General features: G+C 37.5%; 54 protein-coding genes, 1 tRNA gene, 1 other RNA gene, 1 pseudogene and 1 other annotated feature (1 of these 58 running past the window's edge). Of the genes and pseudogenes, 10 read left to right on the top strand and 47 right to left on the bottom strand.

All coding sequences use genetic code 11. The annotated features are described in order from the left end of the window. A pseudogene (locus ACW6OJ_RS00285) lies at position 1 on the top strand (ISL3 family transposase) (its annotated part extends 1,027 nt beyond the left edge of the window); the annotation flags it as partial. 142 nt (positions 2-143) lie between these two features. Here ACW6OJ_RS00285 and ACW6OJ_RS00280 read toward each other — a convergent pair. The 6 genes from ACW6OJ_RS00280 to recX form a co-directional block, all read right to left on the bottom strand. After that, positions 144-1,070 carry a DMT family transporter gene (locus ACW6OJ_RS00280; protein ID WP_455104860.1) on the bottom strand — a complete coding sequence of 309 codons (927 nt, stop codon included), beginning with the start codon at positions 1,068-1,070 and terminating at the stop codon, positions 144-146. Between the two features lie 9 nt (positions 1,071-1,079). Continuing rightward, entirely contained in the window at positions 1,080-3,500 is a 2,421-nt protein-coding gene (gene leuS, locus ACW6OJ_RS00275) for a leucine--tRNA ligase (protein WP_456095432.1), read from the bottom strand. A 63-nt stretch (positions 3,501-3,563) separates the two neighbouring features. After that, positions 3,564-3,746, bottom strand: a binding site (T-box leader). Positions 3,747-3,933: 187 nt separating this feature from the next. Beyond that, positions 3,934-4,281 carry a ribosome silencing factor gene (rsfS, locus tag ACW6OJ_RS00270; RefSeq protein ID WP_456095439.1) on the bottom strand — a complete coding sequence of 116 codons (348 nt, stop codon included), beginning with the start codon at positions 4,279-4,281 and terminating at the stop codon, positions 3,934-3,936. Positions 4,282-4,307: 26 nt separating this feature from the next. Then, positions 4,308-4,883: a bis(5'-nucleosyl)-tetraphosphatase (symmetrical) YqeK gene (gene yqeK / locus ACW6OJ_RS00265; protein WP_456095431.1), complete on the bottom strand. Its 576-nt coding sequence runs from the start codon at positions 4,881-4,883 to the stop codon at positions 4,308-4,310. Then, positions 4,884-5,579, bottom strand: a complete 696-nt coding sequence (gene nadD / locus ACW6OJ_RS00260; protein ID WP_293429209.1) for a nicotinate-nucleotide adenylyltransferase — start codon at positions 5,577-5,579, stop codon at positions 4,884-4,886. It abuts the gene before it with no gap. A 180-nt stretch (positions 5,580-5,759) separates the two neighbouring features. Continuing rightward, on the bottom strand, positions 5,760-6,383 hold the full coding sequence (recX, locus tag ACW6OJ_RS00255; RefSeq protein WP_412427171.1) for a recombination regulator RecX: 624 nt from the start codon (positions 6,381-6,383) through the stop codon (positions 5,760-5,762). A gap of 266 nt (positions 6,384-6,649) precedes the next feature. Between recX and ACW6OJ_RS00250 the strand changes: the two genes are divergently transcribed. Genes ACW6OJ_RS00250 through ACW6OJ_RS00240 form a run of 3 tightly spaced genes read left to right on the top strand, consistent with a single transcriptional unit; the run spans position 6,650 to position 8,363 of the window. Beyond that, positions 6,650-6,997 (top strand): fluoride efflux transporter FluC, encoded by a 348-nt coding sequence (locus ACW6OJ_RS00250; protein ID WP_456095430.1) that lies wholly within the window; start codon positions 6,650-6,652, stop codon positions 6,995-6,997. After that, positions 6,994-7,455, top strand: coding sequence for a fluoride efflux transporter FluC (locus ACW6OJ_RS00245; RefSeq protein WP_456095429.1), 462 nt, complete (start codon positions 6,994-6,996; stop codon positions 7,453-7,455). Before ACW6OJ_RS00250 ends, ACW6OJ_RS00245 begins: the two co-directional genes overlap by 4 nt. Next, a complete protein-coding gene (locus tag ACW6OJ_RS00240; RefSeq protein ID WP_456095428.1) occupies positions 7,449-8,363 on the top strand; it encodes a ribonuclease Z in 915 nt (304 codons plus the stop codon). Before ACW6OJ_RS00245 ends, ACW6OJ_RS00240 begins: the two co-directional genes overlap by 7 nt. Positions 8,364-8,465: 102 nt before the next feature. On the opposite strand, the gene ACW6OJ_RS00235 is transcribed toward ACW6OJ_RS00240, so the two are convergent. From ACW6OJ_RS00235 to polA, 20 genes are all read right to left on the bottom strand, one after another. Beyond that, on the bottom strand, positions 8,466-9,863 hold the full coding sequence (locus ACW6OJ_RS00235) for a ribonuclease E/G (protein WP_456095427.1): 1,398 nt from the start codon (positions 9,861-9,863) through the stop codon (positions 8,466-8,468). A 27-nt stretch (positions 9,864-9,890) separates the two neighbouring features. Continuing rightward, complete coding sequence (locus tag ACW6OJ_RS00230) at positions 9,891-10,589, bottom strand: TIGR03936 family radical SAM-associated protein (protein WP_293432652.1); 699 nt, start codon at positions 10,587-10,589, stop codon at positions 9,891-9,893. Beyond that, positions 10,589-12,448: a TIGR03960 family B12-binding radical SAM protein gene (locus ACW6OJ_RS00225; protein ID WP_456095426.1), complete on the bottom strand. Its 1,860-nt coding sequence runs from the start codon at positions 12,446-12,448 to the stop codon at positions 10,589-10,591. Before ACW6OJ_RS00225 ends, ACW6OJ_RS00230 begins: the two co-directional genes overlap by 1 nt. A gap of 143 nt (positions 12,449-12,591) precedes the next feature. After that, on the bottom strand, positions 12,592-13,704 hold the full coding sequence (rodA, locus tag ACW6OJ_RS00220; protein WP_304194087.1) for a rod shape-determining protein RodA: 1,113 nt from the start codon (positions 13,702-13,704) through the stop codon (positions 12,592-12,594). Beyond that, entirely contained in the window at positions 13,691-16,603 is a 2,913-nt protein-coding gene (locus tag ACW6OJ_RS00215) for a penicillin-binding transpeptidase domain-containing protein (RefSeq protein WP_456095425.1), read from the bottom strand. The genes rodA and ACW6OJ_RS00215 overlap by 14 nt, the downstream gene beginning before the upstream one ends. Positions 16,604-16,615: 12 nt before the next feature. After that, positions 16,616-17,101 carry a rod shape-determining protein MreD gene (gene mreD / locus ACW6OJ_RS00210; RefSeq protein WP_293429190.1) on the bottom strand — a complete coding sequence of 162 codons (486 nt, stop codon included), beginning with the start codon at positions 17,099-17,101 and terminating at the stop codon, positions 16,616-16,618. Between the two features lie 8 nt (positions 17,102-17,109). Continuing rightward, the gene (mreC, locus tag ACW6OJ_RS00205) at positions 17,110-18,000 is read right to left on the bottom strand and encodes a rod shape-determining protein MreC (protein ID WP_456095424.1); all 891 of its coding nucleotides are present in this window, start codon (positions 17,998-18,000) and stop codon (positions 17,110-17,112) included. A 3-nt stretch (positions 18,001-18,003) separates the two neighbouring features. Further along, positions 18,004-19,053, bottom strand: a complete 1,050-nt coding sequence (locus ACW6OJ_RS00200) for a rod shape-determining protein (RefSeq protein ID WP_293429186.1) — start codon at positions 19,051-19,053, stop codon at positions 18,004-18,006. A 158-nt stretch (positions 19,054-19,211) separates the two neighbouring features. Then, a complete protein-coding gene (gene radC / locus ACW6OJ_RS00195; protein ID WP_455104850.1) occupies positions 19,212-19,898 on the bottom strand; it encodes a RadC family protein in 687 nt (228 codons plus the stop codon). 208 nt (positions 19,899-20,106) lie between these two features. Next, positions 20,107-20,985, bottom strand: a complete 879-nt coding sequence (rnfB, locus tag ACW6OJ_RS00190) for an RnfABCDGE type electron transport complex subunit B (RefSeq protein ID WP_293432637.1) — start codon at positions 20,983-20,985, stop codon at positions 20,107-20,109. A gap of 15 nt (positions 20,986-21,000) precedes the next feature. Further along, positions 21,001-21,576: an electron transport complex subunit RsxA gene (rsxA, locus tag ACW6OJ_RS00185; protein WP_293436847.1), complete on the bottom strand. Its 576-nt coding sequence runs from the start codon at positions 21,574-21,576 to the stop codon at positions 21,001-21,003. Positions 21,577-21,589: 13 nt separating this feature from the next. Continuing rightward, the gene (gene rsxE / locus ACW6OJ_RS00180) at positions 21,590-22,183 is read right to left on the bottom strand and encodes an electron transport complex subunit RsxE (RefSeq protein WP_455104849.1); all 594 of its coding nucleotides are present in this window, start codon (positions 22,181-22,183) and stop codon (positions 21,590-21,592) included. Between the two features lie 11 nt (positions 22,184-22,194). Further along, positions 22,195-22,761 carry an RnfABCDGE type electron transport complex subunit G gene (locus ACW6OJ_RS00175; protein ID WP_293433633.1) on the bottom strand — a complete coding sequence of 189 codons (567 nt, stop codon included), beginning with the start codon at positions 22,759-22,761 and terminating at the stop codon, positions 22,195-22,197. Further along, complete coding sequence (locus ACW6OJ_RS00170; protein ID WP_293433631.1) at positions 22,761-23,747, bottom strand: RnfABCDGE type electron transport complex subunit D; 987 nt, start codon at positions 23,745-23,747, stop codon at positions 22,761-22,763. The genes ACW6OJ_RS00175 and ACW6OJ_RS00170 overlap by 1 nt, the downstream gene beginning before the upstream one ends. A gap of 18 nt (positions 23,748-23,765) precedes the next feature. After that, on the bottom strand, positions 23,766-25,109 hold the full coding sequence (rsxC, locus tag ACW6OJ_RS00165; RefSeq protein ID WP_304194092.1) for an electron transport complex subunit RsxC: 1,344 nt from the start codon (positions 25,107-25,109) through the stop codon (positions 23,766-23,768). A gap of 437 nt (positions 25,110-25,546) precedes the next feature. Continuing rightward, positions 25,547-26,956: an SH3 domain-containing protein gene (locus tag ACW6OJ_RS00160; RefSeq protein ID WP_456095423.1), complete on the bottom strand. Its 1,410-nt coding sequence runs from the start codon at positions 26,954-26,956 to the stop codon at positions 25,547-25,549. Between the two features lie 599 nt (positions 26,957-27,555). Beyond that, positions 27,556-27,768, bottom strand: a complete 213-nt coding sequence (locus tag ACW6OJ_RS00155; RefSeq protein ID WP_293429669.1) for a heavy-metal-associated domain-containing protein — start codon at positions 27,766-27,768, stop codon at positions 27,556-27,558. Positions 27,769-27,796: 28 nt separating this feature from the next. Next, the gene (locus tag ACW6OJ_RS00150) at positions 27,797-28,357 is read right to left on the bottom strand and encodes a lytic transglycosylase domain-containing protein (RefSeq protein ID WP_456095422.1); all 561 of its coding nucleotides are present in this window, start codon (positions 28,355-28,357) and stop codon (positions 27,797-27,799) included. Then, positions 28,341-28,946, bottom strand: a complete 606-nt coding sequence (gene coaE, locus ACW6OJ_RS00145) for a dephospho-CoA kinase (protein ID WP_456095421.1) — start codon at positions 28,944-28,946, stop codon at positions 28,341-28,343. The genes ACW6OJ_RS00150 and coaE overlap by 17 nt, the downstream gene beginning before the upstream one ends. A gap of 8 nt (positions 28,947-28,954) precedes the next feature. Next, complete coding sequence (gene polA, locus ACW6OJ_RS00140; RefSeq protein WP_456095420.1) at positions 28,955-31,597, bottom strand: DNA polymerase I; 2,643 nt, start codon at positions 31,595-31,597, stop codon at positions 28,955-28,957. Positions 31,598-31,755: 158 nt separating this feature from the next. Here polA and ACW6OJ_RS00135 point away from each other — a divergent pair. Further along, positions 31,756-31,839 (top strand) — tRNA-Leu (locus ACW6OJ_RS00135). A gap of 500 nt (positions 31,840-32,339) precedes the next feature. Next, a complete protein-coding gene (locus ACW6OJ_RS00130) occupies positions 32,340-33,251 on the top strand; it encodes a LysR substrate-binding domain-containing protein (protein ID WP_456095419.1) in 912 nt (303 codons plus the stop codon). 147 nt (positions 33,252-33,398) lie between these two features. Here the strand turns inward: ACW6OJ_RS00130 and ACW6OJ_RS00125 are convergent, their stop codons facing one another. The 4 genes from ACW6OJ_RS00125 to ACW6OJ_RS00110 all read right to left on the bottom strand — a co-directional run bounded on the left by ACW6OJ_RS00125 (position 33,399) and on the right by ACW6OJ_RS00110 (position 36,434). Further along, positions 33,399-33,599, bottom strand: a complete 201-nt coding sequence (locus ACW6OJ_RS00125) for a DUF896 domain-containing protein (RefSeq protein ID WP_293429679.1) — start codon at positions 33,597-33,599, stop codon at positions 33,399-33,401. Positions 33,600-33,655: 56 nt separating this feature from the next. Continuing rightward, positions 33,656-35,059 (bottom strand): MocR-like pyridoxine biosynthesis transcription factor PdxR, encoded by a 1,404-nt coding sequence (gene pdxR / locus ACW6OJ_RS00120; RefSeq protein WP_456095418.1) that lies wholly within the window; start codon positions 35,057-35,059, stop codon positions 33,656-33,658. Between the two features lie 58 nt (positions 35,060-35,117). Next, positions 35,118-35,303, bottom strand: a non-coding RNA gene (ssrS, locus tag ACW6OJ_RS00115) — 6S RNA. Between the two features lie 117 nt (positions 35,304-35,420). Beyond that, a complete protein-coding gene (locus tag ACW6OJ_RS00110; RefSeq protein ID WP_455103793.1) occupies positions 35,421-36,434 on the bottom strand; it encodes a LacI family DNA-binding transcriptional regulator in 1,014 nt (337 codons plus the stop codon). A 305-nt stretch (positions 36,435-36,739) separates the two neighbouring features. Here ACW6OJ_RS00110 and acpP point away from each other — a divergent pair, with 305 nt between their 5' ends. Then, positions 36,740-36,967 carry an acyl carrier protein gene (gene acpP, locus ACW6OJ_RS00105; RefSeq protein ID WP_293429688.1) on the top strand — a complete coding sequence of 76 codons (228 nt, stop codon included), beginning with the start codon at positions 36,740-36,742 and terminating at the stop codon, positions 36,965-36,967. Between the two features lie 79 nt (positions 36,968-37,046). Here acpP and ACW6OJ_RS00100 read toward each other — a convergent pair whose 3' ends face one another. Both ACW6OJ_RS00100 and ACW6OJ_RS00095 read right to left on the bottom strand, forming a co-directional pair. Next, complete coding sequence (locus ACW6OJ_RS00100; protein ID WP_455104843.1) at positions 37,047-38,057, bottom strand: nucleoid-associated protein; 1,011 nt, start codon at positions 38,055-38,057, stop codon at positions 37,047-37,049. Beyond that, complete coding sequence (locus ACW6OJ_RS00095; RefSeq protein ID WP_456095417.1) at positions 38,044-38,976, bottom strand: RluA family pseudouridine synthase; 933 nt, start codon at positions 38,974-38,976, stop codon at positions 38,044-38,046. The genes ACW6OJ_RS00100 and ACW6OJ_RS00095 overlap by 14 nt, the downstream gene beginning before the upstream one ends. A gap of 101 nt (positions 38,977-39,077) precedes the next feature. On the opposite strand from ACW6OJ_RS00095, the gene ACW6OJ_RS00090 reads away from it, so the two are divergent. Both ACW6OJ_RS00090 and ltrA read left to right on the top strand, forming a co-directional pair. Next, positions 39,078-39,941, top strand: coding sequence for an NAD(+)/NADH kinase (locus ACW6OJ_RS00090; protein ID WP_456095416.1), 864 nt, complete (start codon positions 39,078-39,080; stop codon positions 39,939-39,941). Between the two features lie 559 nt (positions 39,942-40,500). Beyond that, entirely contained in the window at positions 40,501-41,742 is a 1,242-nt protein-coding gene (gene ltrA, locus ACW6OJ_RS00085) for a group II intron reverse transcriptase/maturase (protein ID WP_456095415.1), read from the top strand. 227 nt (positions 41,743-41,969) lie between these two features. Here the strand turns inward: ltrA and ACW6OJ_RS00080 are convergent, their stop codons facing one another. Further along, complete coding sequence (locus tag ACW6OJ_RS00080) at positions 41,970-43,004, bottom strand: isocitrate/isopropylmalate dehydrogenase family protein (RefSeq protein WP_455104841.1); 1,035 nt, start codon at positions 43,002-43,004, stop codon at positions 41,970-41,972. A gap of 1 nt (position 43,005) precedes the next feature. Further along, positions 43,006-44,946: an aconitate hydratase gene (locus ACW6OJ_RS00075; protein ID WP_456095414.1), complete on the bottom strand. Its 1,941-nt coding sequence runs from the start codon at positions 44,944-44,946 to the stop codon at positions 43,006-43,008. Positions 44,947-45,251: 305 nt separating this feature from the next. On the opposite strand from ACW6OJ_RS00075, the gene ACW6OJ_RS00070 reads away from it, so the two are divergent. Then, positions 45,252-46,328 (top strand): DEAD/DEAH box helicase, encoded by a 1,077-nt coding sequence (locus tag ACW6OJ_RS00070; RefSeq protein WP_456095413.1) that lies wholly within the window; start codon positions 45,252-45,254, stop codon positions 46,326-46,328. A gap of 330 nt (positions 46,329-46,658) precedes the next feature. Here the strand turns inward: ACW6OJ_RS00070 and ACW6OJ_RS00065 are convergent, their stop codons facing one another. The 13 genes from ACW6OJ_RS00065 to ACW6OJ_RS00005 all read right to left on the bottom strand — a co-directional run bounded on the left by ACW6OJ_RS00065 (position 46,659) and on the right by ACW6OJ_RS00005 (position 57,658). Further along, positions 46,659-46,988, bottom strand: coding sequence for a DUF2325 domain-containing protein (locus ACW6OJ_RS00065; protein ID WP_007789505.1), 330 nt, complete (start codon positions 46,986-46,988; stop codon positions 46,659-46,661). 252 nt (positions 46,989-47,240) lie between these two features. Beyond that, on the bottom strand, positions 47,241-49,928 hold the full coding sequence (locus ACW6OJ_RS00060) for a cation-translocating P-type ATPase (protein ID WP_456095412.1): 2,688 nt from the start codon (positions 49,926-49,928) through the stop codon (positions 47,241-47,243). Positions 49,929-50,193: 265 nt separating this feature from the next. After that, the gene (locus ACW6OJ_RS00055; RefSeq protein WP_456095411.1) at positions 50,194-51,255 is read right to left on the bottom strand and encodes a DUF4179 domain-containing protein; all 1,062 of its coding nucleotides are present in this window, start codon (positions 51,253-51,255) and stop codon (positions 50,194-50,196) included. Further along, a complete protein-coding gene (locus tag ACW6OJ_RS00050) occupies positions 51,242-51,844 on the bottom strand; it encodes a sigma-70 family RNA polymerase sigma factor (RefSeq protein WP_456095410.1) in 603 nt (200 codons plus the stop codon). The genes ACW6OJ_RS00055 and ACW6OJ_RS00050 overlap by 14 nt, the downstream gene beginning before the upstream one ends. Before the next feature lie 177 nt (positions 51,845-52,021). Beyond that, positions 52,022-52,624: a hypothetical protein gene (locus tag ACW6OJ_RS00045; protein WP_456095409.1), complete on the bottom strand. Its 603-nt coding sequence runs from the start codon at positions 52,622-52,624 to the stop codon at positions 52,022-52,024. A gap of 408 nt (positions 52,625-53,032) precedes the next feature. After that, complete coding sequence (locus ACW6OJ_RS00040) at positions 53,033-53,275, bottom strand: uroporphyrinogen-III methylase (RefSeq protein WP_293433159.1); 243 nt, start codon at positions 53,273-53,275, stop codon at positions 53,033-53,035. A 432-nt stretch (positions 53,276-53,707) separates the two neighbouring features. After that, the gene (locus ACW6OJ_RS00035; RefSeq protein ID WP_456095408.1) at positions 53,708-53,893 is read right to left on the bottom strand and encodes a YjcQ family protein; all 186 of its coding nucleotides are present in this window, start codon (positions 53,891-53,893) and stop codon (positions 53,708-53,710) included. A 130-nt stretch (positions 53,894-54,023) separates the two neighbouring features. After that, positions 54,024-54,188 carry a hypothetical protein gene (locus tag ACW6OJ_RS00030; protein ID WP_293429383.1) on the bottom strand — a complete coding sequence of 55 codons (165 nt, stop codon included), beginning with the start codon at positions 54,186-54,188 and terminating at the stop codon, positions 54,024-54,026. Positions 54,189-54,483: 295 nt separating this feature from the next. Then, a complete protein-coding gene (locus tag ACW6OJ_RS00025) occupies positions 54,484-54,660 on the bottom strand; it encodes a hypothetical protein (RefSeq protein ID WP_314495633.1) in 177 nt (58 codons plus the stop codon). Between the two features lie 30 nt (positions 54,661-54,690). After that, entirely contained in the window at positions 54,691-54,828 is a 138-nt protein-coding gene (locus ACW6OJ_RS00020) for a hypothetical protein (protein ID WP_456095407.1), read from the bottom strand. Between the two features lie 495 nt (positions 54,829-55,323). Continuing rightward, on the bottom strand, positions 55,324-55,629 hold the full coding sequence (locus tag ACW6OJ_RS00015; protein WP_456095406.1) for a hypothetical protein: 306 nt from the start codon (positions 55,627-55,629) through the stop codon (positions 55,324-55,326). Between the two features lie 214 nt (positions 55,630-55,843). Beyond that, positions 55,844-57,181: a H2O-forming NADH oxidase gene (gene nox / locus ACW6OJ_RS00010; RefSeq protein WP_456095405.1), complete on the bottom strand. Its 1,338-nt coding sequence runs from the start codon at positions 57,179-57,181 to the stop codon at positions 55,844-55,846. A 375-nt stretch (positions 57,182-57,556) separates the two neighbouring features. Then, the gene (locus tag ACW6OJ_RS00005; RefSeq protein WP_456095438.1) at positions 57,557-57,658 is read right to left on the bottom strand and encodes a hypothetical protein; all 102 of its coding nucleotides are present in this window, start codon (positions 57,656-57,658) and stop codon (positions 57,557-57,559) included. Positions 57,659-57,671 lie beyond the last annotated feature (13 nt).

Raw genomic sequence — 57,671 nt, 5'->3', positions numbered from 1 at the left:
ATTTAATAGATTTTATTGATTTGAATTATCACCAACGTTATTTGACATAGAGCCCCCAAAAGTTAGATTTTTTGTCTAAGCTTTTGGGCCCCATACAAGCTACAGCCTCTTACAAAATATAATTTAAAAATGAAATATTCAGATTAACCTACATCCGCTTTTTTCCTCTTTGGTAGGTCTACCTGGGCTAAAACCACGGCCACTACCATGACTAGGCAGCCGAATAGCTCTCTTGCCATCATGCTCTCACCTAACACTAGCATACCTGCTATCAGTGAGAAGATTGACTCTGTACTCATTATTAGTGATGCTATAGTTGGTGGTAGGTGCTTCTGACCTACAACCTGTAGGGTAAAGCCTATACCACTAGAAGCAATACCAGTATATAGAAGTGCAATCCCAGCTGACCTTACTGCCTCTACAGTGACTGTCTCCTTCAGTAAAACTACAATTAGTGAAAGGATGCCACAAGTTATAAACTGGGTCATATTCAACTTGATTGCATCTACTCTAGGCGCAAATATATCTACTACAACTATCTGGAAGGAAAATGATATAGCAGAAAGGAATACAAAGAAATCTCCCTTTTCTATAACAAAGCCTTGCTTGATAGAAATTAAATACAAGCCGATAGCAGCTATTAGGACACACAAGCCTGTTTTAGGCGTTGGTCTCTTACCATAAAATACTCCCATTAGGGGTACCAGCACTATGTACATGGTAGTTATAAAGCCTGCCTTTGAGGCAGTAGTACTCATCATACCAATCTGCTGTAAGCTCATCCCCATAAATAGGGCAAGTCCTGCTAAGGTACCTCCTACTAGTAAGTTCTTTGTAACTAGCTTTGGTTTAAAATTGGCAGCCCTGTAGTGTTCTGCATTTTTATATCTAAAAAATCCACTGACCAATAATAGAAATGATGTACTTAATAAACATCTAAAAAAGTTGAATGCAAAGGGACCTATGTGGTCCATACCTGTCCTCTGAAATATAAAGGCCACACCCCAAAGGATAGATGTAAGAGTCAGTAAGGCTGCTCCCCTTGTTTCTTTCTTCTTTATTTCATTCATTGTCCACCTCTACTTTACTACTATATTTACTAGCTTTGAAGGTATAGCTATCACTTTGACTACATCCTTGTCCTCTATGAATTCCTTTATCTTTTCGTCATTTAGGGCTAGGTCCTTCATAGCCTCCTGGTCTATGCCGACTGGGGCATTTATCTTGTTTCTAACCTTACCATTAACCTGGACGATTATTTCAACTTCATCTAGCTGGATGGCTGACTTGTCATATTCTGGCCATGCTATATCAAATACACTGGCCTCCTTGCCTATCATCAACCACAATTCTTCGCCAAGGTGTGGAGCAAATGGGGCAAGTATTACAACTACTGCCTCTATGGCTTCCTTGATAACAGCGTCATTTCTATCATCCAACTCCTTGTACTTGTAAAGGTCATTAATCAACTCCATTAGGGCTGCTATTGCAGTGTTGAAGCCAAACCTATCGTTAAGGTCTTCTGTAACCTTCTTCAAGGTATTGTTAGTCTTGGCCCTCATATCCTTGTCAGCCTTAGTTAGGTTTCCAAATTCATGGTCAAGTTTTGTTACAGGGGCTAGCTCGTCAACCAATCTGTATACCCTGTTAAGGAACTTGAAGCAACCTTCCACTCCCTGTTCAGACCATTCAAGGTCTCTTTCTGGTGGCGCTGCAAATAAGATAAATAACCTTGCAGTATCTGCACCATAGTTTTCAACTAATTCTACTGGTGACACTGTGTTACCCTTTGACTTTGACATCTTAGACCCATCCATCAGTACCATACCCTGAGTTAAAAGGTTCTTAAATGGCTCAACATGATTAGTCCAACCAAGCTTGTTAAAGGCCTTAGTGAACCATCTAGCATATAATAGGTGAAGGATAGCATGCTCTACACCACCTATATACTGGTCAACTGGTAGCCAATTGTTCACTACATCAGCATCAAATGGAGCTTCTTCATTCTTGTTGTCTGCATATCTCATATAGTACCATGATGAATCTACAAATGTATCCATAGTATCTACTTCTCTTCTAGCTGGCTTGCCACACTTAGGACAAGTGCACTGTGTAAATGTCTTTGAGCTTGCAAGAGGAGATTCACCCTTACCAGTAAATTCTACATCAGTAGGAAGTAGGACTGGTAGGTCCTTTTCATCTACTGGTACTATTCCACAATCATCACAGTAGATCATAGGTATAGGACAGCCCCAGTATCTCTGTCTAGAAATCAGCCAGTCTCTTAACCTGAAATTAGTCTTTTTGTTACCCTTGCCCATTTCCTCTAGTTTTTCAATTATCTTGTCAAAGGCCTCATCCTTGTTCATACCATCGAACTGACCTGAATTTATCATCTTGTCATCTTCATCAATTACAGGAATTATTTCTAGGTCATACTTCTTGGCAAAGTCATTGTCCCTATCATCATGGGCAGCAACACCCATTACGGCACCTGTACCATAGTCTGCTAAAACATAGTTGGCAATCCATATAGGCATCTTCTTGCCTGTTAGTGGATTGATTACATACTTGCCTATGAACTTACCTTCCTTTTCTAGGTCGGCTGCTTCTCTTTCTATCTGAGTCATAGTATGCATCTTAGCCAAGAATTCATTCAAGACTGGCTCATACTTCGTACCAGCTACTAGTTCTCTAGCCAACTGAGATTCTGGAGCCAATACCATAAATGTAGACCCAAATATTGTGTCTGGTCTAGTTGTGTATACAGATATTTCCTGGTCACTTCCTTCTAGCTGGAAGTTTACATTAGCACCAAAACTCTTGCCTATCCAGTTCTTCTGCATAAGTTTAACCTTCTCTGGCCATCCATCTAGACTATCAAGGTCTGCCAATAGTTCCTCAGAAAACTCTGTAGTCTTGAAGTACCACTGCTCTAGTTCCTTCTTTTCAACTAGGCTATCACATCTTTCACACTGACCCTGAACTACCTGCTCATTGGCCAAAACTGTTTCACATGATGGACACCAGTTAACAAATGACTTCCTCTTGTAGGCCAAACCAGCCTTATAGAATTCTAAGAATATCTTCTGAGTCCACTTGTAGTATTCTGGAGTTGAAGTTGCTACTTCCTTGTCCCAGTCATAGCTAAGACCAAGCATGCTTAGCTGCTCCTTCATTTCCTCTATATTTGACATAGTCCATACGTGTGGATGTATGTTATTCTTAATTGCCGCATTTTCTGCTGGTAGACCAAAAGAGTCCCAACCCATTGGGTGTAAAACATTGTAGCCATTCATTTTCTTGTATCTTGCTACCACATCACCTATTGAATAATTCCTAACGTGACCCATGTGAATCTTGCCTGATGGGTATGGGAACATTTCTAGACAGTAGTACTTTGGCTTTGAAGTATCCCTAGTATCCATCTTATACTGGCCCTTTTCATCCCAGGCCTTCTGCCACTTCTTTTCTATACTTTTAAAATCATATACGCTCATAATAACTCCTCCTTCAAAAATATAAATTTTGGTTAACAACAAAAAAGCCCCTAAACAAAAATGTTTAGGGACGATGATATTCTCGCGGTACCACCCTAATTTCCAAATAGATTTGGACTCTCGACGTTGTTAAACCAACTACGGTATATAAGTTTCATCGGCAAGTTCAAAGTTTACTACCACCAATTTCCACCATCCATTGGCTCTCTGAAAATAGTTAGCTCCTACTACTCCGCTTATATTTATATATTCTTTTTTCTCCTGGCTATTCTTTTATAGCCTAAAACCCATGCTTTATATTAACATAAAGTCCTTACCTTGTCAATATTTAAAATATAAACAACTAGACCTAATGTAATATAAAATCAAAACAAAAAATAATATATCAGTTAAATTTTATAGGATTATCCATATTTAGATATCCTAGCCATAGCTAAAGTGTTTCAGGATCTAGGTATGGTGCATCCTTCCATAGCTTCTCTAGGTTATAAAAGCCCCTGTTTTCTTCATCAAATACATGGACCATTACATCACCATAGTCTAGCAGGATCCAGTTCTGCATCTCTCTACCTTCCTTACCCCTAGGCTCAATGCCTAATTCAGTCATAGCATCTTCAACACTATCTGCTATTGCCTTTACCTGTCTTGAAGACGAGGCTGATGTTATCACAAAGTAATCACATAGACTAGATACCTTACCTATATTCAGAATAGCTATATCCTGACCTAGCTTGTCATCTATAGCATCGTAGATGACTTTTACCATATTTTCTACTGTTATCATATCTTTCTCCTCAATCTCTTAACCTATTTAGCTTTGACCTGGACCAAGTAATAGTTTCTCGCCTCTATAGTCCTCAAATGTAGTGGTGCCTTTTTCCTTATCACCGACAAAATGGCATTTTCTAGGGCCATCAGAACTGCCCTGTCTAAGTCACCACTAAAGGCTACCTCTCTTAGATCGTCAACACCAGGGTAGTCCCTGCCGACCTCTATTACGTCTGCTACATATATGATTTTTTCCAAGATATTCATATCCGGCTTAGCCGTTGTATGATACCTGATTGCACTTAATATATTTTCATCTTCAATGCCAAATTCGTACCTGGCTATATAAGACCCCAATACACTGTGTGATAGGGCCGTGCTCTTCTTCTCCATATCATCTAGGTGGATATTGTACTTTTCACAATAAGATCCTACATCTTCTAGCTTTACATACTTGGCTGCATCATGTAAAATCCCAGCTATTTCAGCCTTCTGTGAGTCACATCCCACCAAGTCTGATAATTGGACTGCAGCCTTAGCCACGTTTAATGAATGAGTCCATCTTTTTTCCGGTAGATAATCCTTTAATTTTTCTATCATAACCGATTTTTCCATCTACCTAACAACACCTCCATACAAATTATGTACATTTATGTATTCCTCTACCCTACTAGGTACCAAGTACTTTATACTCTTACCGTTTTTTACTAAGCTCCTAATATAGGTTGATGATATTTCCAATGAAGGAACATATACCATATCTATATCAGCATCATATCTCTGCCTAAAGGTTTCAACATTTTCTTGGGTTTCTAAAAGATTTATACCCGGCCTAATAGCTGCTACAAACTTGGCCAGCTTGAAATTTTCCTGGAATTCCTTCCAAGTTTCCATCTGATTTAGGGCATCTGATCCTGTGATGAAGTATAACTCTTCATTGGGATAGGTTTCACTTATATGCCTTAGGGTATCTACAGTGTAGTCCCTTTCCTTGTCTGAAAGGACCTCATAATCTGAAACCAAAAAATCATCGTTCTTTAGTGTTGATAGGATGACCATATCAAAACGCTTAAACTTGTTTAAGACCCCCTTCTTATGAGGTGGGTCACCTGCAGGTATAAATATAACCTTGTCTAGATCATACTTGTCCCTTATAAATTCTGCAGTAGCCAAATGGGCGTTATGAATAGGATTAAAGGTTCCTCCCATTATACCTAGCTTGAGTTTAGTCCCTTTACTATCCCTCATCGACTCTAGCTTTTCTATATTTCTTTTTCTAGACAGTTCAAGCCTGTCTTGCAATTCCAACATTATTCTATTCCTCTCATTATCATGATAATTTAATTTTATCACAGGCTTAATCATAAGTCTATTTGATTTTTACCTTCTATCGTCCATATAGAGGCTAACAATGTTGTATACTGCAATTAATATACTGATAGCCAATATAATTATATTCTTCATTTCGACCTTCTCCAAATAATCTTGCCATTATATGTCCAAAACATGACGGATGGCAGAATTTATAGTATCATAAGCAAATCCCTTATAGGATAGGTGCTGGTATAACTTTGTTCTAAGTAGATTTTTATCATCTGATTTGATTTTTGCCAGTCTTTTCTCTGCCAGATATATAGCATTTTCCAATTCTTCGTCCTGGTCTATATCAGATAGGGTCTTGTCTATCATGGCACTATCTATACCCTTCATGTAGAGGTCCTGTTTGATCCTGTTTTTACCAACCCTTTTAAACTTCATAGAGTTGCTTATAATTCTTCCTGCAAACCTGCCATCATCAACAAATGAGTATTTCTTTAAAAAGTCCATGACCATATCTATTATTTCTTGGTCAAATTCATCTTGCAACTTTTCCCTGACCTTCTTTTCAGATCTCTCTACCCTGGAAATGTAGTTTAAGGCCTTGTTCTTGGCCTTCTCATAGTCATCAGCCTTGATTATTTCCGTCAGTCTCTCTTGGTCAATTTCTGAGTTTACGCTGATATTGTACTTGTAGACCATTTCTGCATACATTGACATAAGATAGGTTCCATCAACATATAGGTTGACCCTATCCTTATTCTTTTTTTGAAATTCAATTGATGTAACCCTAGCCAAAAAACCACATCCTTCCTCTCTGATTATACCACAAAAATATATTTTTATTTTGTATCCTTATATTTTGTATTCAATTGTAACTTATTTATCCTAATTTATGCTAAAATTGATATTATAATAGCTAAAATAGGATTGGATTATTTAGGTTTTTTATGGATATTTTTTCTCTAACACATATTGCCTATGGGTATGAGGATTTTGAACTAAATATGAAATAATAATTTCATTTAAAGTTACTAGAACTATAAATTGCTATAGGAGTACTTATGATATATATAATACTTGTAGGCCTAGGAGGAGGGCTTGGTGCCCTTGCCCGTTACTCTACTGGCGTCTACATTCAGGATAAAATTGAATCGAAAATGCCCTTGCATACTCTTTTTATAAATGTATTGGGTTCGTTTTTGCTGGCATACGCATACAGTCATTTTAATAATAAAGGCTTACTAACCTTTGTGGCTACAGGTTTCTTGGGTGGTTTTACAACCTTTTCTACCTTTATAGTAGAGAACCTAAATCTAGCCATTGATGGTCATATAACTATTAGTCTTTTATATGTGGCCCTTAGTATTTTCTTGTCTATTGGAGCCTGCTTTTTGGGGGTGCTTATATGATGAAAAAACCTAGCTTCGACCAGTCTATCCCATATATTTTCTTGGGTGGGCTAGTAGGTTCTATATTACGATTTGGAGTATTTACTGGACTTGACGACCTCCTCAACCATAGGTCCAAACTTATAGTTATCAAGCCCAACCATGTAGAGGGACTTTTAATCAGCCTATTACACTACCTTCCTATAGGGACCCTAGTTGTTAACCTATTAGGCTCTTTTGTCCTAGCCCTGCTTGCTAGGTGCCTACTTGGTAGGATTAGGCCGCATTTTTACAATTTATTTGCTACTGGCTTAATTGGAAGTTTCACTACTTTTTCAACCTTTAGCAGGGACTTTTGTCAACTTGTTCTGGATGGCCACCCCATACCAGGACTTATATACATATTCCTTTCCATATTTGGAGGCCTGCTTATGGCCGTCCTTGGAAATAACTTAGGAAAGAAGGTGAGTAAATGTTAAATCTTACAATGATAGGCACAGGTGGTAATGTACCCACACCAGAAAGATTTTGTTCAAGTGCCTTTATTAATTATAAGGGAAGAAAAATTTTAATAGATTGTGGCGAAGGAACCCAGATTTCTATGAAGAAGATAGGCTGTGGTTTCAAGGACATAGATTTAATTCTAATCACCCACCTCCATGGTGACCATATCAATGGCCTACTAGGTCTTTTATCTACCATGGGTAATGCCGAAAAAAGAAGTCCCTTGTATATAGTTGGTCCGAGGGGTATAAAAAGAGCCCTTAGTGCAATGATGGTTCTTTGGGAGGGCCTGCCCTATAGACTCGTGGTCCTTGAAAAACCTGCAGGTTGCTTTTCAATAAATTCAGATATACTTAGGGAAATTGAAATTTCAACCCTTGATCTAGACCATTCAACTGAGTGTCTGGGCTATAGTCTCTATTTTAAGAGAAATAGGGAGTTTGACATAGACAAGGCCCTAGAAAACCAGGTTCCTAAGCGCCTATGGAGACACCTACAGGCTGGTCAGACCTTCTATGTGGATGATGTGTCCTACACACCTGATATGGTACTTGGCAAGCCTAGGCCTGGTATCAAGTTTTCATATATAACTGACACTAGACCTATAGATGCCATCATTCCCTTTATAGAGTCCAGTAGACTCTTTGTATGTGAGGCCATGTATGGTGATGACCTGGATATAGGAAAGGCAGTGAAAAATAAGCACATGACCTTTAGGGAGGCAGCCAACCTTGCCTACAGGGGTCAGGTAGACCAATTGCTTTTGACCCACTTTTCACCATCACTGGATTCTCCAAGTGACTATATTGAAAATGCAAGCTCTGTCTTCAAAAACACTAGTCTGGCCTATGATGGTATCAATATATCCATAGGCTATCCCTAAAAATAGGTCTTGTATGATAATATTAAAAAAAGCTAGACATTCACCTTCTACAAAGGTTCAGGTGAATGCCTAGCTTTATTATTTCTGATTATATTAAATTTCTCATACTGGTCTAAATTCTATAACTAGTCCATACTTGTCCTCAATTTGACCTATGACCTCCTTTTTTTCTGCCATAAGCCTCTTGTACCTACCAGCCTCCATTTCTATAACAAGACTTTTCTCTTCATCATCTTTTATTAGATCATGGTAAATATGACTGATTGCCTCTTCCTCTACTAGGTCTACTAGCCTATTAGCTGAGTAATAGTCTCTAGACTCATGGCTATAGTAGTATGATTCAAATGAGTCCTGACTCCTCCTCCTACTTATCTCCAAAAGTCCTAGTCTGGTAAAGCCATGAACTTTGGTATTTTTCCCATCAGCCCCCAAGGCCCTATTCATTTTTCTTATCAAGTCTTCCCTATCCTTTTCTGACTTCATATCTATAAAGTCTACAATGATGATTCCGGATAGGTCCCTCATGAGTATTTGCCTTGCTATTTCATCTACTAGGCCCATATTGACATCTATAACAGTATTGGCATAATTAGCTGACCCAATGTACCTACCGGAGTTAACATCTATAACCGTCATAGCCTCAGTCTTATCGATAACTATATAAGACCCATTCCTCAGCCTAATCTTGTTTGAAAGGTAACTAGTAAGCCTAGCATTTACACCATGGTTGCTAAAGGTAGCAGGATTTTTATCCCTTACTAGCCTTCCAAGGTAGGACCTATCTATAGACTTGACTATGGCCCTTATATCAAGCTTATCCAGACTTTCAGCAGCCCCATTGTTGAAATCTACATCCATATCTTGGGGATAAACTATAGCCTCCAGGTCCTTGTCTATGTTATAGCCTATAAAAGTCTCAATTTGACCCTTGGCCCTCTTAATCAAGCCTGGACTTAGGCTAGACTTAAAAGATTCCTCTAGTCTTTCATAACTATCCCTTAGAATATTAAAGTCATCCTTTAAATCATCTATACTTGCAAAACCTGCCTCTGTCCTTACAATTAAGCCCCTATTACCTGTGACCCCTAGTTCCTCTATCTTTGCTTTCAAGTCCAATACCTGACTCTTTGTTAGCTTATTCGAGTAACTAATCTTATCATTAGATGGTATATAGACCATATACCTGCCCTGTATGCTGACTTCTCTTGTTAGGCTGACCCTCTTGTCTCCCTTGGCAGATTTAGAAATCTGGACTAGAATTAGATCGCCAACACAGGTACTTTGACCCCTTTTTATCTTCATATAGGCCGGCTCTTCTAAACCAATATCCACAAAACAGGCATCCATTCCCTTGACTACCTTGTGGACTCGCCCCCTATAGATATTTCCTACCAGCCCATCCTTAAACTTATCTTCTATAATTAATTTAGTCAACTTGTCCTCTTCCAAGAGGGCTAGCTTTCTTGCATTACAAAAGTCTTCTATGATTATCCTCTTCATAAAATCCTCCAATCCTAAGACTAGACCCTATAGTGGACTGACTAATTGGCCATCCTGCTTAAAGTATAGGTCATTTCTTTTTATATCAACATCCAGAGGGTCTATATCTATTGCAAGAACCTCCAGTAACTTAGGTATAAATATATTTGTATTTAGGTTCTGCTTTGATCCGGTTGCCAATATAGATGATACTACAAAGCTATCATCCCTATAGTCTAAAAGCGATAGGGTATTTATAAGAGGCTTGATATCTATATCGACTATTTTCCCCTTTTTATTTTTCTTGGTCATCATGATAGAATCCATAGCCATCAATTTATCCAACCTGTCACATATATCTTCTTTTGAGATTTTATCCACATTTTCAATAGTGAATTCATAGTCACCAAACTCTATAGATGAAGCTAGGTTTCTCTCTCCACCTACTAGTTCTACTAGCTTCACAAAGGCCATACCATCTGGAAGCTGGGCATTTATCCTAGTCTTAAGATCATCCAAGGATAGGTCTGCCTCTATTTCTATATCCACATATTCCCCATAACTCTCCACACCCAGGGCAAGGGCATTTCCATAGGTAATCTTTGGATGTGGATTAAAACCCTGAGAAAAAGATAGCTCTACTTCTGCACGCCTAAATACCCTCTGTAGGAGTCTCTGTACATCTAGGTGGGATATGTATATCATGTCTTTCGTTTTTATAAATTTCATCCTAATTTTCTTAGACATTAGCACAAACCCCTTCCTATATCATTTGTATTTACCCCACAGCCCTTACAGCCATGTCTACAGTCCTCAGTAACCTTATTCTGCTTGGCAAGTTCATTTTCCCGTATTAAGAATTCCTTTGTTACACCTACATCTATATGGTCCCAAGGGAATACTTCATCATAGGACCTGTCCCTGTGGGCATAAAAGCTTGGGTCAAGACCATTCTTATCCATGGCCTCTAACCACCTATCAAGGTCAAAGTATTCTGACCAGCCATCAAACTTAGCACCTGCCTTGAAGGCATCTAGTAGAACTCCTCCCAGTCTCCTATCACCCCTGGCAAATACTGCCTCCATCAAGCTAGTTTGGGAGTCATGGTAGTTGTATCTAATATTTCCATTTCTAAGCTTAGCTACCAGGTACTTCTGCTTATCCCTAATCTCATCACCAGTATCCTGTCTATGCCACTGGAAAGGAGTAAACGGCTTTGGAACAAAAGTTGAGGTACTTATTGTCACGCCAAACTTACCCCTAATCTTTCCGCCATGTATATCCCTATAGATATCTATTACCTGGTAGGCGAGGTCTTTTATACCATCAAGGTCTTCATACCTTTCAGTTGGTAGACCTATCATAAAGTATAGCTTGACACTGTTCCAGCCCATTTCAAAGGCCTTTGAAACTGCTTTTTGGAGTTCTTCTTCTGTAATACCCTTATTTATCACGTCCCTCATTCTCTGAGTTCCTGCCTCAGGTGCAAATGTAAGTCCAGTCTTTCTTACCTGCTGGATTTTTTCTGCTATTTCCATAGAGAAATTGTCCAGCCTCAGAGAAGGCAGGGAAACACTGATATTCTTGGGTGCATATTCGTCAACCAAGAAGTCTGTAATCTCACTGATATGGCTATAGTCACTAGTACTTAGGGAAGATAGGGATATTTCATCATAGCCAGTATTTTTTATCATATTATCTACTATTCCCTTTAGCCTATCTACAGATTTTTCTCTTATAGGCCTGTATATCATACCTGCCTGACAGAACCTACATCCCCTAGTACAGCCCCTAAATAATTCTAGGACTATCCTATCGTGGACTACCTCTATAAATGGGACTATATACTTTTCAGGGTATACGACTGCATCCATGTCTGATATAATCCTCTTTCTAGGATTGTCAGGAGCCTCTTCAACCAGCTTTACTAGTTCCTTAACAGTCCCATCTTCATTGTATTTAAAGTCATAGAAGGAAGGTATATATACACCATCTATGCCAATTATCTTCTTATAAAAGTCTGTCTTATCCTTGCCATTTTCATATGGATTTGTCCTTATCCATTCCTTGTAGGCCCTAATCACATCTAGGTTCATTTCTTCGCCCTCTCCAAGGACTACAATATCAACAAAGTCTGCCAAGGGTTCAACATTATAGGCACAGGATCCACCCACCATAATTAGTGGGTCCTCATTTTTCCTATCCTTTGCCAGGAGCGGTATGCCTGCTAGGTCTAGCATATTTAGTATGTTGGTATAGCACATCTCATACTGAAGTGTAAACGAAACAAAATCAAAGTGGCGTATAGGCTCCCTAGACTCAAGACCAAACAGGGGGATATTACCTTCCCTCATCTTGGCCTCCATATCAATTCCAGGTGCATAAACCCTCTCGCAGAAAACATCATCTTCTAAATTTATACAATTATACAAGATATGGCTACCCAAATGACTCATACCAACTTCATATAAATCAGGAAAGCAATGAGCATATCTAATTAACTCATTGCTTTCTGTATCCTTATGAATGGAGTTTAATTCGTTGCCCAAATATCTTGCAGGTTTTTCAACCTTTTTTAAGATTCTTTTAATATCAACTTTTTCCAAAACTTGCCTCCATTTCAACTAGTCTATATATTGTCCCCCTATAATAGGACTAATATACACTATTGAAGATTCAAGCGTCTGCTTAAATCTATTTTACTTAATTTGCCTTTTAACTAAATCACTCAACTATATTTACTGGTCTCCTAGTATATCCTTCTCCTTCTCAAATATACATTCAAGACTATACCTATATTTGCCATAGATGTCAATATTGAACTACCACCATAGCTTACAAAGGGCAGGGTTACACCTGTTACAGGCATTAGACCAACGGTCATACCTATATTCTGTATTATTTGGTAGACAAACATACCTGTTATACCCGAAACTATGAGAGTTCCGTATACATTTTTAGACTTTTTAGCTATCATCAATAGCCTTGTTATAAGGAGCATAAATAGGATGATCACTATCAACATACCTATTAGGCCAAACTCCTCACCAAGTACTGCAAATATAAAGTCACTATCTCTTACTGGCAGGAAGTTTTCCTGATTTTGTGACCCCATATATAGGCCCTTCCCAAATATCCCTCCTGATCCTATAGCTATCATTGACTGTAGAACCTGGTAATTACTACTCAGCTCAGGGTTAAAGAAATTGACTATCCTGACCCTCTGGTGGGGTGCCATAAACATATACATAAGTGGTGTTAACAAGAGAATACTTATTAGGGTATTCCTGATTATCTTCTTGTCTAGACCAACCACATATAGCATAAAGAATATTATACACACAAATACTATAGCTGTACCTAGATCAGGCTGGGCTAGTAGGAGACCTATAATCGGCATGGCATACACCACTAGCTTGAATAGGACCCTAAGGTTATTCATGCTATCCTTGTGCTTTTCTACTATCTTTGCATAGCTAAGTATAAAAGTCATCTTTACTATTTCCGATGTTTGTAGGTTAAACTTACCTATACGTATCCAGGATATTGCACCGAACTGCCTATCCCCCAAACCTGGTATCCAGACTATGAGTAGCATTATAATACTAAATACATATAGTTCCTTGTAGTATTTGCCTACACTATCGTAGTCAAAGAGCATCATGACCATTATAATACCCACGCCCAATACAAAGGCAAGTAGCTGCTTGTATATCTGGGTATAGTTTTTAGTAATATTCGCATGTGTTGCACTACTTAGTATCAGTATTCCAATCAAAAAGATTACTAGGACTATGGCTACTAATTTCCAGTCGATATTTTTTACTATCTTGAAATTTTTTCTATAATCAATTTTTTTCATCAGCCTGACCTTCCTTTATTAGACCAAAATACTGGGCTATAGTTTCCCTAATTGGCAAAACTGCATATGAACTCGTTTCTCCCTGAGGTATCATACAGGCCACAGCTATCTTAGGATTATCTGCTGGGGCATAAGCCACACACCAGGCAAAAGAACCGTAGTCCTCCTTGTACTTATCGATATCCTCATCAGTAATCTTTGAGTTTAACTGTTTGATTGCCCTTCTTAGGTACTGGGCATTAACCCTGTCTGTATCATCTAGTTTTACCTTGATACCAGCCTCTAGTTCCTTTTGGTACTTCTTTCTCTTGTCGCTATCAATACTAGTATCATTTATTTTAGCCTTCAAGTCCTTAATTTTTTCATTCGTTAGCTCTCTTTCCCTATCGGCCTTAAGCTTGTTATACCTTTCAAGAACCTTGGCCTTGTCTAAAGAGTAGGATGACAAATGACTCATAAGATAGTCATATTCCTTATCTGTAGGTATCTTTCCACTCTTTTCCGCTGTTCCTGTCTTAGTTGCAACCTTAATTGGAAAGCTTCCAAATGCATCCTTGGCCAGGCCTTGCGTAGAAACATTGACCATACCTATCTTTATGTCATTTAGGTTTGAACTGTCCTTAAAGCTAATCTTATCTAGCCTTCTATTGGCTACCTCTGCTACCTTACCATTTGAGGTTTCTACCTTGTTTACTACATTTAGGTTTACTAGATAACCGCCATTGGCAAGGGCTGCAACATATCTGACAACCTGAGATGGATTGTAGGCATTTTCACCCTGACCTATAGCAAGGTTGAAGGTATCACCCACACCCCACTTAGCAAAGTTGAAATAGCTGTAAACCATATAGTCAGCATCGCTCTCTACATAGGCTTCCTTAACTCCTAGTTTCTTTAACCTCTTCATTGTTTCTACCCTACCAGGAGTCTTATCTTCATCTATCCAACTAACAATTTTATCTATCTTTTCTACGAATTCATCCCTATTTTCTTCATAATCAATACCCTCAAAGTGGGTTCTCATAGTTCTCTCTAGGGCATACTTTAATTGAATCTTGGTATTTTCAACCTTCTGTTCTTCACTAGGTACCCTACCATTTCTTTCCTCTAACTGCCCCTCAAGTCCTGTATCGCTATCAAGACCAAACTTCTTGGCATATTCAAGTATCTTGTTGGCATTCATACCTAGGTTTAGGTTCTGGCCTGTCATCCAGTTCCTATTACTACCCAAGACATAGAAGTATATATTACAAGATTCCTGTATTGCCTTATAGAGGTTTACCACGCCGTGGTTTTTTCCGCCATGGTGCCATACATAGTCGGCAAAATTTCTATTTCCTAACCTTATTACACCAGGGTCATTTATTGTATAATTTGGATCCAAGCCTGATTCTAGGGCAGCCATTGCTGTTACCATCTTGAAGGTTGATCCCGGCTGGAATACACCCTGAGTAGACAAATTCAATAATGGGTTTGGTGCCAGCATATCATTCTGATTTTTTGGAAGGTAGTTATTATAGTCCTCACTACTTATACCATTAGCAAACTTATTTGGATCATAATTGGGATAGCTAGCCATGGCCAAGACATCTCCACTAGTTACATCTATGGCAACTATTGCACCTGACCTAGCCTTAGGAGCACTTTCTTTTATATTTATATCTCCAAACTGACTCTTGAAGCTTCCACCTGATCTGGCTGATTCTATAGCATTTTTCAAGGATTCCTCAGCCGTCTTTTGTACCTTACTATCTATAGTTAGGTAAACACTCTTACCACTTGTAGGATCAACAGACTTCATCTGTGAAATAACCCTACCAACACTGTCTACCTTTACTTCCTTATAACCATCCTTACCCCTTAGCTTATTTTCATAGCTGTTTTCAATACCAGATAGACCTATCATATCCTGGGGACTGTAGCCCTCCTTTACAAGGTCCTCTGCCTTAGATGATGGTATCTTACCAACATAGCCTAGAACATGGGCTGCAAGGTTACCCAAAGGATAGACCCTCTTTTGCTCTATGGCAACGGAAACACCCGATAGCTTCATTGAGTTTTCTTCTATCTGGACAACTGTCTCCTTCTTTATACCCTTAGATATAGTCACCGGATTGTACTGGGTATATATTTTTGACTTTAGTAGGTCTCTTACCAGCATGATTTTTCTAGCCTCTTTGTCCGTCATGCTAGAATCTATCTTATAGTAGTTGTTTCTTATATGCTTAAATGCTAAAAGGGCACTCACACCATCTTTTAGTCCATAGCCCTTCAACCAGTCCTCCTTATTCTTTTGCTGGGTGAAGGTCCAAGAATTTACAAGTACTGGTGGATAATAGCCCAGCTTATTAACCTTGGCCTGGAGCTTAACCGGATCCATATTCCTATCTGCTAATGACAATAGACCACTTTGTATCATACTGTCAACTACATAGTAGAAGGATTTTTTAGCATTATAGTTACTTGGTATACCATTTTTACTCTTGAATTCGCTGATTTTCTGGTCGAAACTGTAGCTATACCTACCATTTTCAAGGCTTATTGGGAACTCATCCGTATATGTTTCACCATTTTTTTCTAGGATATTAATAACCGAATAGGCCATCTTATTTGCCCCGTCCTTACTATTCTTACCTGCCTTGTTGAAGGTATCTGCAACTATCTGAACGGTGAACTGGGGCTCATTACCTGCCAATAATACACCCTTCCTGTCCCTAATTTCTCCCCTAGGAGCCTGAACCATAATCTGCTTGTAGGCCTTTTGGTCAGCCAACTCAGAATAATGTGAATACCTTATAGTTGTCATATATACTATTTTTATTAAAACCACACTAAGTATAATTAGAATAAACTTATTAATTACCTTTAGTCTTGGCTTTATCACTGAATTTTTACTCAATTTGTCACACCACTATTCTTCCCTTAATTTCATCAACAAGTCTCCAAACAGGCTATAGGCCAAGAAGGCTACACCTACATTTAAAAGGGGTATTAGTATTACTCCCTTAAGGAGAACAAGTATAAGTGGAACCGGCACATAAAATATGGCTGATACCACTGCATTTATTATAGAATACACTATGCTAATAACAAATACTAAGAAGAGCACTATTAGCTTCTTATCCTTAAAGATCGATTTTTCTACTGTAGATATAAAGTAGGATGCTGCCATAAATAAAAGGGCTGTAATTCCTACTATGCCACCTACTACCAAATCACTAAGTAAGCCCAAAAGACCAACCTCTATAAGGGCATAGCTCTTGTCCATATAAAGGGAAATCAAAATTATGTAGATCAAAAGCAGGTCTATGCTCAAAAAGGAACTTATATGATTGGTAAAAAAAGCCTCCAAAAAAATCAGAAAGAGGCCAATCAAAAATACCACTATATTTTTCATACTGCCACCTATTGAACCTTTCTTGGAGGGATTATACTGACATTGTCAATATTTTTAAAATCTACGCTAGGCCTAATCTTTATAGTTTTCATAGACTTGTTCTTGTCATATGTAACACTAGTAACAGTGCCTATTGGTATATTCTCTGGATATAGGCCCAAACCTGATGTAACTAGGAGGTCATCCTTTTTCACATCTGACTTAGGGTCAAAAAGATATCCTTGGAGTAACTTGTCTATATCTGTAAAGTCCGCACTACCTACTATAGATGACGTTGTAATAACCCCCTTGTAGTCATTCTTTCTGGCTAGCTTAAAGCTAACAGAAGCTCTAGAATCTATCAAGGATATAGCCTTAGAATAGTGGTTGCTCACACTATAAACAATACCCACTACACCCTGGCCATTTATCACTATGCTATCTGTCTTGACTCCATCACCTGCACCTGCATCTATTACAAATGACTTGTACCAGTCTCCGTTATTCTTTCCTATTACACTGGCTGTAACCAGACTATTACGTTGGTCTGTAGACACGTAATTCAGGGATTTCTTCAGTCTTTCTAAAGAATCCAGCTTGTCTACATCACTTTCCATATCTATAATTTTTTGTTTTAACTTATCATTTTCATTTTTAAGGTCTTGGACCATCCTAGCATTTGACCTAAAGTTTGCTAGGTCCCCAAAAAAGTCACCAATTCCTACGACTACATTGTTGAGATGCTTGCCCACAATGTAAAAAGCTGAGATTGGTCCCTTTGCTTCAACGGCATCCAGTCTACCTGAATTAGACATAGAGTTAGCTGTTATAGCTACTATCAAAACCACTACAATAGTTGCTAGTATGGTCTTTAGACTCAACCTTCTTCTACTATCCTTCTCTAACTTCAAGGTGACCACCAACTATCCTTCGTGATTCATCATAACGATACTGTTGAATATGTCTGTATTTTCTATAGACTTACCTGCTCCTATTACAACGCACTGAAGTGGGTGGGCTGCCACTGTAACATTTAGTGATGTTTCAGCCTGGATTAGCTTGTCCATGCCTCTTAATAAGGAGCCTCCACCTGTTAGGAAGATTCCCTTTTCCATTATATCTGACGCCAATTCTGGAGGAGTATCCTCTAGTGTCGTCCTAATGGCCTCTACTATTTCGTTAATTGGCTCTCTTAGGGCCTCTCTAACCTCTGTAGATCCTATTGTTATTGTTCTTGGTAGGCCTGACATTATGTCCCTACCACTTACTGTCATTTCAATTTCCTTGTCTCCTGGGAAGGCAGATCCTATCGCTAATTTGATATTTTCAGCAGTTCTTGCTCCAATTATGATATTGTAGTCCTTTCTTACAAAGTTCTCTATGGCAACGTCAAACTCATCTCCACCTATCCTGATTGAATTGGCTACAACGACTCCACCAAGTGATATAACGGCTATTTCTGATGTTCCACCGCCAATATCAACAATCATATTACCTTCCGGGTCATTGACATTCAAGCCAGCCCCTATAGCTGCTGCCATAGGCTCTTCTAGTATAAAGACCTCTCTGCCACCAGCCTGGATAGCAGCCTCTTCAATAGCCTTCTTCTCAACCTTAGTGATACCAAAAGGTACGCATATAACTATTCTAGGACTCACAACACCCTTTGACCCCTTCTGGATAAAGTAGCTCATCATGGCCTGTGTCGCCTCAAAATCAGCTATTACCCCTTCCTTTACAGGCTGAATAGCAATGATATTTTCCGGAGTTCTACCTACCATATCCCTTGCCTTCTGACCTACTGCTAGTATCTCATTGTTGTCATCCCTTATGGCTACAACTGATGGCTCATCAACTACTATTCCCTGTCCTTTTATGTAAACCAAAGTATTTGCAGTACCCAAGTCGATACCCATATCATTGGTAATTATATTATTTATATTAGATCCAAAAATCTTACTAAAAATTCCCATATCGTCCTCCATTTTTTACAAGTTTTAATAGACTCCCTTATGCGCCTATATCTATTAGTATACCACGAAACAGGAGTCTTGTTGATATCTTTTATTCATTCTTTTTAAAAAATGCAAACAATATTTTATGTAAAAATAATGGACCACTTTTATAAGTCTCAAAATATGTTATTTTCCTTGAGGCTATAGTAACTTCCATCCCCAATGACTATATGGTCTAACACATTAATACCAAGTATTTTGCCGCACTCATTCAGTCTCTTGGTAATCATAATGTCCTCCTTAGAGGGGTCAGGATTACCTGATGGGTGGTTGTGCATTAATATAATAGCATTAGATCTCCTTTTTATAGCCTCTATAAAAACCTCTCTGGGATGAACTATAGAAGAATTTAGGCTACCAACTGATACATCTATATCTGAGATTATTTCATTTTTTGTATTTAGTAGTATAACCTTAAAAACTTCCTTTTTGAGGTACCTAAGCTCCTCCATATAGTAGGAATATACATCCCATGGGTTATTGATTTTAAACCTATTGGGTAGGTACTGGGATACCCTGACCCCTAATTCTAGGGCCGCCTTGATAATAGTGGCCTTTGAAGGACCAATGCCATCAATACTACATAACTCGTCTAGACTCAAATCAGTCAAGCCCCTTACCCCATGTTTAGAGAGGGTCAATACCTTTGAAGATAGGGTTACTGCATTGTTGTTTTTATCACCTGTCCTAATCATTATAGCTAAAAGCTCGGCGTCTGATAAGGACTTTACCCCTTTCTTCATCATCTTTTCTCTTGGCCTTTCATCCTCACACATTTCCCTTATCCTTAAAACCTCACTCATATTAGCACCTATATATTCCCCTTAGTAAACAATTTATAATTTTAGACTTTACCAGCATTTATCGTGACATCATGTCCTATTTTATGCTAGCTCTTTATCCACTATAAGTATTATCCAATCATATATAGACAGTTTTTTAAATAAAAAAATCACCGTATATAATTAAATATACGGTGACCCTTAATATTAGTTAAGCTTTTAAAGCTAATTAGTTATTTTCTTCTGGCTTAACTTCAGCCTTAGCTTCTTCAACCTTTGGCTCTTGTGGCTTTGGCTGAGCTTTAACTACTGGTTTTTTTCTTTCTTTTGGCTTTATAACCTTTGTTGGACACTTCATAGCACACTTGTTACACTGCTTACACTTTTCGTAATCAATACGTGCTAGCTTGTCTTCAAATATGATTGCATCAAACGGACATTCCTTAAAGCATATACCGCAACCAATACAACCTACTGTACAGTTATCCTTAACTGTCTTACCAAAGTCATTTGACTTACACTGAACTGTAACAGCCTTATTAGCCGGCTTACGTTCGATAAGTGCCTTTGGACATATATCTATACACTTACCACAGTTAACGCACTTTTCTTCATCAACTACAGCAACGCCATCTACAACATGTATAGCATCAAAGTTACAAACCTGTACACAAGTACCTAGACCTAAACATCCATAAGAACAAGACTTGGCACCACCGATTAATGATGCAGCTGCTCTACAATCCTGTATACCGCTGTACTCATATTTTTCCTTAGTAGCATCACATGTACCCTTACACCTTACATTGGCTACTATCTTTTCTCCTGCTCCGGCTTCAACACCCATTATTGCAGCAACTTTTTCTGCAACAGCTGCTCCACCTACAGGACAACCATTTACTGGCGCTTCTCCCTTAGCAATTGCAGCAGCTAAACCACCACAACCTGGAAATCCACAACCACCACAATTGGCTCCTGGTAAAACTTCTAGTACTTCAGCTTCCTTAGGGTCTACTTCAACGGCAAACTTCTTAGAAGCAAAATCAAGGATTATACCAAAGATTAAACCAAGTATACCAAGTACTACTACCGCATAAACAATAAGCATTCTCTAGTACCTCCCTTATAATTTAATTAATCCTGTGAATCCTAGAAAAGCTATTGACATTAAGCTGGCTGAAATCAGTGTTATAGGGAATCCCTTAAACGCATCCTGAATGTCAGCTAATTCTAACCTTTCTCTGATACCTGCAAATATTACTATTGCAAGTGTAAATCCTATACCAGCACCTATACCATTTACTAGAGTTTCAATGATGTTGTAACCCTTAGTAATGTTAACTATAGCTATACCCAAAACCGCGCAGTTTGTAGTTATAAGAGGTAAGAAAACACCAAGTGCCTGATATAGTGATGGCGAAGTCTTCTTTATAACCATTTCAACGAACTGAACGATAGATGCAATAACAAGTATAAATGCTATTGTCTGCAAGTATCCTAACTGATAGTTATCTAATATTATCTGAATGAAATAAGTTATTATAGATGCTAAAGCTATAACGAAAGTTACGGCTACACCCATACCTATTGCTGTATCTGTTTTCTTAGAAACACCCAAGAACGGACAAATACCAAGGAACTGAGAAGTTATAACATTATTTACTAGAACTATGTATAAAAATAATAATATTAATTTCAATCTCTACACCCCTTTACGCTTTTTTCTTTGTTAACTTGTTAAATACAGCCATCAAGCAACCTAGAGTTAGGAATGCTCCTGGAGGCAATATGAACAACAATGTGTTGAATGTTTCTGGTAAGAAAGCAAATCCAAATACGCTACCTGCACCCAGGATTTCTCTTACAGCACCTAGTATAGTAAGTGCTATTGTAAATCCAAGACCCATAGCGAAACCATCTACTAGTGATGGGAATGGCTTGTTCTTACATGCAAAAGACTCAGCTCTTGCTAGTATCAAACAGTTAACAACTATAAGAGGTATATAAAGACCAAGCGCCTTGTCAAGAGCTGGCACATAAGCCTTCAATAACATCTGAACAATTGTAACGAATGTAGCGATTACAACTACGAAACATGGTATTCTTATCTTATCTGGAACGATCTTTCTAAGTAGTGATATTGCTAAGTTTGAACAAGCAAGAACGACTGCTGTAGAAAGTCCCATACCTATACCGTTTATTGCTGAACTTGTAACGGCAAGTGTTGGACACATACCTATTACCTGGACGAAGGTAGGGTTCTCATCGATTATACCATTTTTAAATATCTTTCCTATATTACTCATCTTTGACCCCCCTATTTATTGATTGCACCGAATATCGCAATAGCTTCATTTACACCACTTGTTACTGCCTTTGATGTAATTGTAGCACCAGATATGGCCTTAATCTGACTTTCATTAGGTGCACCACTCTTTATAACTTCTAGAGGTTTTGCAGCCTTGTCCTTGTACTGTCCGTAGAAGGCAGGATCTGCAGCTTTAGCACCTAGACCTGGAGTTTCACTGTTGTTACCAACATTTACACCAGTAATTTTACCATCTTTGCTGATACCTATTGTGATTTCAACAGGACCACCATAACCTACTGGAGCAGTCTTTATAGTGTAACCAACAGTATCAGAGCCATTAGCACCTTCATAAACTTCCATAGCAGTCTTGGCACCTGCACTTGCATATGCAGACTTGTCAACCTGTTTGAAGTCCTTAGCCTCTGGCAAAACAGCAATTCTGGCTTCATTACTAGCCTTGATATTCAACTGCTCTATAACTGGAGATGTCACTTGGTTAGTACCAGCCAATAATAATGCTGCTATAGCAGAGAAACCAAAAAGAGTTCCCCCTATTTTAACCATACTATTCATTATTTACGCACCTCCCCGAATACTCTATTGTGTACGTACTTGTCGATTAGTGGAACTAAACAGTTGGCGAACAAGATTGAGTATGATACACCTTCTGGATATCCACCGAAAAGTCTAATACAAGTAGCTATTACAGCTGCAATCGCTGCATAAATAATCTGACCCTTCTTAGTCATTGGTGAAGTTGTATAGTCAGTCAACATGAAGAAACCACCTAGTAGTAGTCCACCTGCTAGTGCCTGATATACTGCAAATTCAGCATTAAATCCACCAAATATAAATGTTAATACGAATACCAAGCAAATATAAGTTACTGGCATTACGTAAGATATAATTCCCTTGTAAATCAAGTATACACCACCGATGATTAGCAGTAATGAACATGTTTCGCCTACTGTACCACCGATGTTACCCATGAACATGCTTCCGATAGATATACCTGCATCATGTAGCTTTGAAACTGCATCTGCAGAAGAACCCATACCTTCAGCACCCATTAACTTCATGTAGCTAAGTGGTGTTGCTACTGTAGTAGCGTCAGCATTAGCTCCTGGCTTTAACCAAGTTGTCATTGCAACTGGGAAAGAAGCTAGTAGGAATGCTCTACCTGCTAGTGCTGGGTTCAAGAAGTTGAAACCAATACCACCAAATACCATCTTAACGATTATGATAGAGAATATTGCACCTACAACACACATCCAGATAGGTAAACCTGCTGGAACGTTGAAGGCCAATAATAAACCTGTAACTACTGCTGAAAAATCATTGATTGTTGATTTTTTCTTTGTAATCTTGCAATATACCCATTCTGAACATACTGCACCGATAACACAAGCTAAGATTGTAATCAAGCCCTGAACCCTGAAGTAATACAATCCAGCCAATGTTGCTGGCATAAGTGCCAAAATGACTTGCTTCATAATATATGAAGTATCTTCCTTAGTCCTTATATGTGGAGAAGAAGACACTATCCATTGCTTATCCATTTCTTTTCCCCCTAACTATTATTTCTTCTGAGCTGCTGCAGCTTTTCTTCTCTTAGCACCGATTTCTCTCTTAGCCTGTCTAATTGAAGGCAATAAAAGTCTTCTAGAAGGGCATATGAATGAACATGAACCACATTCTATACAGTCCATAGCTCTGTGCTGTTCTGCCGCATCAAAATCATTTTTCAAAGAATATGCACTTATAAATAATGGTTGAAGGAATGCTGGACATACGTCAGTACACCTACCACACTTAATACAATTCATTGGTTCTGGTGCTACAGCTATATCTTCGTCTAGAATTAATATACCTGAAGATCCCTTGTTAGTAGATATATCATCAGTAAACTGAGCAAATCCCATCATTGGACCACCAGCTATAAGCTTTCTAGCCACAACATCTTCCTTAAGACCACCGCACTGTTCGATTATTTCACTGAACTTTGTACCGATCTTAGTAACTAAGTTCTTTGGTTCCTTAATACAAGGACCAGTAACTGTAGTTATTCTTTCTACTAGAGGCATACCAGTCTTAATAGCATTTGCTATTGCAGCGGCTGTAGCAACGTTGTCAACAACGGCTCCTACTGCTATTGGAAGTGCTCCTGATGGAACTTCTCTTCCAGTACATGCATAAATCAACTGCTTTTCTGCACCTTCTGGGTACTTAACCTGTAGACTTACTACATCAATTTCTGGATATGGCTCTGCTGCCTTTGTTACATTTGCAATGGCTTCTGGCTTATTTACTTCTATACCTATGAAACCTTTGTTAACATCTAGAGCCTTCATAAGAGCTCTTAGACCATATACGACATCTTCCGGATTTTCTACCATTAGTCTGTCGTCAGCTGTTAAATATGGCTCACATTCTGCGCCATTTAAGATAACGTATTCCGCCTTTGAGTCCGGTGGAGGAGAAATCTTTACATGGTTAGGGAATGTTGCACCACCCATACCAACTATACCTGCTTCTTTGACTATTCCAACAATTTCTTCCTTGCTCAAGTCAGCTATATCGCCATGAGGCTTTACACTTTCATGAGGTTCTTCTTTGAAGTCGTTTTCAATGACAACACACATTGCAGTACCGTTAGGAACGCCACATAGCTCAATAGCTTTAACGACACCTGATACTGACGAATGGATGTTAGAAGATACAAATCCCTGAGCTTCACCAATCTTTTGACCTAGTTTAACTTCATCACCTACAGCAACAATACATTTTGCTGGAGCACCTATGTGCTGCTGAAGTGGGATATAAACCTTAGCAGGCGCTGCTGCTTTCTCAATTGGTTTCTTGTTAGCATACTCTTTTCCATATGGAGGATGTATTCCTCCCTTAAAAGTTAAGAGTTTCATTTTGTTACCCCCTATTCTTAACTAATATTAAAATTTTCTCATTACTAGTATACCACTTCCTATATAAATAAGGCAAATAAAATTTGTATATTATTTTTTATCCATGTTAATTAAAGTAAATTGCTTTTTTTCATTATTAAAATTAAATCTACACCCTTTCCTTGATTTATTCTTAAGCAATTTTTCTCTTTAGGATTCGTTTCTTATAAATTTTCATTTATTAAATGCAAGTAATTTTTCAAAATACCCTAAAAAAATCCTATGATTCCAATAAAAAACTATTCTTTTTGCTAGGTAAAATTTCTATTGGACATACTAATTGATAAAAAATACACAATATAAGATAAATGCTTTTGTTTCTCAATTAAGAAAAGACCACAAGAGTCATTAACTCCTATGGTCTTATATTATCATATTAATTTAGTCTTAAGTTTGTACTAGAATCTTCTAGCTCCTAGACACTTAACCCAACCTTCTGACAGGTTAGATACCTTAACATGTTCTGGATTAGTTGCTGTACCACTTGCATGTATAAACTTACCATTACCCATGTATATACCAACGTGGCTAGTAGAACCTGAACCAGTTGTATCAAAGTATAATAAGTCTCCTGCCTTTATATTTGATAGTGATACTGCACTACCTGCTGTTGCCTGAGCCTTAGAAACTCTAGGTATATCTATACCCATTTTCTTATAGACATACTGAGTGAAGCCTGAACAGTCAAAGCCCTGAGTAGTAGTTCCACCCCATACATACTTAGTTCCAAGTAGCGTCTGGGCGTAGTCTACAACCTTGTTACCTGTTACAGTAGCCTTAGCAGTACTCGTTGCTTCAGTCTTTGCAGTTTCCTTCACATTACTTGTAGTAGTACTATCTACAATACTTGATCCTCCAGAAACTTTAGATATATAGCTTGCTCCAACATAACCTGTTGAACCATTATCTAGCTTTATCTTGTACCATCCATTTTCTTCACCAATTATATTAACAGATGCATTGTTGGCAAGAGTTCCTATAACTGAACTTCCTGTACCTGCACCAGATCTAACATTTAAGCCTACAGAGCTATTAACCTTACCCTGTGAACTTGAGCTAGTAGCCTGAGTACTAGTGTCCTGCTTAACATTGTTCTGTGTATAATTAGCTATATTAGTCTTGTCATTTTCTGAAGTTAGGCTGATATACTTACCACTAGCCCAACCTGTAGTACCGTCATTTAATACAACCTTGTACCATCCATTTGAAGACTTAGACACTACCTTAAAAATTTCACCCTTATATACCACACCTGATATACCATTTGATACAGATGGGCCTATTCTGATGTTTAAAGATGCAGTAGACTCTATCTTGGCATTCGAAGAAACCGCCTGGTCAGAGCTATCACCCTTTATATTTGTAGTTTTTTCTGTATAATTATTTTCATAAGCTCCAGTATTAGCTACCTTAGCCTTATTTACAACTTTATTAGCTACAACATTCTTACCTGCCTTATTTGTATTATCTACATTGGCAGCATTATTAGTAGCATTGTTGGCTATAATCGGGTTACCTTCCTTATCAGATATATAATATCCACTAACCCAACCGCTCTGACCATCCTCTGTCTGAACGTTGACCCAACCGTTATTGCTCTCTTTAACTGTTATTTTTGAACCCGCGTGAAGCTCTGAGACCTTATTTGAAGTTGCACCTGGTTGTTCTCTTAGGTTAATCCCTGTTGTTGTTTGTGCATCCTGCTGTTCTACTACATTAGCATCCTGCTGTTCTAATGCACTGGCATTTGAAACTGATATAGCAACAGCTGCAGCACCTAAACCTAAGACTGTTATTGCTTTTTTCATCTAAATTCTCACCTCTCATTATTTTCTAACTTCATCTAAATACTATTATTTAATGAAGAATTACATCCAAATCAAATGTAACATTTTTTAACTTTATCATTTTCTAAAGTTTTATCTCTAATTTTTATATTTGCACAAACCTATAATACAACATTTTGTTACTAGTTGTAAAGTGTTTTTTAAAAAAAAGGTGACTTTTTTGCAATTTTTGTCATTTTTTGTAACTTTTTTGTAACTTAAACCCTAGGTTCTAGATCCTTTCCACCAGTTTAACTGTAACTTTTTTGTAATGTCTGCATTTTTTTATCTATTAACCTAGTATTTTCTTTAGTATTTCTTTATATTTGCTAGCTTTTTTCTAGTGTTCTCTCCCTGTTCCTTCTCCCTATATAAACAGAGAATAGTAGATTTATAAATATACCAAAGCAGGTCGCAATTTAGCAGATAAACCTATATTGGTTAGGCCTACATTAGGCTCTATACTCATATAATAGGTCAGTTGTAATCTCAACAAAAGCGTCTGAGCCAGATTCTGGATCTAGCTAATATTCTTGCGTAAAAAAGCAGCAAACCAAATTTGATTTACTGCTCATAGAAACTTATTTAATTTCCTTTAATTCAAAGCCCAGCTCTTCAACTGCTGCCTTTAACTGGTCGTCACTTACGCTGTCAGCTGCATCTATATCAGCATACTTACCTTCTAAGCTTATCTCTAATACCTCTACACCCTCTAAATCCTCTGTAAGTACATCGTTTAATCCCTTTACACAGTTAGCACAGTGCATACCTTCAACCATTAATCTCTTTTTCATTTGTATCTCCTCCTTATAGGTCCAATAATTACCTATACAAGTCCTTGTACCTTTTGTAATTATCCAAAACCTTCTCTGTATACTTGGATGTTTCTGCAAAAGGTATATTGGCTAAGTTCCTACCATCCTTACTATAATCAGTAGACTTCAACCACTTCCTTACATTACCAGAGCCCCCATTATAGGCTGCGATAATGAGCTTGTAATTACCCTTAAATTCCTTCTGTAGCTTACCCAGGTACCAGACACCTATATTAATATTGGTTTCAGGATCATATATGTCTATACTTCCAATCCCAAGCTCTTCTCGTCCCCAATCAGCAGTAATATCTGTGATCTGCATTAGACCCTTGGCATTTTTAGAAGAAATAGCTCTTGTATGAAACTTACTCTCAGTTTTTATTATACTATAAACCAGGTATTTATCAACACCATATTCAGAAGAATATTTCTCGACATATTGAGAATACTTGGTAGGATAAAATATTTTTTCTATATTTTCACGGTTTATTAGGGCAAGTATAAGCACTATAAATACAAGTATTAGGGCAAGCAAACCCCTATTAACCATTTTATTCCTTAATTTCACCTTCACACTTCCACTTTCTAATTTCTTTTATTAACTTTTCAACCTCATTTTCTAGCACCTCTAAATCACCAGAGTTATCAATAAGGTAGTCTGCCATTTTTTTCTTGTCCTCCTGGCTCATCTGACTCCTTATCCTCTTTAGGGCATCCTCCGAAGATATGGAATCCCTCTTCATTAGTCGGTCTAGCTGGACCTTTTCATTACAGTAGACAAGGACCACCTTGTCAGCCAAGGAGTCAAACTTGGCCTCTAAAAGAAGGGCCGCATCTATGACAACAAGGTCTCTGTCCCTATTTCTATCTAGGGACTGGCAGACCAATTCATATATTTTCTTATGTGAAATCCTATTTAGGTCTTCAAGCCTAGCCTTGTCTGAAAAAACTATTCCAGCTAGAACCCTTCTATCTACCTTTCCATTGACAAGGGCCTCTGGGAAGCTAAGCTTCATTTCCTCCAGGACATTATCATATTCGTATATTTCCCTCGATAGGAGGTCCGCATCTACTATGATGGCACCTCTTGATGCTAGCATCTTTGAAACACTACTCTTGCCACAGCTAATATTTCCAGTCAAGCCCATTACAAACATACTGTCACCTACTTAGTCTCATACCATGACTTGCCTGTATTTAAGTCAACCTTCAAATCAACCTTAAGGTTTACTGCGTTTTCCATTTCTTCCCTAAGTAAGACTTCAACCTGGTCTAGCTCATCTCCTGTAGCCTCCACTATCAACTCATCGTGTACCTGGAGGATAAGCCTTGATTTTAGACCCTGTTCCTTTAGCCTGTTGTATACATTTACCATGGCAATCTTTATAATGTCGGCTGCACTACCCTGTATTGGGGCATTCATTGCAGCCCTCTTACCCCTATTTTTCTCCACAAAGTTACTAGACTTGATCTCAGGTATATACCTGCGCCTATTAAACATGGTTGTAGAATAGCCCTTTTCTTCTGCATCTGAAACTATATGATCCATGAAGGCCTTGATGGTTTCATACTTATTGAAATAGCTTTCTATATATTCCTTGGCCTTTTTTTGACTTATATTAAGGTCCTGGGCAAGCCCAAAATCACTTTTACCGTATATTATACCGAAGTTTACTGCCTTGGCAGCAGACCTCAATTCCGGTGTCACCTGATCAAAATCTACATTGAAAACCTGTGATGCCGTCTTCCTATGAATGTCTTCACCACTATTGAAGGCCTCAATCATATGAGGGTCCTGGCTCATATGGGCCAAGACTCTCAGCTCTACCTGAGAATAGTCGGCATCCACTAGACTCATAGAGTCATCGGCAATAAAAACCTTTCTGATCTGCCTACCCATATCCGTTTTTACAGGTATATTCTGCATGTTAGGATCTGTAGAGGATATTCTTCCCGTAGTAGTTATAGTTTGGTTGAAGGATGAATGTATCCTTCCATCCTTTTCATTAACCAAGGCCTCAATACCATCTACATAGGTAGACTTAAGCTTTACTACAGACCTATATTCTGTAATCATATCTACTATCTCGTGCTTGTCCCTCAGCTTTTCCAATACCTCTGCATTTGTAGAATAGCCTGTCTTAGTCTTCTTTATTACAGGTAGACCCAGCTTTTCAAATAGTATTTGGCCTAGCTGCTTTGGTGAGTTTACATTAAAGTCTTCACCTGCAAGTTCATGTATATTTTTTTCTGTTTTTTCTATTATTTCATCAAAATCTGTGGCTAGGCTAGATAGGATTCCCTTGTCTACACATATACCACTGTATTCCATCTCGGCCAAGACCTCCACCAGTGGCATTTCCACATCATAAAAAAGCATAGTCAGTTGGTCTTCATCAATTATCTTCTTCATCTTGGGGTAGGCTCCCATAATAGTTGAAAGCATACCTCCTACATACTGGTCCAACCTTTCAAGCTCAACCCTGTCATAGCTAAGAGCCTTGGCCCCCTTGCCCAATAGGTCTTCCTTAGACATTATAGTCTTGTAGATATACTTACTTGAAATACTATCTATATCATATGATGTAGACGTCTTAGAGTCTATAACATATTCAGCTATAGCTATATCAAAGGCCATATTTCTAAGGTCTATACCATATGGCTTAAGGGCCACATAGTCTGCTTTCATTTCATAACCTATCTTCTCTATTTCTTCGGCCTCTAAAATAGGCTTCAGTCTTACTATATCATCACCATGAACCCTATAAATCTTGTCACTTTCTAGACTCAAATATGTCATATATATGGCCTTGTCAAGTATATTTTCCTCAGCCCTAAATATCTTCATATATAGGTGTCCCTTGTCCTTGGCCTGGTCGATAAAGCCATCGAAGTCTGTCAATTGACATATGTCTATATCAAGTTCTTGGTCCTCCTGACCAACTAGGTCATTCAGCCTTGCGATCAGGCTATTAAATTTCAGGTCCTGGAAAGTTTTTACTAAATCCTCCATAGAGAAATCACCAAAGGCCATCTGGTCTAGTGAATAGTCTAAAGGCACTTTCCTAAATATTGTAGCAAGGTCCTTGCTCATTAGGGCAGACTCCATATTCTCCTCTACCTTTTTCTTTTGAGCTCCCCTTAGCTTGTCGACATTATCTAGGACCCCCTGGACAGTCTTATACTCAAGTAGGAGCTTTATACCAGTCTTTTCACCAATACCAGGTATACCCGGTATATTATCAGACTTGTCACCCATTAAACCCTTAAGGTCTATAAACTGGTCAGGTGTTAGCGAGTATCTTTCCATAACAGCCTTAGCATCATATTCTTCAACCTCGCCTACACCCTTCTTTGTAATTAGTACTCTTGTTTTTTCTGAGGCTAGCTGTATAGCATCCCTGTCTCCAGTAACTATATAGACCTCGTAGCCCTCTTTTTCAGCATCCAAAGATAGGGTACCAAGTATGTCATCCGCTTCGTAACCCTCTATTTCCTGCCTATCTATATTCATCTTGTCTAAGACATCCTTTAGGGGTTGTAGCTGCATAGCCAACTCTCCCGGCATCTTCTTCCTGCCTGCCTTATATTCCGTATAGGACTTATGCCTAAAGGTAGGTGCCTTCATATCAAAGGCCACAGATATATGACTTGGTTCATAATTCTTTATCATTTTAAATAGCATAGTCAAAAAACCATATATAGCATTAGTATGCAGGCCTTGACCATTATCCATTGGTGGCAGGGCAAAAAATGCCCTATTTATTATTGAATTACCATCGATTAAAAGTAATCTATTCTTCTTCATAATATTAATCGCTCCTCTCTTTTGTACTAGACGACTAAATTAGATTATACCATAAATAACTTATATATTTTTTATAATTTGGTTTTTTATTCTTGTTTTTATTTCTGTCATATGGTAAAATACTCTATGTACTGAAGTCAAACCATTTGACCTCATAAGCCGCTGTGGCGGAATTGGCAGACGCACAGGACTCAAAATCCTGCGGTAGCAATATCGTGCCGGTTCGACCCCGGCCAGCGGCACTAAAGACACAGGATTAATTCTGTGTCTTTTTTATTCTTATATAAGGTCTTTTACTCAATTATAAGATCTTTTATTCAATAAAAAACATATGGACGGGGCATAAGCCCCATCCATATGTAATACATGCGGTGACGGCATTGAGGATGTGAGGGAGTCCGCCACCTGTCTGAAAAAAATAATTATAGTTTATTGCACTAAAGATTCTATATGAATCTTTACATCTTCATATTAACAAAAGCGTATGAATTAGAGATACATTTAGTTTGAATTTTTTATGATATTTATCTTTTTCCTATAGCTATGATATTATCCTGGCACTCTATTCCCTATTAATATCGTTCATTCCATAAGCTATAAGTCTCTGTCCCTGCCTCTTGACAATAAATATCTCCTTATATTTGACCATATCAACTTGAAATTAACCTATCCCTATCGTATACTATTCCTAAGCACTTTAACAAGCTTAGCCAGCTAATATCAGATAGGAGACAAGTAGATTATGGATATAAAACAACTAGAGGCCTTTGTGGCCGTAGCAAAAAAACAAAGTTTCTCCAAGGCTGCCAAGGACCTATACCTTAGTCAGCCAACCATAAGTTCACATATACAAAACCTAGAGAATGAGATGCAAACCTCTCTTTTTAATAGAAATAGCAAGTCAATTACCTTGACAGATTCTGGCTATATCCTCTTCAATCACGCTATAGCCATACTTAATGACTGTAAGAGGGCTATCAATGATATCAAAGACTATCAGGGTAAGATCGAGGGTAATGTAGACCTAGTATATACCTGTGTACCTGGTGAGGCTATCCTGCCACCAATGGTCAAAAATTTTTCTCGCCTCTTTCCTGGAGCTACCTTCACCCTTAAAAATATGACACATGACCAGGCTATTACAGAACTTATCAATGATGATGCCAGCCTCTGCCTCACATCTACTATCACAGAGTCAGATAGGCTTGTCTATACCCTGTTTTCAAAAAACGACCTGGTCCTAGTCTGTCCACCAGACCTTGACATAGAAAATAAAGATGGCTTTGTAAGCCTAGAAAGCTTCAAAAAGCTACCACTTATCTTGAAAAGTGATGAGAGTCTTGATGGGGACTACCTGTCTAGGAAGCTTAGTTCTGTTGGCATAAATTCTAAGGACCTACATATTAGGGCCTATATAGACTCCGATAACCTTATCATGTCAATGGTGAGTGCCGGTATAGGGTCTACACTTGTAACTAATGGCCTGGCCCAATACGGAAAAAGATACAACAACTTCAATATATATAGGATAGAAAATCTAAGCATGGTTTCAGACCATTACCTGGTATATTCAAACAAGAAGTTCCTATCTCCTACAGAGAAGGCCTTCTTAAATTATGTATTTGAACTATATAATCTGGAAAAGCCCTTCTAGGTAAAAAAGACCGACACTAGACCATATCATCATGGTCCCTGTGTCGGTCTTATCTTTTCCTTATAATATGAAACTCCTGGACTGGTCCTGAATTTTTCCAATAGAACCATAACCCTTAGTTCCCAAATTCAAACTAGCAAGCTAGACCTAGTCCTGGTCTTCTGGTGTGACAACCTTTATACCACTAAGCTGCTGACTAAAGCCCGCCCTAAAGTTTTCTAAGAATTCCTGTCTAAGTACCGCTCTTTCTGCTAGTTCTTCCTCAGTCAAGTCTCTTTCCTTAGCTATCTTGGCCAGCTCATTTATCCTAGCTAGCTTATTTTTATCAAATTCATTAACTAAATCCATATTCAGAACTCCTTTCTGTTACTTTTATTAATCATGCTGATTAATCATGCTGGATTCTAGATGCCACTCCCCTCAATACGACTAAGTGCGTAGAATTCATCCAGACTATCACTGATAATATCTATGGCCTCTTTTATCCTGTCCATAGTCTCCATCGATATATTTATCCTAAAAAACCTATCTTCAATATCCAGGTCATAATATATATAACCAGGCTGAAGGGCCACCTTTTTATTATACATGAAATTCACAAAATTTCTAGATGAAAATCCCCTATTTAAACCTAGGAAGAAATTAATCCCCCCCTTATTCTTAACAATTGTTAATCGTCCGCCAAGTTTCTTATTTATATATTTATAGGTCTCCAAGAACTTGTCAGTATATATTTTTTCCATATCAGAGCTATGCTTGTCCCAATTAAACTTAGACATATAGTAATATAGTGACTTTTGGATTAGGGGTGAGGTAGATATATCAGAATTGTGCTTGGATACTACCGTCCTTTCTACTAGTTCAGTAGGCACTACCATCAATCCCATCCTTAGTCCAGGCATTAGGATTTTGGAAAAACTCTTTATATATATAACCCTATTGTACTTATCATATGACTTTAAGGTCCTATGGTTTTCAGAAATAAACTTAAAATCACTGATAAAATCATCTTCTAATATATAGAAATTATACTCCTCTGCCAGGTCTATTAGCTTTTTTTTCTTGTATTCAGAATAAGAAATACCAGTAGGATTCTGGAAGTTTGGCATAAGATAAAGTAGCCTAGGCCTAATCTTTTCCAGCTTCATTTTTAGGAGACCTATGTCTATACCATCCTCCAAAAGAGGTATTGATATAAGCCTTGTATTCCTCATCTTAAAAAGGTCAATAGCACCTGAATAGGTCGGTTCCTCAATAAAGACTACATCAGTATAGCCCAGTAGCCCCTTTGATATAATATCTATACCCTGCTGACCACCAGATGTAATAATAATATTGTCAGGACTGGCCTCTATCTTTTGTTTGGCAAGATATTCCACCATGACCTCTTTAAGCTCATAAATCCCGTTACCATCATCATAGTTAAAAAGACTGGCCAAGTCATCATCCAAGGCCATATTTACAGCCTTTTTAAAGTCATTTATGGGAAATATATCTGAAGCTGGGTTGCCTGTATCCAGCCTATATAGGTCACTTTTGGCAGATATTGACCTAGTCTTTTTTATCTTTGAAACATAGGAACCACTTCCCTGCCTCTTTATCAAATAGCCTTCATTTTCTAGTAGGTCATAGGCCTTGACAATAGTCACGCTGTTGACTCCAAGTAGGTCTGACAACTTCCTAATAGGAGGTAGCTTTTCGTCACCTACAAGCCTACCCTCTAATATCAAGCTTTTTATCTTATTATATACCTGTATATATTTTTTATTATTCTCATCAAAATCAAACTTGTATATTTCTAGAGTCATCTTGTCTCCCCCAAGCAAACAACTTTAATAAAATAAAAGTGCTGCCTAAGCAACACTTTTACCTTCCAAAACACCGTAGACCAATTAAATTCACACCCGGAATCACCCAGGTGGGTGATCAGTCACACATTTTCTGAAATCCTAGAAAAGTCCAGGCCTATCATACTAATATATGAACATAATCTCCCGTATAATATATGTAGGTTGAACTTACATATAGCCTTGTCGTATGTTCTAGATCTAAATATATTATACCACTTTAAATAGTCACTAGCAAGATTTAATAGATCTTTATTTCCAAAAGTCTATAGGCTAAAAACCAGCAATGACTACGGTTTTAAAGTTCATCACAAGCCAGGTCCTACCTAGTCGCTACACTATCCCTATCAGAAATTGTATAAGGTAATTCAACCTTTTTCTCGTCTATTTCTATGCCCTTAACCATCTTTATTATCATTCTAATTGCGACTGCCCCCATGTCATATAAAGGCTGCTTAACTGTTGTCAGCTTTGGTCTACACATCTTAGAAAATTCAATGTCATAGAAACCGACAACCGAAATATCCTCTGGCACCTTATAACCTAAGTCAAAACAGGCATTTATAGCACCTATTGCTACCTCATCACTAGTTGCAAAGATGGCATCCACGTCCACCTTAGACTCTAGCATTTCCTTTACTGCCATATAACCATCGTCGAAAGTTGGCCCACATGATTTTATAAATCCTTCATTAACCTTTAATCCCCTACCTACTATAGCATCCCTATAGCCTGTAAGTCTCTCATCTGCAAGGTTAGTCTGGAATGTAGTGTTTAGTAGGGCTATCTTTTTGTGGCCCCTATCCAATAAGAAATTAGTCATGTCCTTAACTGCCGAATTATTATTTATGGATACATTGTATATATCAAAGTCTCTTGTTGTCTTGCTTATGTATACAGCCGGTATACCTGAATCCTCTAATAGGCCTACTACGTCCTTGTCTATATCCCAACTGATCATAACTATACCCTCTACCTGCTTAGCCCTAAGTAGGTTTATATTCTTGACCTCTAGGTCTTTTTCTGAATATGTATTAGCCAAAAGTATATCGTAATCGTACATCTTCGAAATTTCTTCAATCCCATTTAATACTTCCGCCGCAAAAGTATCAGTAACCTCAGGAACTATGACTCCTATTAACTGACTCTTCTTAGTTACCAGGCTTCTTGCCAAAGGGTTAGGAACATATCCCGTTTCCTTGATCACGTCAAGTACTCTTTGCTTGACTTCATTTGTTACTGGCTTGGAGTCATTTATAACTCTAGATACGGTAGATATAGATACTCCTGCCTTCTTAGCAACATCCTTTATTGTTGTCGGTCTTTTTACTACCATTGTAATTCTCCTTCCTCGAGAAATTATAAAGCTAAATCAGGTATAACCTTTTCCACATACCTGAATAATTTTATATAGGTTTCAAAAAATAAAATCTAAGATATTAGTCTATAAAATTCAATTCCCTACTTAACCATTATATAACAAAGCTACAAATAAATATAGTTTTTTTATATAATTTATGTTATTTTGTTGAATTTTTCTAAATTATATATTAATATACAATATATACGATTTAGACTTTAAGAATCGTAGTAAAATAAAGGGTTCTGTATAACCCATATATTTTTTTTAGGAGGCTAATAATGTTTGATAAAATCAAGGAAATCATAGTTGAACAGTTAAATATTGATGATGGTGCTTTTATAAATTTAGACACTAATCTTCAGGAAGACCTTGATGCAGATTCCCTAGATGCTGTAGAAATAATAATGAACATAGAGGAAGAATTTGATATTAAGGTTGATGACGACGAACTAGAAAATATAAAAACTATAGGTGATATCGTCAAGTACATAGAAAACAATAAATAATCTCTATTTAAATAGTGGCTTTACTTATAGGTATTGAAAGTAAAAGAGACCTAGCACCACCTGGTGCAAGGTCCTTTTTTTATTTTTCCTCATAAAACTCTACATTCTTGATAGTAATATCAAAGCTACCATCCTCATTTTGCTTGAAGGAATACTTCATAGGATCCTCAAAATCATCCAATAATCCCTTTATATCAAAGCCAGTATTTGTCTTGATGCTCCTGCGCTTCAATTTTTTTTCTACCCAGGTCTTGTCTATATTGAAGGTCTCGTCGATGCCCTTTTCAACCATCAATTCCTTATAGGATTCCTTCCTGGCTTCATCCTTTATAGATTCTTCTATAAATTTATCCAAATCAACATCATTAGTCTCCTTGAGGTTGTAATTTAGGATACTCCTAATGCTCTCTGCCTCTTTAACATCATTAGCATAGGCATTGGTAATCCAGTTTTCAGTAGTATTCTTAAATACCTTAGTCAGAAACTTCTCGTCCTTAATCTTTTCAACCTTCAAAAACTCCGTCACAAAGCTAGAATCTGTCTCCTGCTTTTCTGCCAGCTTGTCCAATACCTGAAGATGCCATTCGTCATTCAGCCCACTTGGTCCTATCAGGGCTGCATGGGTAATTTTTTGAGAATCCTGGATACCTATTTCATTTGTAACCATCTTGATAGAAACAAGGCTCTCCTGCTCATCATAGGCTATTTCATGTGTATAAAGCTTCTTGTAGTCTAGCTTAATAATAGCTACCCCCTTTTGGTCCTTGTGGGTATACAGCACCACTGCCAGATCACAGGAATCAAGTTCGGCATTTATCTTCATAGCATCAAACATTAACCCGGCTATAGCCTGGGAGCTTACTACAAAGGATGCTTCATCATAAAGGATATGGTCGGCACATACCCTTATCTCATTGTCTCCATAGTCCTTAAACTTGGCCTTTCTTAGGTCTTCATCCCTTAGTATACGCCTGATTACCTTCTGATAAAAGGCATCTGTTTCTGGTGATATTGAGTTTTCAACCCCATTTAAAACCGGAAAGTCTGAATTCTTATCCAGAACGTGTATGATAAATTTATTTATAATCATCTGTAACTCCTCCTAATTTTTCTAACAAGGCAATCATGTCTAATGGTAGACCTGCCCTTAAATCTATCTTGTCACCCAACCTCGGCTGGTCAAAGGCCAGCTTATAGGCATGTAGGGCCTGCCTATCTATAAGGCTCGTATCGGGTCTTCCATACAAATCATCCCCTATAATCGGATGGCCTATATGTGATAGGTGGACTCTTATCTGGTGGGTCCTGCCAGTTTCTAAACGAAGGCTAACAAGACTAGCACCATCAAGCCTTTGTAAAACCCTAAAGTGTGTGATAGACCTCTGTCCCCTAGGATCAACTATCCTACTAATGGAATCCTCTGCCTCCCTATAAATAGGAAAGTCCAGGGTTCCAGAATCCTTCTCTACAATGCCCTCTACTATGGCCAGGTACTCCTTGTGGACCCTATCCTGCCCCATATCCAAGGATAACCTGTGGTGGGCGTAGGAATTCTTAGCTATTACTACCAGGCCAGATGTATTCATATCAAGCCTATTGACGAACCTGATCCTGCAGTCCTCTCCAGTCCTGTCAATATGGTAGCTAATTGCATTTGCCAGGGTTCCTTCAAAGTGGCTCTTTGTTGGATGTACTACCATAAAGGGTGGCTTGTCAGCTACTATTAGGTCCTGGTCCTCATATACTATAGCCACACCCAAGTCCTGGCCTACAAATCCTGCCTTTTCTTCCTTAATCTCTATTTCTATAATATCGCCAGTTTTGGCCATAGAAGTTGGCTTGGCTACTTGACCATTTTTATATATATTCTTGTCCCTCTTCATTTTTGATATAGACCTAACTGAAAAGTTTAGGTCATCAAGTAGGAGGTCCTTTATCTTTAGGTCCCTATCTACCCTTATAACAAAGCTATTCCATTTTTGCCTATCCCTTATAAACAATACCTTCACCTTCACCCTTCTTTTAGGTCCTTCTAACAAGATTTTATCTTACAATATTGTACCACATATTTTACGCCTATGATATAATGAATTATAGGAGGGCATCCCAGATGGGGTGTATGAATAATATGGCTAGAAATGTTGTAATTAAATCAAATGAACTAGAAATTTCCAAGAATATAAAAAAAATACTTATAGATAAGTTCCTATCCATCGGTTTTAATACTAGCGAAGAAATTAGAGACAATACTGAGCTAGTTATATCTATTGGGGGAGATGGGTCTTTTTTAAGGAATGTCAGAGATTTAAACTTTCCTGATATACCATTTTTCTGTGTAAATACTGGCCACCTTGGTTTTTTTGCAGAAATACTACCTACAGAGAAGGAAATTGATATATTTATCGATGCCTACCTAAATTCAACCTATGAAATCAATGAGCTCTACCTTTTGGAAGTAGATATCAAGGGCAAGGATGAGGTCAACCATACCTATGCTATAAATGAGCTAGTTGTAAGGGGTAACCAATCTAGGACTGCCCACATGGGTCTACACGTCAATGGCAACTATATGGAAACCTTTAGTGGTGACGGACTGATTATGTCTACATCTACAGGGTCCACTGCCTACAATTACTCTGCTGGTGGTAGTATAGTTGATAACAGGCTAAATATTATCCAGATAACTCCTATATCTCCCATCAGTACAAATGCCTTTAGGAGCTTTACATCAAGCATTATCCTACCAGGTCAGGATAGTGAGATAGCCATCAAGCCAGAATACAAGTCTGAGCACACCATTATTACAGTAGTAGACGGTCAAGAACAAAAGTACAATGACGTCTATGAAATAAATGTAAGAAATGCAAACAAAACTGTAAAGCTACTAAGACTTTCAGACTATGAGTTTTGGGACAGGGTTTATATGAAATTCTTAAAAACCTACGACTATAAGACGAATGAAGCAAGAATATAAATATAGGGACCAGCTTAGGGCTGGTTCTTTTTTATTGTATGACGGGCATGCCATCAGTCTGTGGTGAAAGTCCACGTAGGGCGTAGTTGCCGACGAACCTCATAGCAACTTGCAAGGTTATCACCGTGAGGTGATGGCGAGAAGAAGCAATAGCGAAATCGTAGCCTGACGCACAGAAACCTAATATCAAGGCTTACATAACGGATGAGTGGGCTAATAGTCACAAAGTCCAAAAGGCAAACGTAACTTATGTAAGTAAATTAGGCAGGTAGACGAGGAAAGACTGACGACTTATCCCGTGAGGTCTCACAGAGGGAAAACCTAGTAACAACGAACTGTGAGAAGTCAGCAGAAGCCATAGTAGTGGGGAAGTTTCTGTAATGGAAATGGAGCAAAGGGCTGAACAATTCTAAAAGTCAAAATGACTTAATCAAACTGAGTATATAAGTCCGACGAGAAATATAGTAGCAAAGACGTAACGGAGTGAACATTTCACAGGAGTTAGGGCTAATATGTACAAAAGAAAATTAGGAAAGTGAGACAATCTATGGGACAACTAATGAATCAAATATTATCCAGAGAAAATATGAAAATGGCATACAAAAAGGTAAAAGCCAATAAGGGTGCCGGAGGCATAGATGGTATAAGCATCGAAGATGTTAACAAATACCTCAAAGAAAACTGGATAGATATCAAAACTAAAATCCTGAAAAGGAAATATAAACCACAACCAGTACTCAGAGTAGAAATACCAAAACCAAACGGTGGAGTACGAAATCTTGGAATTCCAACAGTAGTAGACAGAATCATAGAACAAGCAATTGCCCAAGTTCTAACACCAATGTTCGAGCCACAATTTAGTGAACATAGTTATGGCTTTAGACCAGGTAGAAGAGCACAACAAGCAATAGTAGAGCTACTAGAATATCTAAATGATGGATACACATACATAGTGGATATTGACCTAGAAAAGTTCTTTGATAATGTACCACAGGACAAGCTAATGTATCTAGTAGGCAAAACGGTGAAAGACCCAGATGTAATATCTCTTGTAACTAAATATCTAAGAGCAGGAGTTATGGTAAAAGGGAAATATGAAGAAACCACTATAGGAACTCCGCAAGGAGGTAACCTATCCCCTTTGCTCAGTAACATAATGCTCAATGAACTAGACAAAGAGTTAGAAGCACGAGGCTTGCACTTCGTTAGATATGCAGACGACTGTATAATAACTGTTGCAAGCAGTGCGGCTGCAAATAGAGTGATGCATTCGGTCACATCGTGGATAGAGAGGAAGCTAAGCCTTAAGGTAAATGCTACTAAATCCAAAGTCACAAAACCAACAAGGCTCAAGTACCTAGGATTTGGCTTTGTGAAAATGAATGGAAAATGGGAAGCCAGACCACATAAGGACTCAATAAACAGATTCAAGAGAAAGCTCAAGAAACTAACATATCGTTCGTGGTCAGTGTCTATGGACTACAGGATACTGAAACTAAATCAGGTGATAAGAGGATGGATAAACTATTTTAGGATAGGTAAGATGAAACAAAATATGACTAAAATAGACAAACATCTTCGTAATCGTATGAGGATAGTTATATGGAAACAATGGAAAACTAACAAGAAAAGGATGTGGGTACTAAGGAAGCTAGGTGTACCAGAATGGATGGCGAGACAATCCGTAGGATTTACAGACCATTATCAGGCGGTAGCCAAAACAGCGGGACTTCGCAAGATAACAAAAGAAATCCTCGCAAAGCGAGGACTCATTAGTTGTTTAGATTATTATTTGAATTGAACCGCGGAGTGCCGAACGGCACGCTCCGTGGTGTGAGAGGGAGGAAAATTCCTCCCTACTCGATTTATATACAAATCTAGACATAAAAATAGACCCTCAGGTACGGGAAGGAAAATGTACCCCAGGGTCTATCTCTATTTTGCAAGTCTATGTAATAATGCGACTGCCTCAATAATTATCCTGGCACTTAACTATAAGCATCCTGCCAGCTATCTATAATATTAATACTAGCCCTTAATCAACCTGCATAGCTCGTCTGCAAATTCATCAGTACTAGCCTTACCACCTAAATCAGTAGTTATAACCTGACCCTTGTCAAATGCTTCCTTTAGGGCATTTTCTATCTTTAGGGCTGCCTCATGCTCTCCTATATACCTCAACATCATAACGGCAGACTGGATAAGGGCTGTAGGGTTTGCTATTCCCTGACCAGCTATCTGAGGTGCACTTCCATGGACAGCTTCAAAGACAGCATAGTCCTCTCCAATATTGGCACTTGGTATAATACCTAGGCCACCAACTAGACCCGCACAAAGGTCTGAAAGGATATCACCATATAGGTTTGGCATTACCAAAACATCAAACTTTTCTGGGTTAAGGACTAGGTTCATTGCTGCTGCGTCTACTATGACATCATCTGCATATACCCTGTCAGGGGCCTCGCCCTTTTCAAGCCTTTCAATACCATTTCTCCTGCTTACCTCATCGAATACCCTAAGGAATAGGCCATCTGAAATCTTCATGATATTAGCCTTATGGACACCAGTCAACCTCTTGTAGCCATTATCTTTTAAATACTTGCAAGCAAAGTCTACTATCCTATCAGAGGCATCCCTAGTAATTAGCTTAATACTTTCACCAGCATAGTCACCTATCTGGTGCTCTATACCAGCATATAGGTCCTCTGTATTTTCTCTTATTATAGTCAAGTCTATGTCCTCATATCTTGACTTTATTCCCTTAAAGGTTTTTACAGGCCTTACATTGGCAAAAAGTTTTAATTCCTTTCTAAGTGCGACATTTACACTTCTAAAACCCTTGCCGACTGGCGTAGTAATAGGTCCCTTGATGGCAATCTTATTTTTCTTTATGCTATCTAATACATAGTCTGGTAGGGGACTACCATATTCCTCTAGAACAGCCTCACCCGCTATGACCTCTTCCCATTCTATAGCTACTCCTGTGGCCTCCACTACCTTTTTCATGGCAGCAGTAACCTCTAGTCCAATTCCATCGCCTGGTATTAAAGTAATCTTATACATCCTAGGCCTCCTTACTGTTTCTCATCTTGATACTATTTAGCTTACCACCAGCCATCAACATATCTATTTCCTTGTCATTGAAGCTGGCCTTTACAAAGAAGGAGATATTCTTTTCCTCATCCTTCACCTCTAGTCTGCCATCCTTCAAGCCCTGGTAGATATTATCTATAGAAAGCATATCCATCTGGTCTAGCTTGTCATAGTCCTCTAGGTTTTCAAATTCCATAGGTATGATACCACTATTTATCAGGTTAGCCTTGTGTATTCTAGCAAATGACTTTGCAATTACACCCTTTATACCTAGGTATAGTGGGGCTAGGGCTGCGTGCTCTCTTGAAGATCCCTGGCCATAGTTGTCTCCACCTACTATGAAACCTCCCTTATTTTCCTTGGCCCTCTTGGCAAAGTCTTCATCTATAGTAGAGAAGCAGAAATTAGCCAAATGAGGTATATTACTCCTGTATGGAAGTAGCTTGGCATTAGAAGGCATAATATGGTCAGTAGTTATGTTGTCCTCTGTCTTAATAATTATCTTGCCCTCAAGCTTGTCAGTTAGCTTAGTATTTAGTGGGAATGGCTTTATATTTGGCCCCCTAACAACCTCAACTTCTGCTGGATTTTCATCAGGCCTTATAATCATACTGTCATCTATCAAGAAATGATCTACATGGATACCTGAAAAATCAATATCAAAGTCAGCATCTCTAGGATCCATCAGGCAACCATAGATAGCCGAAACTGCTGCAAGCTCTGGACTTGCCAGATAAACCTGGGCTGAATTAGTTCCTGACCTACCATAGAAGTTCCTATTAAAAGTTCTAATACTAATTGCATCAGTTCCTGGCGACTGTCCCATACCTATACATGGTCCACATGAATTTTCAAGTATTCTTGCACCTGAACTAATAATATCAGCAAGGGCCCCGTTCCTAGCTATCATTTCCATAACCTGTCTAGAGCCTGGAGCTATAACTAGGCTAACGTGGTCAGCAACCTTCCTACCCTTTAATATTTTAGAAACCTTCATCAGGTCCTCATAGGAAGAGTTAGTACAGCTTCCTATGGCCACCTGGTCTACCTTAATCCTGCCGACTTCCTTACATGTCTTTATATTATCAGGACTATGAGGTGCAGCTACCATAGGTACCAGCTGGTCTAGGTCTATATCAATAACCTCATCATAGCTGGCGTCTGGGTCTGCTACTAGCTCTATCCAGTCCTCTAGCCTATCTTCAGCTATAAAGTATTCTCTTGTCTTGTCATCACTAGGGAAGATAGAAGTAGTTGCTCCTAGCTCTGCCCCCATATTTGTAATGGTCGCCCTCTGAGGAACAGATAGGTTTGCAAGTCCTGGTCCACCGTATTCATAAATCTTACCTACTCCACCTTTTACAGTCTGTCTCCTAAGAACCTCTAGAATAATATCCTTAGATGTAACCATAGGGCTTAGCTTACCCCTTAGGTTGACCTTTATCACCCTAGGCACCTTTATATAGTATGGCTCGCCTGCCATGGCAAGGGCAACATCCAGGCCACCAGCACCAATGGCTAGCATACCTACGCCACCCGCTGTAGGCGTATGGCTATCTGAGCCTAGTAGGGTATCTCCAGGCACAGAAAATCTCTCCAAATTAACCTGGTGACAGATACCATTACCAGGCTTTGAAAAATAGATACCAAACTTGTTGGCTACTGTTTGTATATACTTGTGGTCATCAGCATTTTCAAATCCCTGCTGTAGCATGTTGTGGTCGATATAGGCAACAGACCTCTTAGTCTTTACCTTGTCTATTCCCATGGCCTCCAACTGTAAATATGCCATAGTACCAGTAGAATCCTGCGTTAGGGTCCTGTCAATCCTTATCCCCGCAGTGCTGCCTGCTACAAGCTCACCTTCGACTAAATGCTTGTCCAAAATTTTTTCAACTATATTCCTTCCCATATAATCACCTTCCCAATCGTCTATTAAATGCAAGAATTTAATGTATTCTTTCATTTTTATATTTTTATTATAAGACTAATCTCCTACAAAATCAAGAAATTTATCAAGTTTTTTGATTTTTATTTTTTTATTGTTTCATTTGAAAGCCTTTTTTTCTTATTTTTCGGAAAAAATATACCTATTTTTGCAGTTTTTATGTTGACTTGATTCATTTATATTTTCAAGATGCTTCTTGATATATTAAGATACTAGCCACCTTGTCCTATTAAATGCTATAATTAATTAATGAACTAGGAGGAATTAGTATGACTTTCACAGATATAGGAATTGATATAAATATAGTAGAAGCCTTGGCCAGAATTGGTATTAAAACACCCACTCCAGTCCAGGCAACTAGCATTGGCAAAATTCTTGATGGCCAGAACCTTATAATTGAATCCAATACCGGTACTGGCAAGACCCTTGCCTTCTTGGTCCCCCTTATAAATAGGATATACCTGGGCAAGCTTGACAAGGTCTTAGTCCTAGCTCCAACTAGGGAGTTAGTAATTCAAATAGGAAATGAAGCCCAGTCTATCGCAGACAAGCTTGATAGGGATATTTCCGTCCTGCCAGTATATGGTGGTCGTGACATCCAGTCACAAATCAGAAAACTAAAAAACACGGTAAATATTATAATTGCCACACCTGGTCGTCTGCTTGACCATATTAACAGGAAGTCTATAGATATAAGCAATGTAGATTGCCTAGTCCTAGATGAGGCTGACCAGATGCTCTTGATGGGCTTTAGGAATGAAATAGATACCATAATTAGAAATATTAAAAATTACGACCAGCTACTCTTCCTATCAGCTACAGTAGACCCAAAGGTCAAAAAGCTTGCCTATAGATATGCAAACCCATTAGACATCCTAAGTCTAGATAGCAACAATGATATACCAGACCTAATAGACCAGGTCTTTGTTCATACTACAGACAGGAACAAGTTTGAAGACTTTTGCAGGGTTATAGATGATGATAGGCCCTTTATGGCCATAGTCTTCTGCAGGACTAAGGCTAGGGTAGACAAGCTAGAGCTGCAAATGGGCCAGGCTGGCTATAACTGTAAGAAAATCCATAGTGATATCAGCCAAACTAAGAGGGAAAAAATAATCAAGGACTTTAGGGACCTCAAGATACAGTTCTTGATTTCCACGGACCTATCTTCAAGAGGCCTTGATATAGGCGGCATTACCCATATATACAACTACGACTTCCCAGAAAGACTGGAGGACTATGTCCACAGGGTGGGCAGGTCTGGTAGGCTCGGTAAAGAGGGTAAGGCAACCTCCATGGTAACCGAAAAAAATATGGCAGTATACGAAGAAGTAAAAAATCTGTAAAAAAACCCTCCACCCAAATTTGGGTGGAGGATTTTATTTTACATAGCATAACTGTTAGTATCTACGTTACACTCAATCTAAGTTAAGTCTCTACTTATTAATACTACTTTTTCTTTTTGTTTTATTTACCTTATTCACAGCTAGCTTGTCTACTTAATTAGCTTTTGTACAAGCTGGCTAATATTACTCTAGCTTTTTAGCTACCCTAGTTTTTGCACTAGATTAGCTCTTGCTATAGTAGCTCTTAAACGATTTTACTTTTTGTTTTTACCAATTACCTTTTCTTGTTCAAGCCAGAATCTTCTGATTCAAGCTCTTAGTAGGCTTATCCTAGTTATTATTGCACTTGTTTTTCTTGCAGTTACTACAGTTACCTAGACAAACATCAATTTCCTCTAGACATTCATTGAAGGCAACCTTGCTGCTGTTCTTATGTCTAAAAATAGGTATATTCATCTTCTTGGCCTGCATCTCAACTATCCTAGACAACTTGTGAGAAACCGTTGATGTCATGATCACTATGGCATCTGGACTTCCTATTGAATTTTTAACCTGACTAGACATAGTAGTATATACCTTAGTCTTATAACCTCTATTTTTAGCAAGCTTGTAATAATCTTTTTCCATTCTCTCGTGTCCGCCTATTACCAATAAGCTCATACAAAGAACCCCCCTTAAAATACTCAATATGTAAATTCATTAATACCATTTTTGTCTTGATAATTATTATCATCTCTGTATATATAATATCTAAAAACAAAAAAAATGTCAATACTTATCGATAATTTTTTTCAATTAATTTTATATATCTTTAAGAGTAAAAATATCCAGTCGACCATAGGAACCTTCCTATCAAATCGACTGGATATTATACATATGCCTAAGACATGGGTTAGACCCCTTTCCTAGGTCTTATTTAAATTTCTTTTTATAGCTAATAGCCTTTGTAATTTCCATACAAATTATAGATCCTATTGCCAATCCAAGCGAAATAGCAAAATCCTTGATGGAATATGCCACTGGTATAGCAAATATAGGTCTAATAAATGGTATCATAACTATACCAAATAGGCCTAAACAAATTAGAACTGCAAGTATAACATACTTGTTAGAGAAAAAGCCTAATTCAAATGGGTTCTTGAAGTCAGACCTACAAGCAAAGGTCTGGAAGGTCCTAGACAACAATAGGGTAGTAAATGCTAGGGCTACTCCAAGCTCCGCAGACTGCTGCATACCAATATACTGGGCTATTATCGCAGCCAATCCTACAAAAGTACCCCTAGATAGGATAGCCTGCCAAGTGCCTCCTCCAAGAAGACCCTCATCCTTAGATCTTGGTGCAAGAGACATAATCCCCTCTTCTGGATTTTCCATACCAAGAGCAATAGCTGGCAAGGAGTCATTTACCATATTTATAAATATCAGCTGTAGGGCAGTATATGGGTTTGACCAATCTGCAAAAACAGCAAATAATATGGATATTATAGCACCTAGGTTACCTGAGAATAGGTAGGTTATTGACTTCTTTATATTACTATATACTGTTCTACCAATCTCTACTGCATCTATAATGCTGGCAAAATTATCATCTACCAAGACCATAGCTGAAGCGTCCTTGGCAACCTCAGTACCTGAACCCATGGCTATACCAATATCAGCACTCTTAAGGGCTGGCGCATCATTTACACCGTCACCTGTCATAGCTGTAACCTTGTTCTTCCTCTGCCAAGCACTTACTATCCTAATCTTGTTCTGAGGAGAAACTCTGGCATATACGCTAATCTTTTCTAGCTGCTGGTCTAATTCTGCTTCACTCAAATTATCAAGTTCCTGGCCTGTGTATGATAAGTCACCATCTTCAAATAGTCCTATAGACTCGCCTATAGCAACGGCTGTAGTCTTATGGTCACCAGTAATCATAATAGGTTTGATGCCAGCACTCTTAGCCTTAGCAACAGCATCAATAACCTCTGCCCTTGGTGGATCTATCATGGCTATCAAGCCAATGAAGACAAAATTATCTTCCCCAGCTATATCTATTACTTCGCCTGACTCAAGGTCCCTGTATCCAAAGGCCAATACCCTAAGGGCATTTCTCGAGTAGGTCTCATTCTGTTCCTGTATCTTTTTCCTGATATCATCAGTCATATCTATCACCTGGTCTCCGGACAATAACTTTACAGACCTCGATATCAGTATGTCTGGTGCACCCTTGGTAATCATGATATCCCTGCCACCAATATTATGGGCAGTTGACATCAGCTTCCTATCCGAGTCAAAAGGTATCTCCTGAAGTCTAGGATAAGTATTCCTCACCCTCTTAGTAATATAGCCCTTCTTATCAGCAAATACTGTCAAAGCTACCTCTGTAGGGTCACCTATTTCCTTGCCATCTTCACTAATAACTGAGTCATTACATAGGGCAGCCGCAATACTTATCATATCCTCAGTATTAAAGCCACCTATATTATCCAGATCCTTCTGACCTTCCTCTACCACTTCAATAGAGCCTGCATTCTGACCATCATACTTGTAGTATTCAAGGGCTGTCATCTTGTTCATAGTAAGTGTACCAGTCTTGTCAGTACATATAACAGAAGTTGAACCTAGAGTCTCAACTGCAGGTAGCTTCCTTATTATGGAATTCTTCTTTGACATAGTATTAGTACCCATTGAAAGTACTATAGTTACTATAGAAGATAGGGCTTCCGGTATTGCTGCAACCGCTATGGCAACTGCAAAAATAAAGGAATTCAAGATTACCACCTTGAGATCACCTGAATTAGGATGGGTCATAGCCCTCATTACCTCTACTAGAAATATGAACAAGCATATAACTAAAATAGTTACACCGAGCTTCTTAGAGAATTTCTCTATATTTGACTGTAAAGGAGTCTGCTTGACCTCTGTATTGTCTAGCATATCAGCTATCTTACCTATTTCAGTGTCCATACCTGTACTTGTACAGACAAACTTGGCCCTACCATTTACAACCATAGATGTAGAATAAACCATATTTACCCTGTCACCAACACTACAATCCTCTTCTATCCTGTCAACCAACTTATTGGCTGGCTCTGACTCACCTGTCAGCATGCCCTCCACTATCTTTAGTGACTCTGCCTCTAGTAGTCTACCATCAGCCGGAACATAGTCACCAGCCTCTAATAGGACTATGTCTCCAGGGACTACATCCTTAGATGATATAGTAAGCTTTTCGCCGTCCCTTACCACCTTGGCACTTGGGACAGACAGTTGCTTTAGACTATTTATAGAAGACTCTGCCTTCTTGGTCTGGACTGTTCCCAAAACTGCATTTAGGATTAGGACTAGGAATATAATTAGTGATTCCATCATAGAACCTGTAACTATCTGTATAAGAGCTGCTACAATCAGTATAATTACCATTGGGTCCTTAAAGCTCTCCAGGAATATCTTCCAAGTAGGATCACTCGCTTTTTCTTTCAATTCATTTTTACCATACTTTTCTAGTCTAGAACTGGCCTCAGCCTGGGATAAACCATCATGACCCACTCCTAGGTCTGCTAAAACCTGGTCACTATCCTTTAGATAGTACTTGATTTCATTCTTTTCTTGCATAAAAACCTCCATTCCTACAAGTATTATTTAATAAAAAAACCTTAACAACATGACACTCAAAATAAACACATAATCTAACTGCTTATTTTGAAGGTCTTGCTGTCAAGGCTGCCCTTGTCTGTTAACCGAGTATAAAAATACTGGCCTGACGATTAACGGATATAGTATACTATAGTGCTACTCCCCTTCATGTAACAATTATAGTATACTAATATCCCTCTTGTCAATCGTTTATAGCTTATATAACAAAACTTTATATTAAATTCTATTTTATTACAAAATCACTACCAACCTGGAATTTATTTTCATTTTCGTCATAGTATCCATTTTTTTCAGGCATTTGTGATGCATAAAGTTTAAAGGTGAAATTTTTAAGGGCATCCCTATCAACTCTTAGCTTACTTAATTCACTTTGTATAAGGGTAGCTTCCTTCCTATCTGAATATGATGATTCTAGTTCCAGTAATTCTCCCTTATCATTTTTGCCCTCTATAAAAAATAAATAGTTCTTGCCATCGGAATTGTTTACTTTTAATTTGGCCTCTACCTTGCCTGTAGGCCTAATAATAATATCTTTTACATTGACCTCAATACCCTTAGACTTGATATTTATGCCTGGGTTTATATGAAGCGAGTCCTTGACAAAATCATTGTTAACTGTAAACTTAAAAGCCCAATCTCCACTAATGCTAGAATTTTGCTGAGCATCCTTTTCTGAAAAGGCCATTAAAGACCTTACATATACAGCAACATTTTTCTTGTTTCCTAGATAGTCTTTTATATCCTTATCAAAGGTATATGTCATACAGTTGTATTCTACCCCATCCTTTTGGAAACTATGCCCCATAGAACCGTTTGGTCTAAGATATGTCCCACCAATATTAAAGACAAGGTCATCAGGTGAATATGTCATTTTGTCATCACCCTTAGCTAAAAATGTTAGCTGAATCCTATCGTCATACATCAAGGCATCCTCAAGCTGAAGGCCAATGCCCTTGTCCTCTACAGCCTTGTGTACTATATTAGCATAAGGCTTGTAGGCCTCATTATCCATGGCATCTGCTATTGAATATCTCACATTATCTATAACATCCCTAGTATAGGCCTTTACACTTGGAACCTGGTATAGGCCAACCAAGGTCATCATTACAAGACCGGCTACTACTATCTTCTTGTTAAAGCCAGCAAGTCTTGTATCCTTCTTTATAGACTTGTGAATATCCCTCTTTAATTTTGCCTTTTCAAATTCATTCAAGTCTTGTCTATCATAGGATGATATATCAAAATTTCCATCATTTAAAAAATCATGTCCCTTATTTTTTTTCATAACTACTTCCTCCGTTTTCCATAAGCTTCAGATTGTCCCTAGACCTGGCCAACCTATTGTAGATAGCCTGCTTGCTAATCTTGTATTTTTCACTTAGCTCATCAATACCGTAGTCTTCAACATACCTATCCCAAAAAATCTGCCTATTTGTGGGACTCAGCCTGTCAAGTAAGGATTTTATATCCCTATCCAACTCATCCACTAGCCCTGCCCTGGCTTCCCTTTCCAGGCAGCCAACACCATCAATTTGACTAGACTTGTAGTTTTCTAAGCTAATTATTCCGGTATCCATGCTAAGTTCTCTATTAGCTTTCTTCAAAAATTTCCTTTTTGCATCTATGGACCGGTACTTGGCTACCATGCCTAACCAGTTAGAAAACTTTGACTTAAGTGGATCATATCCACCTATCTTGTTCCAAACAAACAGGAGACAATCGTTAAAGGTCTCATCATATAAGTCCGGACAAGTAGCCAATTCCTTTTTCAGGACAGTCTTGATTATCCAACCATACTCATCAATAAGGTAGTCAAGGCCTGACTCATTTTTTGATTTTATTAGGTCTATAAAATTGTGCTCGTCAACTTTCATATCTACCACCCCCCTCTTTACTATATAATACGTAAATTGGAGATTAATTCTTTCATTTTTATAAAAACTTATGGATTTTTTACCTAAACGTAGGAAATAAAGTCTCTTATTTATATCGAGTCTTATAAACTCATTTAAAAATTTTTATCTATAACCTTATTTAAGACCCTGGTTTATCTAAGAAAAAAATCCAGCTATCTTCTCAATAAAGTTATAAAAAGTCGTAGTTGGAAGGTAGAATAAGTATGGGGCTGTCAATACCGCCATAAGTATAGATACCTTTTTCTTTTGGGCCTGGTCTAAATCAGTTTTCCTTAGGCAGAACTTATAATTTAGGAAGTAGATTATGATAGCTACCAAGACAACAAAAACTGTTACAAAAATAAATGTCTCCGGTGTCTTCAACGGGCTCTCCATGACATTATCTACTATATGCCTTATAGATATCCCAATGTTACCCGTAAGTTTAAAGCCAAACATTGTGGACAAGAACATTAGGCCACTGCCTATCATATCAGCTATATAGCCACATATCCATACCTGCAAGATAGACTTGGAATAATTTTTCCAAAGCTGACCTTTAGACACTAGCTTAAGTCCTATTAGGAGAACAATAGAATCAACCACGAAATTAAATGGTATGGATACTATCCAAAACATTGGAAAAAGTATTAATGCCCATAATGGGAAAAACACATTATACAACTTCATACTGTTTTTTTGATTCAAACTTTCTCTCTTATTTAAATCGTTTTCTTTATTGTGTATACTAGCTTTCATAATAACCATCCTTTCTACAACATAAAACATATATTGACGACTTTCCTAGTCACCTTATCCAATTAAATAATTCTATTTCTTAACTTTAATTTATAATAATTCCATTCCCTGGTCAAGTAGCTTTGCCTATTATTAATAATTATTTAATCTATTTTTATTGTTTCTTTTATAATTCTTAATTATTTTCAGATTAGAATAGTAAAATATCTAAACCAATTACAAACTCTAATATTTTAACTAACATAAAAGCAGGCAAATAACTTTTATATAAAAAATCAGTCGAGGAACTTCCTCGACTGACCACACCCATACTGTATGGATGTTTAGGGTATTTTATATGAAATTCAGTAGACGTGCAAATTTGTAATATAGTATGAATAAGGCTCTATCACAAGCCTTATGATATGCCTAATAACCAATATCGTAGGTAGGACACATACTTTCATTTCCTATAACTGCAGTATGCTTGTCCCAAACCGACAAATCACTCTTCCTCATTATTATACGCATTCTTCTATCATTTTCATTCTTTTTAATAGAACCTGTAAACTGTGCCCACTCACTCATAGAGCTAACCTTTTTATAAGCTTCCTCTGGCTTACCACCGAAAAATAGTTCCGCAACCTCTAGTACTTGTTCTCTGTTTAGCATCTCAATCAACTCCTTAATACTGCTACATGCTACACATCACATTATCTATTCCTAGATTTTCAGCACTCCTAATTTTTCTATTATCAGTTTGTACTGTTTATGATTCAGCTAAAAAACACTCGTAAATATCTTGCCCCTTGGTGATTATTAATTCACTTTATAGGTATTTTTCTATAATTATTCACGTATCCTTTCTGATATTATTGTTTTTATCTTTAGTACTTATTTTAATAAACAACAATTTAATTGTTTTTGCAATTATTTTTTGAATATTTGAAAATATTTGTTATTTTTCATATCCAAATATAGTAAGTATTACTAGTATTGTATTATTATAACATATATTTTGTCCTAATTGGGCTGATTTGGGAAATTAATTATTACTATTTATATTTAGAAGTATTAGAAAGTATGTTTTTATAGATATTATCCTTATAAAAAATACGTATCACATACAAATTTTATGTCTTTCAAACCATTCTTTATTTTTTGCATTGTCAAATTTTCTTGTAGAAACTCCATCCCTTTAATTGTCAGCCTAGGCTCTAAAGCTTTAAAGCCATAGCCGCCCGCATAATTGACTCTTGTAAACCCATCAATTAATCCATCATCAATCATTGATTGGAGTATTTTATTTTTTCTTTCTTCTGATATTTTTAATGTCTCTAGAAATGTACAATCAAATCGGATACGTCCATAGACGATTCAATTCCAACAAGCATCTTATACACTGTTTTAAGGTTATCCACTATATCACCTCTACAATATCATCTAGTTTTACATCTATATCTTCCCAAGTATATTCATCAACACCAACAGTAATTAAAAAAACTTCATAATCTCCATATATCTCCATTACGTCACCTTCTCTACCATCTTTCAATCTAACTCTATCATACTGTTTTATTTTCATATTACTTCACCTCTTCAATTATCACGGTAGTTAAGTGTATTTTATCATTATCTACACCCCAACCTACCTTTACATTAGTTGGTATGTTCCGTCTTTATTCATAAAATCGCATTAAATTGAAAAGCATCTATTATGACTGGTTTTTTCCTATATTTCATATACTACTCCTCTCATATTTTATACAACGAATTTCAGCCTTTTTTCGTCATATAGATTTTTATACGTCGAATTTCAGCCAAAATCCGTTATATAGATTTACTGCACTAAAAAAGCACCCTAACTACTGTTAAAGTGCTTAGTCTAATCCCGATAACTCCTTATGTCTTAAAGCTATATATTCTGGGAATAGTTTTTTAACTTCTTCTGGAGCGTCATTAACTAATTTCGAGCCACCGTTTTCAAAGTCATACTCTTCATACGGCTCTATTAATTCCATAAGCTTTTTTAGTTTTTCACTAAATATCACCATCATAATAACTCCTCCATAATTTTAATTAACACTTTATCCTATATCTTTCTTTTTAATAGAACCTGTAAACTGCGCCCACTCACTCATAGAGCTAACCTTTTTATAAGCTTCCTCTGGCTTACTACCGAAAAATAGTTCCGCAACCTCTAGTACTTGTTCTCTGTTTAGCATCTCAATCAACTCCTTAATACTGCTACATGCTACACATCACATTATCTATTCCTAGATTTTCAGCACTCCTAATTTTTCTATTATCAGTTTGTACTGTTTATGATTCAGCTAAAAAACACTCGTAAATATCTTGCCCCTTGGTGATTATTAATTCACTTTATAGGTATTTTTCTATAATTATTCACGTATCCTTTCTGATATTATTGTTTTTATCTTTAGTACTTATTTTAATAAACAACAATTTAATTGTTTTTGCAATTATTTTTTGAATATTTGAAAATATTTGTTATTTTTCATATCCAAATATAGTAAGTATTACTAGTATTGTATTATTATAACATATATTTTGTCCTAATTGGGCTGATTTGGGAAATTAATTATTACTATTTATATTTAGAAGTATTAGAAAGTATGTTTTTATAGATATTATCCTGATAAAAAATGCGTATCACATACAAATTTTATATTTTTATACTAAATTGAGATGCATCACCTTTAATAATTATAGTCTGCTTCTCGTTTTATTTTATCAAATTGTTCTTTCATTTTTTTATCCATCAAGTAATCTTTTGCACAAGGACCATATCGTACCATCTCTGGATTTTTTAGTACTTCTTCCAAATCTTTAATATCCTGTTCTGATGCCTCTTCATCAAAACTAGTCCACTTCAAAAAAGAATCTAAAAGAACTTCTATAATTATTAATTTTTTCGATACTACTACACATGCACAACGTCCATCTTCTAGAGTTACTAAAATTCCACCTAGGCCGTTCCCACCTATTACTTCTTTTAATTTCAACAAATTTATCACCTTCCATTTTCTATGAATTTAACAATTCTAAGTATACTACCTAACCATGTTGAGTCAGCAGATATACATCTTACTATAAGTATACTTTATATTTTAAAATTTTTAAGAAGTTTTGGTTGTATAATATAGATGTAATACAAATATTGCCACCAAAATACTAACAGCCGAGGGAATCCCTCGGCTGTATAAATTGATATATCTATTATTTAGCACCTAGTGCTGCCATTGTAATATAGTTATATGGCTGGTTGAAGTGAGGTAGGAAGAATATATCTAATAGAGCAAGTCTATCGATAGTTACCTTCTCCTGGATAGCCAATGAGAACATATGGATACCCATTGACATATCGTATTCAGATGCCATCTGAGCACCTAGAACTACTCTTGTCTTCTTGTCATATACTATTCTGATCTTAACATCTGGATTAGTTGTTTCTATGAATGCTGGCTTCTGAGTATCTTCAAAATCAGTGTATCCAACTTCTATACCAAGCTTTTCAGCCTTAGCAACAGTTATACCTGTAGAAACCATCTTTAGATCATAGATACAAATACCATTTGATCCCTGAACACCGATAGATTCTATTTCAGTACCAGCTGCATTGTGAGCAGCAACAATACCACTTCTTACAGCATTTGTAGCAAGTGCTATATAGTTAGTGTTGTCTATAGTGTTGTCATATACTGTAGCACAGTCACCTATAGCATAAACATCCTTTAAGCTAGTTTCCTGCTTCTTATTTACTAGGTATGAACCATTTCTGAATAATTCTAGCTTATCCTTACCTAGGGCATTGTTTGGTCTGAATCCTATTGAAAGGATAACCATATCTGCCTTGATTTCCTTCTTGTCAGTTACTACAGAAGAAACCTTACCGTCAGTTCCCTTTATTTCCTGAACTGTCTGACCAAATTCAAGGTTTATATTGTGGCTAGCAAGATTTTCCTTCATTAGGCTAGTGAACGGCTCGTCATAGTATGCTGGAAGACAAGTTTCAGCTATATCAACCATTGTTACAGTCTTTCCTAGTCTTTCAAATGCTTCTGCTAATTCTACACCTATGTAACCAGCACCAACAACTACAACGTCCTTAATGTCTGGGTTCTTTAGCTTTTCAATAACTTCTGCAGCATTCTGGTATAGCTTAACCTGCTGAACATTTTCTAAATCCTTACCTGGTATATTTGGTATGATTGGAAGTGAACCAGTAGCTAATATGATCTTGTCATATGTATCTTCTATTTCTGTTCCATCCTTAAGCTTTACAAATACCTTCTTTGCATCGAAATCAATATCATGTACATCCGCTTCCATGTGTACCTTAGCACCCATAGATTCTAACTGAGCCTTATCAGCGTAGAACAAACCATCTGCCTTTGAAATCTGCTTTCCTATCCAAAGTGCCATACCACAACCTAGGAATGAAATGTTGCTATTCTTGTCATATACTACCACTTCGTGCTGTGGATAGTTACTCAAAATTGTTCTAATTGTTGCTGTACCAGCATGGTTTGCACCTACTACTATAATCTTACTCATAATTACCTCCATAATGTTTTTTACTTTGACCCTACTTTACGAATTGTAGGAATCACCATAATTAAAATTTGTTTTTATATAGATTGACGTCAAAATTTACTCTGTTATGGATTTACCCTTGTAAGTGTTTTCATAAACATTTTTTTCATGAAAAAGAAACATTTTCTCAAAAATTTTTTTATCTTAAGTTAGACTCCTTGCCTTGCAATGCTTACAGTCTAGAAAATTTACAAAATATTTTTTTATTTGTGATTTTTTTATTAGAATTTTGCCCATTTTTTTAAAAAATATCGCAATAAAAAACTCCCCTGGAAATTTCCAAGGGAGCAATAGTCACTCTATTAAATTACTTTATATCAATATTCTAGCTATAGTCTATTCAGGTACTATAACTAAAGTACACTTAGCATGCTTTAAAACATAGGCTGTACAAGAACCAATCATCCTAGTTAAGCCCTTCTTAGTTGACTTAGTCATTACGATCACGTCA

Source organism: Peptostreptococcus sp. (assembly GCF_977045075.1).
This window is presented reverse-complemented; position numbering and strand designations above follow the sequence as displayed.

Bases quoted from the DNA above. Each gene is read 5' to 3' on its own strand.
- ACW6OJ_RS00280 (WP_455104860.1), bottom strand. From the start codon at position 1,070: ATGAATGAAATAAAGAAGAAAGAAACAAGGGGAGCAGCCTTACTGACT.
- leuS (WP_456095432.1), bottom strand. From the start codon at position 3,500: ATGAGCGTATATGATTTTAAAAGTATAGAAAAGAAGTGGCAGAAGGCC.
- yqeK (WP_456095431.1), bottom strand. From the start codon at position 4,883: ATGGAAAAATCGGTTATGATAGAAAAATTAAAGGATTATCTACCGGAA.
- nadD (WP_293429209.1), bottom strand. From the start codon at position 5,579: ATGTTGGAATTGCAAGACAGGCTTGAACTGTCTAGAAAAAGAAATATA.
- ACW6OJ_RS00250 (WP_456095430.1), top strand. From the start codon at position 6,650: ATGATATATATAATACTTGTAGGCCTAGGAGGAGGGCTTGGTGCCCTT.
- ACW6OJ_RS00245 (WP_456095429.1), top strand. From the start codon at position 6,994: ATGATGAAAAAACCTAGCTTCGACCAGTCTATCCCATATATTTTCTTG.
- ACW6OJ_RS00240 (WP_456095428.1), top strand. From the start codon at position 7,449: ATGTTAAATCTTACAATGATAGGCACAGGTGGTAATGTACCCACACCA.
- ACW6OJ_RS00235 (WP_456095427.1), bottom strand. From the start codon at position 9,863: ATGAAGAGGATAATCATAGAAGACTTTTGTAATGCAAGAAAGCTAGCC.
- ACW6OJ_RS00230 (WP_293432652.1), bottom strand. From the start codon at position 10,589: ATGTCTAAGAAAATTAGGATGAAATTTATAAAAACGAAAGACATGATA.
- rodA (WP_304194087.1), bottom strand. From the start codon at position 13,704: ATGAAAAAAATTGATTATAGAAAAAATTTCAAGATAGTAAAAAATATC.
- mreD (WP_293429190.1), bottom strand. From the start codon at position 17,101: ATGAAAAATATAGTGGTATTTTTGATTGGCCTCTTTCTGATTTTTTTG.
- ACW6OJ_RS00200 (WP_293429186.1), bottom strand. From the start codon at position 19,053: ATGGGAATTTTTAGTAAGATTTTTGGATCTAATATAAATAATATAATT.
- radC (WP_455104850.1), bottom strand. From the start codon at position 19,898: ATGAGTGAGGTTTTAAGGATAAGGGAAATGTGTGAGGATGAAAGGCCA.
- rnfB (WP_293432637.1), bottom strand. From the start codon at position 20,985: ATGCTTATTGTTTATGCGGTAGTAGTACTTGGTATACTTGGTTTAATC.
- rsxE (WP_455104849.1), bottom strand. From the start codon at position 22,183: ATGAGTAATATAGGAAAGATATTTAAAAATGGTATAATCGATGAGAAC.
- ACW6OJ_RS00175 (WP_293433633.1), bottom strand. From the start codon at position 22,761: ATGAATAGTATGGTTAAAATAGGGGGAACTCTTTTTGGTTTCTCTGCT.
- ACW6OJ_RS00170 (WP_293433631.1), bottom strand. From the start codon at position 23,747: ATGGATAAGCAATGGATAGTGTCTTCTTCTCCACATATAAGGACTAAG.
- rsxC (WP_304194092.1), bottom strand. From the start codon at position 25,109: ATGAAACTCTTAACTTTTAAGGGAGGAATACATCCTCCATATGGAAAA.
- ACW6OJ_RS00160 (WP_456095423.1), bottom strand. From the start codon at position 26,956: ATGAAAAAAGCAATAACAGTCTTAGGTTTAGGTGCTGCAGCTGTTGCT.
- ACW6OJ_RS00155 (WP_293429669.1), bottom strand. From the start codon at position 27,768: ATGAAAAAGAGATTAATGGTTGAAGGTATGCACTGTGCTAACTGTGTA.
- coaE (WP_456095421.1), bottom strand. From the start codon at position 28,946: ATGTTTGTAATGGGCTTGACTGGAAATATTAGCTGTGGCAAGAGTAGT.
- polA (WP_456095420.1), bottom strand. From the start codon at position 31,597: ATGAAGAAGAATAGATTACTTTTAATCGATGGTAATTCAATAATAAAT.
- ACW6OJ_RS00130 (WP_456095419.1), top strand. From the start codon at position 32,340: ATGGATATAAAACAACTAGAGGCCTTTGTGGCCGTAGCAAAAAAACAA.
- ACW6OJ_RS00125 (WP_293429679.1), bottom strand. From the start codon at position 33,599: ATGGATTTAGTTAATGAATTTGATAAAAATAAGCTAGCTAGGATAAAT.
- pdxR (WP_456095418.1), bottom strand. From the start codon at position 35,059: ATGACTCTAGAAATATACAAGTTTGATTTTGATGAGAATAATAAAAAA.
- ACW6OJ_RS00110 (WP_455103793.1), bottom strand. From the start codon at position 36,434: ATGGTAGTAAAAAGACCGACAACAATAAAGGATGTTGCTAAGAAGGCA.
- acpP (WP_293429688.1), top strand. From the start codon at position 36,740: ATGTTTGATAAAATCAAGGAAATCATAGTTGAACAGTTAAATATTGAT.
- ACW6OJ_RS00100 (WP_455104843.1), bottom strand. From the start codon at position 38,057: ATGATTATAAATAAATTTATCATACACGTTCTGGATAAGAATTCAGAC.
- ACW6OJ_RS00090 (WP_456095416.1), top strand. From the start codon at position 39,078: ATGGGGTGTATGAATAATATGGCTAGAAATGTTGTAATTAAATCAAAT.
- ltrA (WP_456095415.1), top strand. From the start codon at position 40,501: ATGAATCAAATATTATCCAGAGAAAATATGAAAATGGCATACAAAAAG.
- ACW6OJ_RS00080 (WP_455104841.1), bottom strand. From the start codon at position 43,004: ATGTATAAGATTACTTTAATACCAGGCGATGGAATTGGACTAGAGGTT.
- ACW6OJ_RS00075 (WP_456095414.1), bottom strand. From the start codon at position 44,946: ATGGGAAGGAATATAGTTGAAAAAATTTTGGACAAGCATTTAGTCGAA.
- ACW6OJ_RS00070 (WP_456095413.1), top strand. From the start codon at position 45,252: ATGACTTTCACAGATATAGGAATTGATATAAATATAGTAGAAGCCTTG.
- ACW6OJ_RS00065 (WP_007789505.1), bottom strand. From the start codon at position 46,988: ATGAGCTTATTGGTAATAGGCGGACACGAGAGAATGGAAAAAGATTAT.
- ACW6OJ_RS00060 (WP_456095412.1), bottom strand. From the start codon at position 49,928: ATGCAAGAAAAGAATGAAATCAAGTACTATCTAAAGGATAGTGACCAG.
- ACW6OJ_RS00055 (WP_456095411.1), bottom strand. From the start codon at position 51,255: ATGAAAAAAAATAAGGGACATGATTTTTTAAATGATGGAAATTTTGAT.
- ACW6OJ_RS00050 (WP_456095410.1), bottom strand. From the start codon at position 51,844: ATGAAAGTTGACGAGCACAATTTTATAGACCTAATAAAATCAAAAAAT.
- ACW6OJ_RS00045 (WP_456095409.1), bottom strand. From the start codon at position 52,624: ATGAAAGCTAGTATACACAATAAAGAAAACGATTTAAATAAGAGAGAA.
- ACW6OJ_RS00040 (WP_293433159.1), bottom strand. From the start codon at position 53,275: ATGCTAAACAGAGAACAAGTACTAGAGGTTGCGGAACTATTTTTCGGT.
- ACW6OJ_RS00035 (WP_456095408.1), bottom strand. From the start codon at position 53,893: ATGATTGATGATGGATTAATTGATGGGTTTACAAGAGTCAATTATGCG.
- ACW6OJ_RS00030 (WP_293429383.1), bottom strand. From the start codon at position 54,188: ATGAAAATAAAACAGTATGATAGAGTTAGATTGAAAGATGGTAGAGAA.
- ACW6OJ_RS00025 (WP_314495633.1), bottom strand. From the start codon at position 54,660: ATGATGGTGATATTTAGTGAAAAACTAAAAAAGCTTATGGAATTAATA.
- ACW6OJ_RS00020 (WP_456095407.1), bottom strand. From the start codon at position 54,828: ATGCTAAACAGAGAACAAGTACTAGAGGTTGCGGAACTATTTTTCGGT.
- nox (WP_456095405.1), bottom strand. From the start codon at position 57,181: ATGAGTAAGATTATAGTAGTAGGTGCAAACCATGCTGGTACAGCAACA.
- ACW6OJ_RS00005 (WP_456095438.1), bottom strand. From the start codon at position 57,658: ATGACTAAGTCAACTAAGAAGGGCTTAACTAGGATGATTGGTTCTTGT.